The organism is Vibrio sp. K4 (assembly GCF_051122595.1).
GTDB lineage: Bacteria > Pseudomonadota > Gammaproteobacteria > Enterobacterales > Vibrionaceae > Vibrio > Vibrio owensii.
This window is the reverse complement of the sequence record NZ_CP178577.1, coordinates 2,594,294-2,651,964: the sequence shown is the minus strand read 5'-3', so window position 1 is coordinate 2,651,964 and position 57,671 is coordinate 2,594,294. Positions and strand designations below refer to the sequence as shown.

The following is a 57,671-nucleotide window of genomic DNA, read 5'->3' as shown; positions in this document are numbered from 1 at the left end:
TTGGTGCTTCTCTGCGAATGTTTGCATTTCTGGCAGCATGGTGCTGCAAGCAGGGTCGCTGCTGTGTCTGCCATCAAATGCAACATAATACAAAGGCTTGTCAGTAAACGCTTGTTGCTCAACGTACTCGTATAACGGGTAGATTTCTGGAGTTTCTGAGTAGAGGAACATGAAAGAGTAGAGCATGGCGTCTCGTACATCGGTGATTTCTCCATCCATCAAGCGTTGCCACAAGCGAAGTCCGTCATACAAGCCACTCTCCATTGCAAGAACATCGATTTCACCAGATTGATGCAAGTATTTGGTAATACGAGATTTCAACTTGTAGCCTTGTGCTCCACCATGAGTCGCTTCACCGAGGCCAATAAATGATTTACCAGCTACAGCTTGCCTGATGGGTTCAAGGTCTGAGTCATCCGCATGATTAAACTCCAAACTGTTGATATGGGAGGTTATAGCGATTTGTTCTTTCGAATCGTCATCATCACAGCCAAGCAAAAGGAGTGAAGAGATGGCGAGTAGACCATAAGACATTGCTTTCATTTTCGTGTTCCTTGCATGAACCATTACTTCACTCAGATTAAATGTGAGTGGTTGCATAAAAAATGCTCAGCAAGAGGATTTGCGAGTCCATTCAAACAAAGCGATGAAGGGAGAGTAAGAGGGAAAATAAAGCTGTGAATTAGGGAGTTAGAGTGAGTGACAAGCAATAAAAAACCTCCATGAGGAGGCTTTAGGAATACTGCGAAAATAAAGGTTGTTTACTGAATCTTCTCGTAAAACGCATCACTTTTCGGGTAGTCGCCAGTGAGATCAGCCAGCGTACCTTGATCGTTAAATTGAACGATCAGATCTTTCTGTACGGAATCACCGTGACCTGGTGTGTGATGGTAAATGTAGTACCACGTGTTCGGGTAGCCATTTTCAACCAACATAGGTGAACCAAGAACGTAGCGAACCTGTGCTTTAGTCATCCCAAACTTTAATTTATCAACCGCACTTTGTTCTACATAGTTGCCTTGGTTGATATCAATACGATAAACCAGTCTTTCCAATACCGAACATCCTGTCAGCAATGTCATTGCTAATGGTACGGCAACTAACCACTTCTTTAATTGCATAATAATTTCTTAGTAACCTTTAAAATACTGCGCTGATAATAAACAAGCTCGACGCAGATGTAAAAAGCTATGCGTCGTATGATAGGAAATCTGACAACGAATTTTGAGTTGAGTTGCATTTATTCGCTGATATTGCACGCTAAATGACAGAACATGACTCACAAATTCACTTAAACCGAGAACTGAACAGTTTGTCATGCACAATAATGGCATGTTTGTCAGGCCAATGAAGGAGAAAATTCATTGGTTATTTGGCTTGTGAAAACTCAAGTAGAGTATCGCCGGAAAAGCGATAGTACTCTTTCTCGTTGACTCGCTCAGCACCAATCGATTGGTAAAACCGACCTGCGGTAGGATTTGTGCTTTCTGCTGTCCAATCTAATCGATGACAACCATGATTGACAGCAAGAGACGCGAGATATTTCATCAACTTAAGTCCTACGCCTTTTCCTCGCGCAGAAGAGGACACGAATAGGTCCTTCAAATACATTTGCCCGGAGAGTTTCGGTGCAGGAAACATCACGGTGTAAGTCGCAAACCCCATTATGGTGTCGTTGTTGTATGCAGCAATAACTTTGACGCCAGAGTACTCTGAAAAGACTTTGTACTCGAGATAATGTGCCAACTCTTTCTCAGTGGCTGCTTGTTCTTTGAAGTAGTACTGCTCTAATTCGGTAAAAATGGGGATGAGATCTAAGCAGCTTTCATGGTCGACTGTCCTGATATCCATATTTCATCCCCTTATTAAGGCTAAGTCGTTAAGCTGCAATAAGCAGTTCTTTTGCGTTTGCCAGTGTAGAGTCAGTGATTTGGCTGCCACCAAGTAAGCGAGCGAGTTCTGCCACACGTTGCTCTTCATCCAGTGAGCGCATTTGTGTTTCAGTTTGGCCACTTTTGGTGTGTTTCGCGACAAACATCTGTTGGTGACCACAACCAGCAACTTGCGGCAAGTGGGTAACACACATGACTTGGGTCGATTCACCTAGTTTGCGTAGCATCTTGCCAACTACGGCCGCTGTTGGGCCACTGATACCTACGTCCACTTCATCGAAGATCAAGCTTGGTGTGTCGACTTTTTGAGCGGTGATTACTTGGATCGCTAAGGAGATACGCGATAGCTCACCACCAGACGCGACTTTAGCGATAGGCTGCAATGGCTGACCTGGGTTGGTTGAAACCAAGAAGCATACGCTGTCCATGCCTAGTGGAGATGGATGCGCGTTTTCGTTGTTCACTTCGATGCTGAACATGGCTTTTTCCATGCTCAACTCGTGCATGCTTTGCGTGATTAGCTTGTTCAATTCTTTAGCATAACGGCTGCGTGATTTGTGCAGTTTTTCTGCTTGAGTTAAGAAGCTTTGGTATTTCTGTTCCACTTCTTGTGCTAATTCATCCAAGCGTTCATCAGAGCAATCTAGTGCTTCAATTTGTGCCAGAAGATCTTGGTGATGCTGGTATAGCTCATCAGGCATCACATGGTGTTTGCGAGCCATCGACATCACTTTAGAAAAACGTTCTTCGACATAAGCCATGCGACCCGGATCGACATCAATGCCGTCAAGGTAGCTGCGAAGTTCGTTTTTGGTTTCTTCTAGCTGGATCATTGCCTCTGACAACATGTTTGGCAGTTCAGCTAATTTCTCATCTAATTCCGCTAATTGGATTAGGGAGTGATTGGCCGATTGCAAAATACCAAGCGCATTGACTTCTTCACCTTCGTAAATAAGTTCGATGGCTTGCTGGCAGGTAGCGGCAAGTTCACCGCTGTTGGACAGTCGTTTGTGCTCTTGCTCGAGCTCTGCAAATTCTTCTTCACCTAGCGATAACTCATTCAGTTCTTTGATTTGGTATTCAAGCAACTGTTTTTGCGCCTGGTTTTGCTGGCTGTTCTCTTTTAGTTGCTTAAGGTTGTTGTCTGCCTGACGCCAATGCTGGTAAGCACTGCGTGTGCTTTTGAGTAGGTTTAAATGTCCTGCGTATTGGTCAAGCATGGCCATTTGATGCTCGCTTTTCATCAGTTGATGATGAGCGTGCTGTCCATGGATGTTGATCAACAACTGCCCAAGAGATTTGAGTTGTGAAAGTGGGACTGGGCTGCCGTTGATGAAGGCTCTAGAGCGGCCCTCTTTAGTGATGATGCGACGCAAGATACATTCGCTGCCATCCAGCAGGTCGTTATCTTCTAGCCAACGCGTTGCGTGTAGATTGTTGTCCAGTAAAAAGGCTGCGCTGACTTCTGTTTTTTCTTCGCCTTGTCGTACCATGCCTGCATCGGCACGCCCGCCTAAACAAAGACCTAATGCATCAATTGCAATAGATTTACCTGCGCCTGTTTCACCAGTGATGGTGGTCATGCCCTTTGAAAGCTCGAGCTGTAAAGATTTAACAATCGCAAAATTATTAACACTTAGATGAGCCAGCATTTTTATTTACCTGTATAACTGAACAATACTGTATAAGAAAACAGTATATACTGTTTCTTTATACAGTAAAGGTGGGTTGGGTATTTTTTCTCAAAGAAGCGATTTTTTGTGAGGGAGAAGGGAAAAATAGGTCGCAGAAAATGCAACGACCTATTTAAATTGAACAAGTTACGGGCGAGTTGGGTTAATTGTGAGCGGCTCTAAAGTAACCACTGCGTTGACGCCAGCACCTGGATGGTCGACATAAGAAGTGTCTTGCATCAGCGTGTAGTAAACATCGACAAAATCATCATCGTTGGTGAGTGCTCCATCAGGGATCGCATCGATAATTTTGTTCGTGATTTGAGGAATGATGGCATATGCCTGTACTTCTGGATCTGGAATTGCCTTCAGGACTTCTTCTGCAACCTGAACAAGCAGCTTGGCTAACTGTTTGTAATCGGTGCCGTCATCTTGCTCCATCAAGACGATATCCGCCGCCCCCCAACGGTAACGAGACCAGTGAATGATGATTTGGTTCGGATAGTAATCTTGATTGTCGTAATCCAAATATGGAAGTTCGACCAAATCTAACGTTGGCTCGTCACGGCTTGGATTGACGCCAGTAACGATGGCGTAGATTTCTGCTTTGCCCGAGATCCAAGGTTCTTGATCATCTGAAAGACGAATCTTCTTAAGTTGCGTGGTTTGAATTGGTTGAGTGGAGCTTGCTGCACTGGCCAGAAGAGGGGCATTAGCTCGCTGGTTATCGGATAGATATGGCTGGACCATGGTTGCTTGACCTAAGCTTTTCATCTCTGCTTGCATAGCTTGCAGGCCAGCTTTGAGTTCTGCTGAGCTATTGTTATCAATAACCAAAACCGGTACGTCAGGAAGTTGATAAACGTCCAACTGGTGGATTTGACCATAGACATCGTACGCTTCGATGTACTGCCATTGCTCATCATCACCACTTGGTTCAAAAGCAAATAGGGGGCTAATTTTGCCTTCTTGCCATACATCTAGCATCGCTTCATTTGCAAGGCGAACTTCGAGAAGCTGTTCTGAGTATTCTGAAATGCCTTTCCATGAGCGAATTTGTGTATCGGCTTGTACAAGTTGTTTACTGAAAGCCGATAGGGGAGTTTGTTCAACAAAAGAAGAAACAGGGACATTGATGTGCTCTGCGGTGATGTCTCGGCGCAGCATCGGTTCTATGTCGGTGTAGCTCTCACTGAGTTGTTGTGCCAACGCTCGTTTGGTGTTGGTGATGTCCTCGGCTTTTGCGTTTGAAATATCGGTAACCTTTGCCTCCTCAGATTGGCAGCCCATAAGCGCTAACGTACTGAGAGCGGACAATATAATTGTTTTTTTCATAATGCGTCCTTTGAGATAACTGGTATGAAATAGAGTTTATATTCTATTCATGGCGAGAATATCATCGGACATCGAGCATTCAATTCGAGCGTTAAGGTTTGTATAAAATTTGCACACAAGATCTAAATTTATAAAATTAATTTTAACGTTGCTTGATTGAATGTCGTTTGGCTTTTACGAGAGGCTTTTACGAGAGGCTTTTATGGCAGAGAAGAAAAAAGGTTGATGCTTTCACACCAACCTTTATTGCTAAAACAGTTTGCTTGACCAACCAAGCTTATTTCTTAGTACGTGATAGTAGCTGTAGTCCTTCGGATGGATCAGCTTGAGAACGTTCGGGCTCTGATAGATATGGATTTCATCGCCTGGGGACACTGGTAGAGAGACTTGCCCGTCACAGCTCACTTCTTGCGTGCCGCGGTTTTCTGGAGAAACGACCAGTTTGATACGACGTTTTCCATCCACAACTAGCGGTCGACTAGACAATGTGTGTGGGAACATTGGCACCAAAGAAATCGCGTTTAGGCTTGGTGACAAAATTGGACCGCCCCCAGACAAAGAGTAAGCCGTAGAGCCCGTTGGAGTAGAAACAATTAACCCATCGGCACGCAGTGAGAACGCGAAGCTGTTATCAATGTAAACTTCAAATTCAATCATGTGCGCAACTTGGCCAGGGTGCAAGACCGCTTCGTTCAATGCTGCGTTGTGACTCTTGATTTGACCGTGACGATGGATTTCTGCTTCCAATAAAAAGCGCTCTTCCTCAATGTATTCGCCTTTTAATACGGCCTTCAGTGCCTCTTTAAAGTCATCAGGATCAAGGTCAGTCAGGAAGCCCAAGTTACCTCGGTTTACCCCAATGACAGCCACATCAAAACGAGACAAGATGCGAGCTGCGCCTAACATGTTGCCATCACCGCCAACGACAATAGCGAGATCGGCGTTTTTACCCAGTTCAACAAGGCTAGCAAACTGGTTTTGCGGGATTTCGTCTAAAATTGCAGCAAGGCGATCATCGATAAAGACTTGGTAACCTTCAGAGGTCAGCCATTCGTATAACTCTCTATGAGTTTGAATTGCCTGCTGATCTCGTGGTTTTCCGATAATCGCGATCACGTTACATGGGTTTTTCATAGCATTTCCGCATTAAAGAGGCTTGAATCAGGAATCTTCATCCCCATAATAATGGCAAGTTACCTAAATATGCGAATTTTTATGTGGTTAAAGCCCACAAAACGTGAGTGGCTTTAAGGACATTAAGTTGAATTCTGGAGATATCATGAGCAACGAAGAAAACAAAGTTACAGAAGAAGAGCTTGATCAAATCATCGAAGAAGCTGAGAAAGTAGAAGCGGCAGCGCAAGAAGCTGAAGCAGAACTTGAAGACATTGGTGATGAGAAAGACGCTAAGATTGCTCAACTAGAAGCAGCACTACTGTCTAGCGAGACAAAAGTGAAAGACCAGCAAGATGCGGTTCTTCGCTCTAAAGCTGAAGTAGAAAACATGCGTCGTCGTACTGAGCAAGAAATCGATAAAGCTCGTAAGTACGCTCTGAACAAATTCGCTGAAGAACTACTTCCAGTTATCGATAACCTAGAGCGTGCTATCCAAGCTGTGGATGCAGAGCACGAAGTGGTTAAGCCAATTCTTGAAGGTGTTGAGCTAACACACAAGACATTTGTAGACGCAGTATCGAAATTCGGTTTGAAAGAGATCAACCCAGAGGGTGAAGCATTCAACCCTGAGTTCCACCAAGCGATGTCTATTCAAGAAAGCCCTGACCATGAATCAAACACAGTAATGTTTGTGATGCAAAAAGGTTACGAGCTAAACGGCCGAGTTATTCGTCCTGCAATGGTTATGGTTGCTAAGTAATCAGTTAAATCATTGATATAAATATATTAAAACGCCCGCTATTAAACAGCGGGCGTTTTTGTTTCAAACATCCCTTCAAACATATTCACCCCTCTGAATATGCGATAAATTTGAAATTTGATCCCCTTCAAAGTTTTTCTTATTGGGAAATAATTTTCCTATAGGGGATATCCTTTCTTTATCTTGCGTACTTATGGAATGCTGTGTCTATAAGTGTCTGTTATGACTTGCCTTCAAAATTAAATTCTGAATATGAATGTGAATCTGGTGATTTACTTTTAATGTTATTTATTAACATTCTTGTAAAGAAAGTCTTTATTTTGTAACTCTGATGTGTATTATTCGCGAGGTCTGCCGTAAAAATCAGCAGATGTAACTATAAAAATATAAATAGCAAACACAACATTTCGGAGATTTATGATGGATAAATCGCTTTCTAGTAAGATTTTTATCGGCTTGTTCGCCGGCCTCGTGCTGGGTACAGCTATTCAGTACTTATTTAGCGGTATTGCGATTTTTGATACCTATATCTTAGGTACAGCAGAAGGTGCGGGCGGCATGTTCGTTTCGCTGATTAAACTTCTGGTTGTTCCTCTGGTTTATGTATCAATTGTATGTGGCATCGTGGAGCTTAAAGACATTCGTTCTTTTGGTCGTTTAGGTGGTAAAACCTTTACTCTTTACATTTTGAATACCGTCGTCGCGATCGTTGCTGCTCTTACTGTTGCTATGATTGTTCAGCCTGGTGCAGGTGCAAACCTTGCGGGTACGATCTCTGATTCTGTGGCACTTAAGTCAACAGAAACGCCAGACATCTTCTCTATGGTTGTGAACATTGTCCCAAGCAACCCAGTTCAGGCGTTTGCAAATGGTGACATGCTACAAATTATCTTTATGGCAATTCTGACAGGTCTTGCAATTCAAGCACTTGATTCAAAAGGCGGCCCAGCGGTTCGTACTTTTAAGATGGCGAACGAAATCATGATGAAGCTGATTGGCCTAGTGATGAGCCTAGCGCCATACGGTGTGTTTGCTCTGATGATTCAACTTGGCGCAACCTTGGATGCCGGTACGCTGGCATCGGTAGCAGGTTATGTTGCTCTTGTGGTTTCAATGCTAGTGCTTTGGATCTTCGTGGTATACCCACTAGCGGTTCAAATGTTCACAGGTATTTCTGCGCGTGAGTTCTCTCGTAAGACGCGTGAGCAAGTGTTGTTCTCTCTATCTACAGCAAGTTCAAATGCGACGATTCCAGTAACGATGCGTACTCTTACTGACAAGATTGGTGTGTCTAAGTCGGTCGCTGGTTTTGGTGTACCGCTAGGTGCAACTATGAACATGGCGGGCGCTTCAATCTACATCGCAATCGCAGCGGTATTCTGTGCAAACGCATTTGGCCAGCCTATCGCGGTATCTGACCTAGTGACTCTAGGCTTCACGGTTCTGTTACTGTCTATCGGTGCAGGTGGTGTTCCTGGCGGTGGTGTAGTAATGGTTGGCGTTATCCTTCACCAATTGGGTCTACCACCAGAAGGTCTAGCAATCGTTGCAGCGGTTGACCGTATTAACGATATGTTCTGTACATCATCTAACGTAGTCGGCGATACAGCAGTAAACACGATTGTTGCTAAGTCTGAAGGCGAGATTGGTAAAGAAGAAATCGTAGATGCTGAGCCAGCACAAGCAAGTGCGTAATTCATAATTACACATTTAACTGAATTCAAAGCGAGGTCTTAGGGCCTCGCTTTGTTTTTCATAGAAACGAGAATCGAGATTGAAGAGTCGAGGTATCAGACCTGTGCTCTATGTTTGGCGATAAGAGCCCCTAAAATCCGTCCAATATCCTCACATGATGCACATAACTCATCGCTCAAACTCTTTGGAAGATAGTCTAGTTCTCTAGCCAGCATTAACTGAGTTTTGAGTTCTCCGACCGAACCTTTTGCAACATTGAAAAAGTAAGCGGTTTCTTTAGGGCTATTTCGTTCCACACCTTCCGCAATATTGCTTGGGATGGAAATACTTGAACGGCGAATCTGATCTCTGAAAGAGTAGTCTTGAATATGTTGAACGCTGATATAAGTGCGTTTACACAAATCGAAACTTGTTTTCCAGACGTTTAGTTTTTCATATTTCACTTTAACTCCTCGTTAAAGCATTAGTTTCATTTTTTTGTTCTGTTGGAACGTTTAGAAAAAGTATGAACAAGTGAGAGTTGGCTTTATTTAACCAAAAGAAGTTACACTTTCTCGCTTCTCGCTTCTCGCTTCTCGCTTCTCGCTTCTCGCTTCTCGCTTCTCGCTTCTCGCTTCTCGCTTCTCGCTTCTCGCTTCTCGCTTCTCGCTTCTCGCTTCTCGCCTCTCGCCTCTCGCCTCTCGCCTCCACCTTTTGCGCAACTTTTTTCAATTTTTTTTGTTCTCTCCCTTGAAAAGCTATTTGCAGCCCTTATCTATTGGGCATAAGAGAAGCAAACAACATTATTTTTGTTTGTGAGCAAGGGTTGAAACCCGATTCTACGTCCCCACATAGGGGATATAGCAAAACGAAAATAGAATTTATTCGGAGATAGCCTGATGGGTAAAATCATTGGTATTGACTTAGGTACTACTAACTCTTGTGTTGCTGTTCTAGACGGTGACAAGCCACGCGTAATTGAAAACGCAGAAGGCGAGCGTACAACCGCATCTGTTGTTGCATACACAGACGGCGAAACGCTAGTAGGCCAACCTGCTAAACGTCAAGCAGTAACAAACCCAACTAACACGCTATTTGCAATTAAGCGTCTAATTGGTCGTCGTTTTGAAGACGAAGAAGTTCAACGTGACATCGAAATCATGCCTTACAAAATCGTTAAGGCTGACAACGGTGATGCTTGGGTAGAAGCGCAAGGCCAAAAAATGGCGGCTCCTCAAGTTTCAGCTGAAATTCTGAAGAAAATGAAGAAAACTGCTGAAGACTTCCTAGGTGAGGAAGTAACTGGCGCAGTTATCACAGTTCCTGCTTACTTTAACGATGCTCAACGTCAAGCTACAAAAGACGCTGGCCGTATCGCAGGTCTAGAAGTTAAACGTATCATCAACGAACCAACAGCAGCTGCTCTAGCATACGGTCTAGACAAGTCAGGCGGCGACCGCACTATTGCGGTATACGACCTTGGTGGTGGTACATTCGATATCTCTATCATCGAAATCGATGAAGTTGAAGGCGAGAAAACGTTCGAAGTTCTAGCAACTAACGGTGACACTCACCTTGGTGGTGAAGACTTCGATACACGTCTAATCAACTACCTAGTAGACGAGTTCAACAAAGAGCAAGGTATCAACCTTAAGAACGATCCACTAGCGATGCAACGTGTTAAAGAAGCAGCAGAAAAAGCGAAAATCGAGCTTTCTTCTACTTCTCAAACTGACGTAAACCTACCTTACGTGACTGCAGACGCGACTGGTCCTAAGCACATGAACGTGAAAGTGACTCGTGCGAAACTAGAATCTCTAGTTGAAGACCTAGTACAACGCTCTCTTGAGCCACTAAAAGTTGCTCTAGCTGACGCTGACCTATCTGTAAACGACATCACTGACGTAATCCTAGTTGGTGGTCAGACTCGTATGCCTATGGTTCAAGCGAAAGTTGCTGAGTTCTTCGGTAAAGAAGCTCGCCGCGACGTAAACCCTGATGAAGCAGTAGCAATGGGTGCTGCAGTTCAAGGTGGTGTACTTGCTGGTGACGTTAAAGACGTACTTCTACTAGACGTTACTCCATTGTCTCTAGGTATCGAGACAATGGGCGGCGTAATGACTAAGCTAGTTGAGAAAAACACAACTATCCCAACTAAAGCGAACCAAGTTTTCTCTACAGCAGAAGACAACCAGAGCGCGGTAACTATCCACGTTCTTCAAGGTGAGCGTAAGCAAGCGTCTTTCAACAAATCTCTAGGTCAATTCAACCTAGAAGGTATCCAAGCTGCACCACGTGGTATGCCACAAATCGAAGTTACTTTCGACCTAGATGCGGATGGTATCCTACACGTTTCAGCGAAAGACAAGCAGACTGGTAAAGAGCAGAAGATCACTATCCAAGCTTCTGGCGGTCTAAGCGACGAAGACATCGAGAAAATGGTTCAAGAAGCAGAAGCGAACAAAGAAGCGGACAAGAAGTTCGAAGAGCTAGCGACTGCACGTAACCAAGCTGACCAAATGATTCACGGTACTCGTAAGCAAGTAGAAGAAGCTGGTGAAGCGCTACCTGCAGAAGAGAAAGAGAAGATTGAAGCAGCTATCTCTGAGCTAGAAACTGCACGTAAAGGCGATGACAAAGAAGCGATCGACGCTAAAGTTCAAGCGCTAATGACGGCAGCTCAAAAGCTAATGGAAATCGCTCAACAACAAGCTCAAGCGCAACAAGCACAAGGTGCTGACGCTGACGCTCAACAGTCTAAAGAAGACGACGTAGTTGATGCTGAGTTCGAAGAAGTTAAAGACGACAAGAAATAATATTATTTCTAACTAGGCGGCCTATGGTCGCCTAGAGTCGATAAGACTTTTGTGCGCGGGCGTTTGGGGTAACTCTTACGCCCGTCTGTTTGTCAAAGCTGTCTTTCTAGTTAAGTATTTTGCAATGAGTGCACTTACCTAGAACGATACAAACACCAAGCGGTAAATCATGCCGTTTGCAGTAATTAATTGGTGACGAAGAACATGTCAAAACGTGATTTTTACGAAGTATTAGGCGTAGGCCGTGATGCCTCTGAGCGCGATATCAAAAAGGCGTACAAGCGTCTAGCGATGAAATTCCACCCAGACCGTAACCAGGGTGATGAGTCTGCTGCGGACAAGTTTAAAGAAGTAAAAGAAGCGTACGAAATTCTCACTGACCCTCAAAAGAAAGCGGCGTACGATCAGTACGGCCATGCTGCTTTTGAACAAGGCGGTGGCGGCTTCGGCGGCGGCGGTTTTGGTGGCGGTGGCGCTGACTTCGGCGACATCTTTGGCGATGTGTTCGGTGATATCTTTGGTGGCGGCCGTCGTGGCGGTGGTCAGCAACGCGCGCAACGTGGCGCAGACCTGCGTTACAACATGGAACTGTCGCTAGAAGAGGCGGTTCGTGGCGTATCAAAAGAGATCGAAGTACCTACGCTTGTTCACTGTGATACTTGTGATGGTAGCGGCGCGAAGAAAGGCTCGTCAGCTGAAACGTGTGGTACCTGTCATGGTCACGGTCAAGTTCAGATGCGTCAAGGCTTCTTTGCAGTACAACAGACCTGTCCTACCTGTCACGGTAAAGGCAAGATCATCAAAGACCCATGTAATGAATGTCATGGTCAAGGCCGTAAGCAGAAAACTAAGACACTTAACGTTAAGATCCCAGCTGGTGTTGATACTGGCGACCGTATCCGCCTATCTGGCGAAGGTGAAGCGGGAGAAATGGGCGCACCAGCAGGTGACCTATACGTACAAGTTCACGTGAGAGAGCATCATATCTTTGAACGTGAAGGCAACAACTTATATTGTGAAGTGCCAGTAAGCTTTGCTATGGCAGCTCTAGGTGGTGAAGTTGAAGTTCCGACGCTAGATGGTCGTGTGAACCTTAAAGTACCTACAGAAACGCAAACAGGTCGTATGTTCCGTATGCGTGGTAAAGGTGTGAAAGGCGTTCGTGGCGGCGGTGTGGGTGACCTTATCGTTAAGCTAGTGGTTGAGACTCCAGTTAACCTAAGTTCTCGTCAAAAAGAATTGCTGAAAGAGTTTGATGAGTCTTGTGGTGGCGATGCTGCAACTAAACACAAGCCAAAATCTGAAGGCTTCTTCAACGGTGTGAAGAAGTTCTTTGATGACCTAACCAGCTAATTACTGACTAAGTTAAAATTTAATAAGAAGCCCGCATTGATGCGGGCTTTTTCGTACCTGTTTTCTTTTAGCCAGAGAAGAGAAGGTGGCTTAATCAGTTCCAGCACTCGCTTGGCGATTCAATATTGGTTGAAGTGAGGGTTATTTTTTTATCTTGGCCGCTCGGAAAGCAGCTGTCCCCATCTTGTCCACGATCAGACTTTGCGGTTGCTGTAATTGTATATGCTGCTGTTGCTGAGCTTGCGATGGAAAATGAGAAGCGGTCTGCGTCCGAATCACAAATCGTACAACTCCCCCCAGATATAATTCCGCTCCAGTCATAGCCACCGTTGTAAGTGGTTTCGAGTTCTAACTGAATACGGCTAATGTCACTCAACGCAACAGTGCGATGTGCAGTGATCGCGTGGTTGGAATAAGACGGATAGGCGATCGCTGCAATGATTCCTACAATCACGACAGCAATCAGTAATTCGATCAATGTCATCCCTCTTAATCGTCTGTTGTATCCGTTGCAACGAGAAATTCGAATCATGACGAGTAGTTTCCTTTTCACTTTTCCGCCTATTTTTCTCAGGTGATAGCATCTGCGCAAGATGAATTACGGTGCTTTTGCCGTTTGCATAGGAATTTGGGAAATGCCTCGCGGGTTTACGTTGTTGGAGCTTCTGATCACCATCGCTGTAATGAGTGTTTTACTGGCGGCGGCAGCACCATCTTTCCAAAATGTTTTTGAAACCAACAAAATGCAGCGCCTAGCTGATGAGCTGCATGGTTTTGTTATTCAAGGAAAATCAGAAGCTGTTTTACGTCGAGAGAGGCTGTGGGCACACTTTATCATGTCCGGTAGTTCATCTAATGATGGTCACTGGCGCATCGATCTTACTGATAACGGAACGGAGGGCGCAGGAACGGTTTTGTTCTCTTTTTCAGGAGCGCCTTATGAAGGGATCGTCGTTACACCGAATTACGCTTCCGACCAAATCAGTTTCGATGACGTTCATGGTCGCCCTTCCTCCGGCAATATCAAATTTTATCCGGTAGGGGAGTCTGCAAAAGCACTCAAACTCATCTCCCACACGCTTTCTGCTCGCGTTCGTGTATGCAGCGATAACAATAATACCGAGTTCTTCGGTTACTCAACGTGTTCTTAAGAGGTGAATATGTTTAACCAAAAAGGTGCCAGCCTGGTTGAGTTCATGATTGCTTCTTCTTTAGGGCTGATCTCTTTGGGTATTGTCGGCTCGCTTTATATCAGTGGGCAGAAGGTAGCGATGGAACGCTCAAAGGAGCTGATGCTATTGCAAAATACGGGCAGCGTATTAGCGATGTTAAGAAACGATATCCAACGAGCTGGCTTTAATGAAGGTGGCAGTGATTCAGTCAAAATTTCAGGTGCGACGGATACGATTTACACTCTTGATACTCCGGGGATGGGGTTGATTGCATACGCCTATCAAATTGGGACTTCAGGTGCAGCGCCACTTTATAAAAATGTCGTATATGAGCAGCGGATTAATACGCCCGAGTCTTTGTTTGTCTGTGAGAAAAAACAAACGACGATATGGAACGTCAGTCAAGTTATTGCGCTTTCTGGTACCGGTACATGCAATACGCTTTTTGATAAGAGAGCGATTCATATTAACCGCTTTGATCTTGCCGCTCGCACGCTGAAAAACACAGATGCTGAAAGCGCGGTGGTAACCATTACCTTAGGAACGGAGTTAGTTGGCGCAACAAGTGTTCAAACAGAGCAGTCGTTTACTGTGAAGCAGAGGAACTGGCAGTAATGAGAAATCAACAGGGAGCCGCAGCATTATTAGTTGTGAGCGTGTTGCTGGTTGCGGCATTAATGATGTCACTGGGAAGCTACAAGTCCCTTTTCTATCAAATCAAACGTGCCAACAATCAAATTGCATCCAGACAAGAGCATTGGTTAGCTGAAGGGGCTGTTGAATGCGCATGGGCACAATTTAAGTTAAGTAAAAGTGTTCCTGCAGTGGTGACTGATTGTGATTCCGGGTTTGCGACTATTCCCAGTTTTGCGAGTACTTTAAAAGGGTATTTGGTTACTTCTACTGTTGGTTTTGCGAGTGTTAAAAAAGAAATAATGATGGGGGGAGACTTAAGTTTTGGAGCGATGCAATCCAGTGCTGATGTGTATTTTCACTCTAGTGCAACGTTCTCTACTCCAGATCCAGGCGAATTGAGCAGTGATGGATGGGAATGTATTGCTTTAAGGTATAAAAAGCGTTTTTACTCTGCCTCGGTTGATAATAAAGGGGTAATTCATGGTGAGTCTCCATATTCGGACTTTAACAACCCAACAAATAAAGATTGCGCGAACACGGCGACAAATCGTCATCTCTCATCAAGTTCTGGTGGGGTTGGTGCTGGTGATGACTTTACTCAAGATACGGATTTAAAGCCATTTGAATCCTTCTTTGGAGTAAGGGCTGAGGATCATAATGACATACGAGATAATGGTGTTTTTCATGTTATGACAGGCTCGATAATTGGTGGTATACCTAATTGTGGTGCCGCTTTAACAGCAAAAATTCAGTCAGGGAAGCATCATTTATGGGTTGAAGGAAGCTGTGAAATAAAGCAATCAGAATACAATGATTTAGTAAATGCGACATCTTCGACTAACGGCGTTACGGTGCTCATTCATGATGGTCTTTTCTCCGTGATGGGACCTCCAAGCGCGGGTGCGACATCAAATAAGTTTAAAGGTGTGTTGTTTCATTTCAATCATGAATATACCCCAACAACAACTGATTGGGCTGGCTTCGAAGCTAATGGGCATCTGAATCATGTCCCTAGTGTTGTTGAAGACTCTTACCGCACTATCGCATCTTATTATCAACACGGTTCTTTCACGGTGTCTGGAGGGCAGTATTTCGATAGTGAAGACCAGGCTGCCGTATTCTTTGACTCTCTCGACTTTAGATACAATAAAGATGTAATAGATAATTCAAGAAATGCGAATACTATCCCTAGATGGAGAAAGGGCTCTTGGAATGATCTCTAAACAACAAGGTTTTAGTTTAATTGAGGTGCTCATTTCATTCCTACTACTCGGCATTGGAGCACTTGGCCTGACAAAGCTGCAAATCTACATGGAACGCAAATCAGAATATGCGATTCACAGTATTGAGGCGCTACGCTTAGCGGAAAATCAACTTGAGTGGTTTCGAACTCGTGGCGCTTCTGATGCGCTTTCTACGATTTCTAGTGCCTCTTTTGCTTCGATCATGACAGGATCTTCTACTGCGGGAGCTTACATTGTGGAATGGGAAGTTCCAGCGGCAACAGTCTCTGGTTCACTCAAAACCATTACCATTACTTCTAGCTGGCAAGATCGGATGGGGGAAACGCAATCTGTTGAATTGAAAACTATGATTTCGCAGTACAGTGAGTTCGAAAACTGAGGTGTTTTCCATTCCGCTTATAATTACTTTTATCGTTAATATTGACGCTTTTTATTGCTGATTTCGGTGGTTAACAGGTGGTTTTGCAACTGTTAACGCGAATGGTGTGCTACTGTTTTTTTTATGTTTAATCGATATGGCTTTTTTGCAAAATATGTCTCCAAATATGGAAAAAAACGTAGAACCTTGTGCTTTCTTAATCACTATTTAATAGAATGCTCGGTTGAAAATAGGCCGTTATAATTATTCAAATAGGCCATGGCACCAACATCATTCATATGGAGTTACCATGAGTAACCAAGCAGTAAATAAAGCACCGTCACCGAAGCCGAGCGGTATGGATCGCTTTCTGAACTTTATCGAGCGAGCGGGTAACAAAATTCCTGATCCAGCGATTCTGTTCTTCTGGGCACTAATCATTACTTGGGCTGCGTCTGCACTTTTGTCGAATGTTTCTTTCGACCTTCTAAATCCTCGAACTGGCGAAGCTCTTACTATTACTAACCTTCTAACAGGTGAAGCACTAGCAAGTTTCCTTGCTAACATGGTGACAACGTTCACTGGCTTTGCGCCACTTGGTATCGTTCTTGTAGCGATGTTGGGTGTAGGTGTTGCCGATTCTTCTGGCTTCATCACAACTGGTCTTAAGAAGATGCTGAACTTCACGCCAGCGAAACTTCTTACTCCAATGCTAATTCTTGTAGCAATCGTATCGCACACAGCTGCGGATGCGGGCTACGTTCTAGTTATTCCTCTTGGTGGTATCATCTTCCACGCAGCAGGTCGTCACCCTCTAGCGGGTATCGCGGCAGCGTTCGCAGGTGTATCAGGTGGTTTCTCTGCAAACTTCATCCCTTCAGGTATCGACCCTCTACTAGCTGGCTTTACGCAAACAGCGGCACAGGTTCTAGACCCTGAGTACGTGGTTAACCCGCTAGCGAACATCTTCTTTACTGGTCTATCTTCAGTAATCATCGTTGCTATTGGTTGGTACGTAACTGAGAAAATCATCGAACCTCGTCTAGCGAACACGCCTGTCGATGAAGATGCAGAAAAAGCACCAGATCTAGGTTCTTTCACTGAAACTGAATCAAAAGCGTTCCGTTACGCTGGTTGGGCTATGATGGCAGGTATCGCACTTCTTGTTGTGGCACTTATCCCAGAAAACTCTGCACTGCGTTCACCTGAAGGTGAAATCACAGCGTTCTCTGCGCCAATCATGAAGTCTATCGTTCCTCTGATCTTCATCCTGTTTATCATTCCGGGTTACGTTTACGGTCGCGTTTCTGGCACGTTCAAGACAAGTAACGACATCATCAAAGCGATGGCGGATACGATGTCTACGATGGGCGCATACATTGTAATGTCGTTCTTCTGTGCGCAGTTCCTATCTGCATTTGCGCAATCAAACATCGGTACGATGCTAGCGCTATACGGTGCCGAAGGTCTTAAAGCGATGAACCTACCGGGTGAAGCAACTATCATCGGTATGATTCTTCTAACGGCTTCTGTAAACCTTCTAATCGGTTCTGCATCAGCGAAATGGGCTCTTATCGGTCCAATCCTAGTTCCTATGCTAATGGCTGTAGGTATCTCACCTGAGCTATCTCAAGCGGCTTACCGTGTAGGTGACTCTGTATCGAACATCATTTCACCTCTGATGGTATTCTTCCCTCTAGTAGTGGTTTACTGTCAACGTTACGTGAAGTCGACAGGTATCGGTACGCTAGCATCTCTAATGATGCCATTCTCGATTGCTATGCTAATCGGCTGGTCTATCTTCCTAGTTGCTTACTGGATGCTAGGTATTCCTCTAGGTATCCAAGCGCCATACACTTACACAATGTAAGAACGCTGAAGTTAATAAGTAAATTTAAAAAGCGCTGGTCGAGAGACTGGCGCTTTTTTGTTTTCGGGAATCGAAGAACGGACTTTGTCTTACAGGACGCTGCGCTTCGAGAGCCGGGAACGCTTCGCTCTAGGAATCGAGATGTGTGTGCTGGGATATTAGAGGTAAATACAATGACTCAAAAGGCGTTGACAGTGTTTGCCCTAAATAGACAAAATGAAATCGTCTCTCGTCTCTCGTCTCTCGTCTCTCGTCTCTCGTCTCTCGTCTCTCGTCTCTCGTCTCTCGTCTCTCGTCTCTCGTCTCTCGTCTCTCGTCTCTCGTCTCTCGTCTCTTTCCCTTCCTCTCTTTGAAGGTTAAAATCCACTTTCAATTATGACCTATCCCAAATATCGGAGCCTCCTTTTGTCAGATTCTCAGTTTTCCCCTCAAGACGAACTATTTATGCGCCGTGCGATGGAGCTTGCAGAGCAAGCAGAAGCAGAAGGGGAAGTGCCGGTTGGTGCTGTTTTAGTGAAAGACGGAGAGATCATTGCGGAAGGTTGGAACCGTTCTATTTGTGCTCATGATGCGACTGCTCATGCCGAGATCCAGACGTTACGCAAAGCAGGAGAGGCTTTAGAAAACTATCGACTGCTTGATACGACTTTGTATGTCACGCTGGAGCCTTGTCCAATGTGTGCTGGTGCGCTGTTACATAGCCGGGTGAAACGAGTCGTTTACGGTGCGCCTGATTTAAAAGCCGGTGCGGCAGGGACGGTATTAAACTTGTTCGAAAGCCAAGCGGCGTATCATTACGCAACAGTCGAAAGTGGGTTGCTAGAGGATGAATGTCGCTCGCAGTTACAAGCGTTTTTCAAACGTCGTCGCAAAGAGATTAAAGCGAAGAAGCAAGCGCAAAAAGCGAACGATGATGAACAGGAAACAAAAGGCGAATAGTTTAAGGAAAAGGCTTCTTAAAGGCGGGGGACTTGGGCTTTTAGTTACTAGTTGCCTTTAGCAAACACCTACTTTGCAGTAGATGTTTGCTTTAAGTTCTCAGTGATTCACTAGGTGAACGAAAACACGGTTACGTGCACTGACTTTCTTTTTCATACACGTAAGCTTGCGCTTACGGCGGTTAGCAGCCACTGTCTTATTCAAACGTTTTGACTGCACTCTGCGTTTTCTCATTATCAGAACCTCTTGCAGACAACGAACACACTCTCCGACACTCGCATGGCAAAGTGTCTGATTTATTATCAATCGATGACATTCTGATGAGGCACGCTTACGGACGAAGGTGGCATCAGTTCGAGGAGAGGTGACCAAAAGAGCCTCTCTGTTATGCGAGCCCAATCTTGGTAAGGCACCAAGGAGCAGCACAAGCTAGGTTAGCCCGAAAGAAAGGATTCTAGATAACTTTATCTGTTGACTCAATAAAAAAATAGCGAGCTGTGAGCTCGCTATTTTCGAAAGGTTTATTTTGTTTTGGGTTCGGGTGTTTGTTCCGCCTCTGGAGGTGGACTTTCCTCAGTACTGGAGATAGTTTCCACCGCTCCAGAAGTCTGCTCCGCCAAGGTTTCCACTGCTCCAGAAATTAACAAGTCTGGACTGAGTGGCGGGATCACTTGTAGGTCTTCTGTGTCTTCATCAATCGCTGGTTTCTGACTGACGTGACCAATGATCGACTGGTAGTAACGACGAATATTTTCGACGTAGTTACGAGCTTCATCACCACGAGCATAACCATATCGAGTTTGGCTGTAGAAGCGTTTCTGACGCAGCAATGGTAGGCGTTCTTTCACATCTGCCCATGCGTTTGGATCGCCACCTTGTGCTTTCGTTAAGCGTCTTGCATCCATCATATGGCCATAACCCACGTTATAAGAGGCCAATGCAAACCAAATCTTCTCATGCTCATTGATTGAGTCTGGCACTCGAGCCACGATACGGCGAAGGTATTCCACACCACCACGCACAGACTGCTCTGGATCTAGGCGATCTGTTACCCCAACGCTCTTCGCTGTTGGCAGCGTTAACATCATCATTCCGCGCACGCCTGTTGGCGATTTCGCTTTTGGTTTCCAGTGAGACTCTTGGTATGCCAAGGCTGCAATCAAGCGCCAATCAAACTCTTCACTGTATTTTTGGAACAGTGGTGACCATTTCGGCAAGGTGTTATCCAAGGCGCGAATAAAGGCACGCGTGTCTACGTAGTCGAAAGCTTCAATGTGGCCGATGTATTTCTCTTCTAGCGTCGCGAGTTCACCGGACTGCTTAATGTTGCCAAAGAACTCGATCAACATGGCATACAAGCTTTCATCTTCAGAACGACGGGTGAACCAAGAAACGGGTTGGTCTTCGGTTAGCTCAAAAGCCAAAGCTAGATCTGGGTAAAGGCGCTGAGCCAAAGACAGTTCCACAGAGTCTGTAACGGTAAAACGCAGTTCACCCGTCGACACGTGTTTCAGTAGATCTCGAGTATCTGCATCACCAACAATTTCAAATTGCAGTTCTGGGTGCTCTTTTTGTAGTGCCGTTAGTGTTGGAACAAATTGAGACTGTTCAACGATTTGTAGCGTCTCGGCTCCTGCGTTCGTGTCTTCATCACCCGCTTTCTCATCTTTCGACTCTTGGTAGTTGATGAGTTGATTGATATCACGAGGACGAAGCTGGCCTTTTTTGTACACCACTTGCTGGCTCACATAGTAGTAGGCAGGCCCAGGACGGAAGCGTTGCACCGCTTGAGAGGTTTGATTTAGACCGGTTGCGATAATATCGATATCGCCTTTTTTAAGGGCTGGGAATAACTCTGCCTGACGAAAAGCGGGTCTGATCTCGAGCTTAACGCCGAGCTGTTCTGCAAATTTACGCGCCAGTTCATAATCCAAGCCAGCAGGGCCATCAGGACCGATGTAGTAGGAGAGTTGATTGTTAAGCGTGCCAACACGTAGGACACCGCGCTCTTGGATTTGCTCGAATTCACTTTTGGGTTCCGACTCAATCTGACAGGCAGAAAGTAAAAGCACAGAAGCGAAAAGTAGGGCGCTGCGCTTGAGTCGGTTGAACTGACTTATTTGCATTAATTCGGTACGTCTCGATAAATTTCTAGTTGCCTTTATATCAAAGCGAGCTGGTGGGGCAAAGTGAATCAGACAGATAGAGTGCGACATTGTGTGATTTATCGACATTTTAGTCGTAATTCAAATTTGATGAAAAAAATGACGCAAACGGTTGCTTTTGGTGTTACATCACAAAAACAATTGCTATATAATGCGCTCGCAACGAAGAGGTGGCATCGGCATAGGTTTGAAAAACCTTCGGGAATAGCTTCGAAGAAAACAGTATAACCCACTGAATTTATTCCAATATCACCTTAATCACTTGCAATAAGAGACCTAAGCACATGAGAATTTTGCGTGGCTCCCCAGCTCTTTCTGAGTTTCGTGTTAATAAACTACTGGAACTTTGTCGTGAACAAGATCTGCCTGTCACTGGCATTTACGCTGAGTTCATGCACTTTGCGGATCTAAAGTCTGACCTTGATGCTCAAGAGTTGGAAAAACTGGAAAAATTGCTGACTTACGGTCCAACGATCGAAGAGCATGAGCCAGAAGGTCTTCTACTTCTTGTTACGCCTCGTCCGGGCACTATTTCGCCTTGGTCTTCTAAATCTACTGATATCGCAATCAACTGTGGTCTAGACAAAGTAAAACGTCTTGAGCGCGGCACTGCCTATTACGTCGAGACATCAACTCCTCTTAACGATGCTCAAATTGCTGATGTAAAAGCACTCATCCATGATCGCATGATGGAAGTGACATTTACTGATTTTGATGCAGCAAATGCGTTATTCCAAGCGGCAGAACCTGCTCCTGTAGCAGACGTTGACCTATTAAAAGGCGGTCGTGCTGCACTTGAAAACGCAAACGTTACCCTAGGTCTTGCACTTGCAGATGATGAAATCGAATACCTTTACGATGCGTTCGTAAATAAGCTAGAACGCAACCCGACTGACATTGAGCTAATGATGTTTGCACAAGCGAACTCAGAGCACTGTCGTCACAAGATCTTCAATGCAGACTGGACTATCGATGGCGTTAAGCAAGAGAAGTCTCTGTTCAAGATGATCAAAAACACATTTGAAACGACACCAGAAAACGTACTGTCTGCGTACAAAGACAACGCAGCCGTAATGGTAGGTTCTGATGTAGGTCGTTTCTTCCCGAACCCAGAGACTCGCCAGTACGGCTACAGCCAAGAGAAAGCGCACATCCTAATGAAGGTGGAAACGCACAACCACCCAACTGCTATCTCTCCTTGGCCGGGTGCTTCTACAGGTTCAGGCGGTGAAATCCGCGACGAAGGCGCGACTGGTATTGGTGGTAAGCCAAAAGCCGGTCTTGTTGGTTTCACAACATCTAACCTACGTATTCCTGGTTTTGAACAGCCATGGGAAACAGATTTCGGTAAGCCAGGTCGCATCGTTAACGCTCTAGACATCATGCTAGAAGGCCCACTTGGTGGTGCGGCGTTCAACAACGAATTTGGTCGTCCAAACCTACTTGGTTACTTCCGTACTTACGAAGAAAAAGTTAACTCACACGCAGGTGAAGAGGTTCGTGGTTACCACAAGCCAATCATGATTGCTGGTGGTATGGGGAACATTCGTGACGAGCACGTTCAGAAGAAAGAGATCCCAGTAGGTGCAAGCCTAATCGTACTTGGTGGTCCTGCAATGAACATCGGTCTTGGCGGTGGTGCAGCTTCTTCAATGGCATCTGGTCAATCAGCCGAAGACCTAGATTTCGCTTCAGTACAGCGTGAAAACCCAGAGATGGAGCGTCGCTGTCAGGAAGTGATCGACCGTTGTTGGCAACTTGGTGATGCTAACCCAATCGCATTCATCCACGATGTGGGTGCGGGCGGTATCTCTAACGCACTTCCAGAGCTTGTCGACGATGGCGAACGTGGTGGTATTTTCCAACTGCGTGATGTACCAAATGACGAACCAGGCATGAGCCCACTTGAGATCTGGTGTAACGAATCTCAAGAACGCTACGTAATGGCGGTTGCGCCAGAGAACATGGAAGTATTCGATGCAATCTGTAAGCGTGAGCGCGCACCATACGCAGTAGTAGGCATCGCAACTGAAGAGCGTGAACTGAAACTTGAAGATTCACACTTCGAGAATACGCCAATCGACATGCCAATGGATGTGCTTCTTGGTAAGACGCCTAAGATGCACCGTGATGCGAAAACGCTTAAAGCGAACAACCCAGCGGTTAACCGTGATGGTATCGAGCTAAACGAAGCTGTGGATCGCGTTCTACGTCTTCCAACGGTTGCAGAAAAAACATTCCTAATCACTATCGGTGACCGCACGGTAACTGGCCTTGTTGCTCGTGACCAAATGGTAGGCCCGTGGCAGGTTCCTGTTGCTAACTGCGCAGTAACCGCAGCAAGCTACGACACTTACCATGGCGAAGCAATGTCGATGGGTGAGCGTACACCAGTTGCTCTACTAGACTTCGGTGCTTCGGCTCGTCTAGCGGTTGGTGAAGCGATCACAAACATCGCTGCGACAAACATCGGTGATATCAAACACATTAAACTGTCTGCAAACTGGATGTCTCCAGCTGGCCACCCGGGCGAAGACGCCGGTCTTTACGAAGCGGTTAAAGCGGTGGGTGAAGAGCTATGTCCAGCACTTGGTCTGACTATCCCTGTGGGTAAAGACTCAATGTCGATGAAGACTAAGTGGGAAGAGAATGGCGAGCAGAAAGAAGTAACGTCTCCGCTATCTCTAATCATCACTGCGTTTGCTCGTGTTGAAGATGTTCGTAAAACGATCACACCTCAGCTTCGCACAGATAAAGGCAATACTAGCCTTGTCCTAATCGACCTAGGTAACGGTCAAAACCGTCTAGGTGCAACGGCTCTAGCACAGGTTTACAAGCAGCTTGGTGATAAGCCAGCAGACGTAGATAACGCAGCGCAGCTAAAAGGTTTCTACGAGGGCGTTCAAACTCTTGTAGCGAACGACCAAGTCGTGGCTTACCACGATAAGGGCGATGGCGGTCTATTCGTTACTCTTGCTGAGATGGCATTCGCGGGCCACTGTGGCGTTAAAGCTGACATCGCTGACCTAGGTGATGATGCTCTAGCTGCACTATTCAACGAAGAACTAGGTGCGGTACTTCAGGTTAAGAACGATGACCTAGACGCTGTACTTTCTACTCTTGCAGCAAACGGCCTTGAGGCATGTTCACACGTAATCGGCTCTGTAGAAGCATCTGATGAGCTAGTGATTACTTCTGGTGAGACAGTAGTTCTTGAGCGTAACCGCACTGAACTACGTACTATCTGGGCTGAGACAACGCATAAGATGCAAGGTCTACGTGACAACCCAGCATGTGCTGACCAAGAGCACGAAGCTAAGAAAGACAACTCGGACCCAGGTCTGAACGTTAAGCTAAGCTTCGATGTGAACGAAGACATTGCAGCGCCATACATCGCGAAAGGTGCTAAGCCTAAGATGGCAATCCTTCGTGAGCAGGGCGTTAACTCTCACGTTGAAATGGCGGCGGCATTTGACCGTGCTGGTTTTGAAGCAACTGATATTCACATGAGCGACATCCTAACAGGTCAAACCGTTCTGGAAGAGTACCAAGGCCTAGTGGCTTGTGGTGGTTTCTCTTACGGTGACGTACTAGGTGCGGGTGAAGGTTGGGCGAAATCTATCTTGTTCAACGAGCAAGCTCGTAACCAGTTCCAAGGCTTCTTCCTGCGTGAAGATACCTTCTCTCTAGGTGTGTGTAATGGCTGTCAGATGCTATCGAACCTGAAAGAGCTAATCCCAGGTGCAGACCTATGGCCACGCTTCGTTCGTAACGAATCTGAGCGTTTTGAAGCTCGCTTTAGCCTCGTTGAAGTTCAGAAATCTGATTCTGTGTTCTTCGACGGTATGGCCGGTTCTCGTATGCCAATCGCAGTGTCTCACGGTGAAGGTCGCGTAGAAGTACGTGATGCTGACCACCTATCAGCGATTGAAGCATCTGGTACGGTTGCCGTTCGTTACGTGGATAACCACGGTAACCCAACGCAACAATACCCGAACAACCCGAATGGTTCGCCAAATGCAATCACGGGTCTAACGACTCAAGATGGCCGCGTAACTATCATGATGCCGCACCCAGAGCGTGTATTCCGCACAGTCGCTAACTCATGGTCTCCAGAAGGTTGGGGCGAGAACGGCGCTTGGATGCGTATGTTCCAAAACGCACGTAAAAACATCGGCTAACCATGACTTAGTCAACGGTTAACGAAAATAGTAAAGCGCTGGTTGAGAGACCCGCGCTTTTTTATTTCAGATAATCGAGAATGGATCTCGTTCTATGGAACGCCTCGCTTCGAGATGCGAGAAAGAACAGCGGCGTCATTTCCTAGACTGACGAAGGAAGGAGTAGGAAATCTCTTTTTAACAATGAATCGTGAGAGTTTCCCAATTCGTTCGTGCCTTATCTACTGTAAAAAACTTGCAGCGTTTCGGTAACTTTTATGCTCTAATACCGCGCTTACCAAGGGATGGTGTTAAACAGCTCAGCTTAGATGGAGTTATCAAGTTGACCGAATCCCTGATTAATCCCTTAGGAAATGAAAGAAATGGCTAAAAATCCAAAATTTGCTATCCGCGTAACTGAAAAACGTAACGGTTGGAGCGCAGAGATCACTCGTCAGGTGACTTCTCGTAAAGTGGTTGTATCAAAACGTGAAACTGGTTTTGACAGCGAAGAGAAAGCACAAGCTTGGGCTGAGCAGGAACTAGCGGGTTTTGTACAAAACCAAGTAGTTCGTAACGAGCGTAAAGCAGTACAACGTCAAGAGCGTGAAGCAGAGCAGCTAGCGGCAAAAGTTCGCAAAGAAGAAGCTCGTCAAGCTCGTGAAGCAGACGCTGACGAAGAATAATCGCAGTGTGTTTGATGGTTGAATACCATCGACTATGAATTTGAAAATGCCCCGAGGTTATCTCGGGGCATTTTTATTTGTGTCGTTATAAGCAGTCAGAAGAAACAGAAAACTTCACTGAGCTGCCCGATGACGCGGTATTGTAGGTATGATCTTTTCGCAGCTTTTTAGGAGTGTGAACTGGCTGCAAATCAATGCTGTGTAATCCGTCCGATAGATTGTTTGCCACACCGTAGTCGTAATCTCTTGCTTCGGTAGCCTCTCCTTTGGCGTACTGACAATCTCTAGGCGTTTGGTCGTCTTTCCACACAATTGTGTCTGCTTTAGCATCAAGATCTAAGTTCTTCGCAACGGGAGCTGAGTAATGATCTTCCTGCGATAAATCATTGCTTTGTTGTTCTAAATATTGAGTGAGGTTTTGTTGTGCTAAACAGGGCGTAACAACGCAGGACAGGCTTATTGCAACAAGCGTTGTTTTGGCTTTTTGTGTTCTTGTCATATTCTTCATCGGCGAACGTACTAAAAATGGCTTTGAGTAAAAATAAAAACTCGGAGCAAGCGGTTACTCCGAGTTTGGCTAGATTGCTATTGGTTGGTGAGTATCGAATTAGTACTGGTAAGTCAGATTCAATTTCACTTCTCGGCCAGGAGAAGGCACACCATTCGACAAGTAAGCTTCGTAATAACGATCAGTTAGGTTGTTGACGACTGCTCCGACACTTAGACCTTTAACTTGTTGTACGTCCCAAACAACGTAAGCATTTTGTAATGTGTACTGCTCACTTGGTGATTTGACTTTTAGGTTGTCGCCTTCCGCTTTGGTTTTCGTTTGTGCATCGTACCAACGGACTTCCCAACCTGTTCTCAGACCCGGAATCCACTCGTAGCCCAACCCAAGGTTAATATTCAGAGGTGGTACACCTGGGTAGTCATCATCAGAGCCCGTAGAGTCTGATAGGCTGCCTTTGTTTTTGCCGCGAATGTAACTTGCTGAGAAATCAGAATAGAAATCTGCGATGCGGTATTGCGAAATCAACTCGAAGCCGTAGTTTTTGAAACCATCCAGGTTTGTGCTCCAACTTTGAATATCACCGCTGTCTTTATCTAAGTTTTCACCAGTTCGGATATCAACAGTGTTACTCACATCGTTGTAGAACAATGTCAGTTCTGTTGCGAGGTTGTCTCGCTCGCTAACCAATCCTTTGGCCAAATTAATCACACTGGCTTGATAAGCATGAATACGAGAAACATCGAGATCGCGTGCCGTAGCTGTGGCTGTTGCTCGGGCATATTGCACAGAGTAAATGTTATCGACGGTCGGAGCTTTTAAGGCGTAGGCATAAGAGAAGTTCAAACGAGTATTGTTGGTCGCGTCAAAATCGACATCCAAACGTGGACTAAAGCCGTTATGGCTTGTTTCACTGTAATCATGGCCTGCTGCTGGATCATTGTAATCTGGTGCCGCGTTACCTTTACCTTCGCTCGTGATGTACTCATAACGCAGAGAAGGGGTAATCGTCAGGCGGTCGGTTGCTTGATAGTGGTCAGCAATGTAGGCCGCGTAAATAGACTGAGTGCCCGATGGTTCGTAGTACGGAGTATACCAACCGTAGTTTTTTGCTTCTTTATCATCATAAGAAGCGTTAAATACCAAGGAGTCACGATCCGTTTTTTGGTACTGAAGCCCGGTGACTAGTGTGTGATCACCAAGTTGAGCTTGGTTGAATACGTCGACGTAATCGCGTTGATAGCTTAGCCAAGATTCATGACCGTAGCTGCCAACTGAGACGAACATTTTCTCGAAAGCGATATCAGGACGAACCCAGTGGCGGTCATTCTCCGAGCGAGCCAATTTGATATTGAAATCAATATAAGGGTTGGTTGGCATATAGTGGTAGGAGATTGTCGTCGTATTGTCTTTGTATTCGTTGTAGACAGTGTAAGCGTATTGCGCTTTTTCTAGCGAGCCATATTTTTTGATGTTGTAATCCGAAATGGTTGGCATTTGACCACGACGGTTAGCCCATGGTTTACGACCTTCATCTTGGTAGCGTGTATGGCTGATTTCAAATTCGTGGTCATCATTTTCATAGCCAACTTTTACGAGCATGTTCTCTTGTTCATAACCCGAGTAATCCAGCGTCTCACCACCGCCGACTTTAATATCGTCGGAATCTTTTACTGAGCCGTTAGCTAGGAAGTAGAAGCCAGCATCATTTTTGCCATAAAGGGAGAGTGTGTATGAGTTCTCATCGCCATTATTGTTATAACCCGTTGATGCTCGAACGCCGAAGTTGCGATCGCCCTCGAGCAAGTCATCAACGCTTTTGGTTTTGATTCGGATAGACCCACCAAATTTGCCGTTTAGCGCGCGGTAGTCGTGCGCACCTTTGATGATTTTCGCTTCACCAATCAAGAAGGGGTCGAAGAAGAAGGTACCGTAACGGTATTGTTGAAAGCCAATTGGAGCGCCATCAACGAATACAGCGATATCACTAGGGTCGTCGAAGCCACGAATGTTAATACGCTCACCACCAGAACGAGCACCTCCGTCAAGCGTGGCACCAGGTACGGCGTCAATCATTGCTGCAAAGTTAGAGTATTGCTGCTCTTCGATTTGGGTCCAATCAATGATGGTTTCAGCAGGTTCTGCGACGGTAATCGGTTTGGCGTAGTGGACACCAATGACTTCAAGTTCTTCGTCGGCGTTTTCCGCTGCATGGAGAGAAAGTGAGTTGAGCACTGCGAGCGAGACAAGGCTTACTTTTAAGCGATGGGTCGATAATCGTTTCATATTCATTTGTTATAGTAATTTGAGAGGCGGGGATTATATGAATGCTGAAAAGATTAATAAATGATAATGAGATTAATTATCAATAATGGTTTTTAGTTTCACTGTAAACTTTTATACCCACTATTTGACGGTAAATTGGATTATTGTTTGGTTTTTGGTCTGCTGGATAGTGAGAGTGTCTATTTTTACGACAAAAGAAAGCCCAGAGATGGAATCTGGGCTTGGAAGTTGGTTTCTGCTAGTTCGCAATTATTGTTGCGTTTCTAGTGGGATTTGCCCCGTCGTCACTTGGTCGACATCAAACTCAGTTAGCTCTTCAATATAGCTTTCTACCGTTTGCTCAACCATGTCATCATCTTGCTTGAAGTAAGCGATGTGGAAGATTGCATCACCTTCGTTAACCAGTGGCAGTGTTTGCTGGCCAATTACGATACCGCCTTTTGGTGCCAACAACTCTAGTTCGTCATGACCTAAAGGCGAGCTGATGTAAGCGAGAGTCTCGCCTTCTTCTACTTTATCACCCAAGTTCACAACCGTACGTAGGATACCGTTGCCCGATGCGCGAACCCAGCTGGTGGATTTTGCGATGATTGGCTCTGGTAGTTTTTTGCGGCTCGCACGTAGCATGCCGATAGCCTGCATTACACGTTGCACACCTAGTACACCTGCACTGATCGACAATGGGTCAAAGCGCAGAGCTTCACCCGCTTCGTAAGTCAGTACTGGGATATCGCACTTTTCAGCTTCACTACGAAGAGAGCCGTCACGTAGAGCAGAGTCTACGATCACTGGTGTCGCAAATGCTTTTGCAATGCGTAGTGTTTCTGGGTTGCTCAAGTTCGCACGGATCTGAGGTAGGTTAGTACGGTGAATCGCACCCGTGTGAAGATCCAAAATATAGTCACAACGCTTAGCAATATTATTGAAGAAGCCATGCGCCATGCGTGATGCTAATGCGCCTTTCTCACTGCCCGGAAAGCAGCGGTTTAGGTCGCGACGGTCTGGAAGGTAGCGCGACTTATGGATGAAGCCGAACACGTTTACGATAGGAACCGCAATCACCGTGCCTTTTAGTTTTGCTGGATCCAATTGGTTGATCATCTGACGAACGATCTCTACGCCATTAAGCTCATCACCATGGATCGCTGCATTTACCATTAAAACAGGGCCTTCCTGTTTACCGTGGATAATTTCCACAGGAATAGAAAGAGGCGAGTGCGTGTAAAGCTGTGCCGCTTCAAATTCGGTTTCTAGTCGTTGTCCTGGTTGTACTTGGTGCCCGAGCAGCTCAAATACTTTGCTTTTTTTACTTCTGGCCATAAACCATCTCTGTCAAATACGTTAGCAACAATGTAACAACTGGTTCAAAATCACACTAATCATTCTTCTTGATGTGACGAACAATAATTTTTATTGAAAAGATCAAAAATTCACCGAATGTATGGCTTGTGTAAGTTTATTGGGTGAAATCCAGTATCGATTGAGTAGCCTTGCCTTGGTTTTTGATGCATTACATTCATAGAAAAAATAAGGCTGTGTTAAATTTAATACTAATATTTTTTTGGCGAAAAACTGTCTTTTACCTCTTGTTTTTATCCGCTACTATCCCCGCCGAATTTTTGACCTAATACTATTTAACTAGAGGTTTTAATGAAAAAGGCGATCGCTAAAATTGGCGCACTGACTGCAGTAGCAGTTTCTCTTTCTGGCTGTGTAGGCAGCAACGCAGTAACGGGTTACGTTATGGGCTTCAACTTGAAAGCCGTTGATAACCGTTACGCTCGTGGTGGTCTAAACATGCTAATGGCGCCAGTTTACGGTGTTGCGATTGCGGCTGACTACATTGTGTTCAACTCGCTAGAGTTCTGGACTGGTAAAAACCCGCTAAACGGTAAGCCACACATCTTTGACAAGAAGATGGACACTTACATCGACGTAAACCACCAGTTAGATAAGTCTCTAACGACAGCTCCTGTTGGTCCTATTACGAATAACCGTGTTATCGAACAAGGTCAAATGCAACAGATCGACGAAAACACAGTTCAAATGGACATCACTTACAACAACGGTGAAAAAGCGACACTAATGGGTGTTCGTGAAGGTGAGTTTGTTACTTACTACATCGATGGTGAAGTTGTTGCTAAGACTTCTATGGATGAGCTAGCGTCATACGCGCAAACTCGTGCATAAGTTGCGACTTTTCTGAGCTCGCAATAAAAAAGGGTGCCTCGGCACCCTTTTTCGTATTTATTGTATCTGGTTAAGATTACGCTTTTTCTGGAATTGCTTCTAGAAGTGCAACCATTTGATCCCAGAACAGCTGAACGGTATCAATCTTCACTTTCTCATCTGGAGAGTGCGGGAATTTGATGGTTGGACCGAAAGAAACCATATCCATGTTCGGGTAAGGTTCTTTGAACAGACCACATTCAAGACCTGCGTGGATAACCATGATGTTTGGTTTGTGACCGTAGATACCTTCGTACATATCACGGAAGATAGCCATGATTTCAGAATCCGCATCTGGTTTCCAACCTGGGTAAGCACCAGAGAATTCGATTTGTGCGCCTGCAAGTTCAGCCACAGACTGAAGCATGCCTTCAACTTGACTACGACCTGAGTCGATCAGTGAGCGAATTAGGCAAAGTACGGTTACTTTGTTCTCTTCTGTTGTGATAACGCCAACATTAAGTGACGTTTCAACCACACCTTCAACTTCGTCACTCATGCGCATTACGCCGTTTGGACACGCGTTAAGCGCTGCGATGAAACGTTGTTGATCTGCTACTGCAAATGCTTGTGTATCAGTCCCGAACTCTTCGTTGAAAGTCACAATGTCAGTTTCAACTTTACCAAGCTCAGTTTTTAGTAGCTCAGTGTAGTAGTTGAACAATTCCGCTAACTTATCTTGGTTTTCTGCTGGTAGAGCAACCGTAACGAATGCTTCACGAGGAATAGCGTTACGTAGGCTACCACCACGGAACTCAACAAGACGAAGATCCAACTCTTGTGCGTGACCAGCAAGGAAACGACCGATCAGTTTGTTTGCGTTGCCACGACCTGTGTGGATATCACAGCCAGAGTGACCACCTTTTAGGCCTTTTAGCGTTAGCTGACGAGTGACAAAGCCTGCTGGAATGGCATCGCGAGTGATGTCGAATGTCATTGCGCCGTCGATACCGCCAGCACAGCCCATGTAGACTTCGCCTTCTTGCTCTGAATCCGTGTTTAAAAGGATGTCGCCTTCTAACCAACCTTCTTCAAGGCCAAATGCGCCAGTCATGCCTGCTTCTTCATCAATCGTTAGCAGCACTTCAATAGGGCCGTGTTTGATTTCAGTAGAAGCAAGAACCGCAAGACAAGAAGCCATACCGATGCCGTTGTCCGCACCAAGTGTTGTGCCTTTTGCTGTTACCCATTCGCCATCGATGTATGGCTGGATAGGATCTTTTGTGAAGTCGTGATCAGTATCTTCATTCTTTTGCGGCACCATGTCGATGTGCGCTTGAAGAACCACGCCTTTCTTGTTTTCCATGCCAGGAGTAGCAGGCTTCTTAATGAACACGTTGCCAGTTGGATCGCGGCGTACGTCAAAACCTTGCTCTGTTGCCCAAGTAACAATGTACTGAGCTAGCGCCTCTTCATGTTTTGAAGGGTGAGGAATTGAACAAATCTTATCGAAAAACTGCCAGAGTGGAGTAGGTGATAAGGTACTGATTTCAGAATGGAATTCAGACACGGAAGACTCCTTTTGATGTGCTTTGCCAAATTTAAACCGTAAATTTAATGAGTGTTTAGCAGTAAATGCTAATCGGTATTGGCTTGAAATTGCCATCAGCATACCACCACAAAAGCCGTTCTAGTAGTTGTGGTGAAAAGGATTTGCCCTAGAACTGTCACAGATTATGAACACAATGCAATACACTAATGCAACGCACTTAGTATGAATTGAAAGTTTGGCTATTTTTTAATTTACTAAACTGTAATTAAATTACATTTAATTCTTGATGAAGATCAATTTATCAATGTTTTGTGATTTTGGTCACTAAAATGCTTGTAATTAAATTTCTTGGTGGTATATTTGTAACCAGCTTCTGAGAGAAGAATGAAATGCTCAAAGGATGAGTCCGTTTATCGCCTCCAAGGAACCGAGAAATCAACCAAATTAACAGTATTAATTGATTTAGAAGGTGATATTTATGAAAGGTTTACCAAGTGCAATGTTCTGGAACAGCAAATCTGTTTACACCGGTAACTTTGTATACCCAACAAGCTTTGGTTACTAATTGAAGCCAACGCATGTGACTCGAACAAATTTGTTCACCCCTATAAATTGGAATTTTTTTTCAGTGCATAGTGCTGACATGATTCACCGCCACTCAAATTGAGTGGCGTTTTTTTATCTGCAATTCCAAACTTCGGCTACTTTCTCGCCACCAAGCTCGCATTCTACTGCCGCTTCTTCCACATATTTCATTTCCTGACCAATTCTGTGGGTGTTTTACGTCCAAAACCTTAGGTTTGCGTTTGAAAGTTTAATACATTGTTCAGTTTGTACACGTTGGGTTGTACAGAACATAACTCTGTTAGTCGTTGTTTATTAAGGCCTAAATTTTTAGCCAGTTTAAAACACTAGCGAATAGGTTTCATATCCGAAGAAAAAAATCCCATTAGAGTGAAAATTCTATCTGGAATTTGTTATTTGATAACTTTATAATTCGAGCCAATCGATTACGCAACCGTTTACTTTTTACCTTTTACAGGATTCGATCATGCTCGAAAGGCTCTTTAAACTTAGTGAAAATGGCACCAACGTGCGCACTGAGATCATCGCAGGTATCACTACCTTCCTAACTATGGCTTACATCATCTTTGTAAACCCAGCTATCCTTGCGGATACTGGTATGGATCGTGGTGCCGTGTTCGTTGCGACGTGTCTTGCTGCAGCTATTGGCTGTTTCATCATGGGCTTAGTAGCAAACTACCCAATCGCTCAGGCTCCAGGTATGGGCCTAAACGCGTTCTTTACCTACTCTGTTGTGTTGGGTATGGGTTACACGTGGCAAGTAGCGCTAGCAGCCGTATTTGTTTCTGGTCTGTTATTCATTGTCTTGAGTGTGTTCAAGATCCGTGAGTGGATCATCAACTCCATTCCACTTTCTCTTCGTACAGGTATCTCTGCAGGTATCGGTCTTTTCCTTGCGTTCATCGCACTGAAAAACGCAGGCATCGTAGTAGATAACCCAGCAACGCTAGTTTCTATGGGTAACATCACTTCGCTACCATCTGTACTTGCGGCTATTGGCTTCTTTATGACTATCGCGCTGGTTCACCGTGGTGTGAAAGGTGCGGTTATGATTGCCATTTTGGGTGTGACAATTCTTGGTCTTATCTTTGGTGACGTTCAATGGGGCGGCATCATGTCTACACCACCAAGCATTGCACCAACCTTCATGCAGCTAGACTTCTCTGGTCTGTTCGAAGTTGGCATGATCTCGGTAGTATTTGCTTTCCTATTCGTTGACTTGTTCGACACTGCAGGCACGCTAGTTGGTGTTTCACAAAAAGCAGGTCTAACTGACGAGAACGGCAACATTCCACGTCTAAACAAAGCGCTCCTTGCTGACTCAACAGCGACATCAGTAGGTGCTCTACTAGGTACATCTAACACGACGTCATACATTGAGAGTGTTTCTGGTGTAGCAGCAGGCGGTCGTACTGGTCTAACAGCTGTGGTTGTTGGCGTATTGTTCCTTCTAGCTCTGTTGTTCTCGCCACTAGCAGGTATGATTCCAGCTTACGCAACATCTGGTGCACTGTTCTACGTAGCGATCCTAATGCTTTCTGGTCTTGTTGGCATCGACTGGCGTGACCTAACAGAAGCTGCACCAGTTGTGGTTACTTGTTTGGTAATGCCTCTTACTTTCTCGATTGCTGAAGGTATCACGCTAGGTTTCATCGCTTACGCCGCTATCAAACTGTTCAGTGGTAAAGGTCGTGAAGTGTCGATGAGTGTGTGGGTAATGTCTGCTATCTTCATCGTGAAATACTTGGTCGGTTAATTCCAACGATTAAAAAAAGCCAGTGCGAGCTCGAGTTCGCACTGGCTTTTTGTTTGTGGGGGATTTGTATTCAAATTCATCCACTTTGCTAATTTGTATTGTTCACCGAACTCGGTTTTTCTGCGGAATTGGCGGAGAATTTTGATATCAGCGTTGGTATTAGCCATGGGTTTCGGTAGAATAATCGTTTGCGCAGCTTGAAACCCCCATTTCCTCTGGTGTGGAAAGTTTAGCTTGTTGAGTCCAATTCAGCGCCAACAGCTAGATAGAGGGGATGCATATTTTGAAATTATTAGGTTATTACAATGAGTAAAAAATTCATTATCACTTGGGATGCGATGCAGTCTTACTGCCGTGAACTGGCTGAGAAACAAATGCCAGCTGAGCAATGGAAAGGTATTTGGGCGGTAAGCCGTGGTGGTCTAGTTCCTGGTGCAATCCTAGCGCGTGAACTGGGTATTCGTCACGTTGATACTATTTGTATCTCTAGCTACGACCACGATCACCAGCGTGATATGACAGTAGTTAAAGCACCAGAAGGTGACGGCGAAGGTTTCCTAATCGTTGAAGACCTAGTAGATAGCGGTGACACAGCACGCAAGCTACGTGAAATGTACCCGAAAGCGAAACTTATTGCAGTATGTGCTAAGCCTGCAGGTGTTGAGCTACTAGATGATTACGTAGTAGACATCGCTCAAGACACTTGGATCGAGCAGCCTTGGGATATGTCTATCCAGTTTGCTGAGCCAGTGAACCGTAAGCAAAAATAAGTTTGCACTAAGAATATTGAGAAATGCCCCTTTATAGGGGCATTTTTTTTATTATTATTACGCTATCGCAACCAGCCTAGAGTTCTTCCTATGCCAGAAGACGTCAGTAAAAATCTCTCCGAAACTTTGTTTGTAAAACACAAGCAAGCGAAAGAAACCTCCGCACTTACTCAGTACATGCCGACCAGCCAAAAGATACTTGATGAGCGAGAAGAGCATGGCGACCGTGCTTGGTATCGCCACTTAAGACGCCTCCAATGGGCGTGGCAAGGTTTGTCACCAATCGAAATGGAAAGTGTTCTGTCTAAGATTGCGTCGTCCAAGCATTCACGGACCGAAGACCAGTGGCTCGACACTGTCATGGGCTACCACAGCGGTAACTGGACGTTTGAATGGATCAAACTGGGTATGGAACACCAGCGTCGTGCGGGTGAAATGAAGGGAGAAGAGGCTGCTGACGAACTGTTTACGGCATCACTGTGCTTCAGCATTGCGGGCTATCCACATTTAAAGAACGACAACTTAGCGGCTCAAGCTCAAGTGTTGGCAAACAAAGCTTATACCGAAGGCTCTGAGAAAACTCAGTACGTTATTAAGCAGATCGAAGTGCCTTACCAAAAGCGTAAGATCATCGCGAACTTACACCTGCCACGCACAGATAAACAACTTCCTGTTGTCATGGTCAGTGCGGGACTGGATAGCTTGCAAACCGACATGTGGCGTTTGTTCCGTAATCACCTTGCGCCAAAAGACATTGCAATGTTGACCATTGATATGCCATCGGTCGGCCATAGCTCGCATTGGCCTTTAACGGAAGACTCAAGTTGTCTGCACCAAGCTGTGCTCAATGAGTTGTTCTCTTTACCTTGGGTTGATCATCATAAGGTGGGCTTGATTGGTTTCCGCTTCGGCGGCAATGCGATGATTCGTCTTTCTTTCGTTGAGCAAGAGAAGATTAAAGCGTGTGTAGCATTAGGTGCGCCTGTGCATGATCTGTTTACCTCACCGAAGAAACTGCAGCAGATGCCGAAGATGTACCTAGATCTGCTGGCGTCTCGTCTGGGTAAGAGCGCCGTGGACATCAATAGCATGGCAGGCCAGATGATGGCTTGGTCGTTGAAGGTACAAGGCTTTTTAAGCAGCCGCAAAACTAAGGTGCCAATTCTTGCGCTGAGCTTAGAAGGCGACCCTGTTTCACCGCACAGTGACAACCAGTTAGTTGCGCTGTTTAGCCAATATGGGCAGGCCAAGAAAATCAGTTCCAAGACAATTACAAAAGGTTATGAGCAATCCCTCGATTTAGCCATAAAGTGGTTGGAGGACGAATTATTAAGATGACAAATCTCCTAATTTAGTTAAGAGTGATATAGATGAGCAAAAAATAAGCTCATGATAATTAAAAATAATAATCATTCTTGGATAGCTCAATATCCTTACTATGGAAACGGAGATTCTTATGTCAGAGACGACTCAAGGGCCGACTCACTTTCGCTTGATGTCAAAGTTGAAGGCGATAGGTCCTTACCTGCGCGAACCACAATCACAAGAAGGGCATTACTATTTTGACTGCCTATCTGTCTGTGTTGACGATAAAAAGTCACCAGAAAAACGTGAATTTTGGGGCTGGTGGATGGACTTGGAGTCCATTGAAGGTGGCTTTACGGCAAAATACCACATCGGTAAATACAACAAAGAAGGGGATTGGACCTCAGAACCATTGCCAGATAAGGTGACAGAAGAAGTGTACCTCACTCAGAGTACCTTCCATCAAAAGCTTATCGATACAGTGGCTGAGCATTTCAAACTGGAAGTGGAATATCACACAGAATCGTTTGATTTCGCCTAATTTGGCTGTTTTCTTCCTCTATAAGACAAAAAGGTGCGTTTTCGCACCTTTTCTGCTTGTTAAATCCCCATTTGATTGCTAAAACGTTCACTCTTTATTTGTTTTTCATTTCAGAAGACATCATGACAACGAATCAACAGAATGCAGTTATTTCACAACCACAAACCGTCGTTGTGAAACTGGGTACAAGTGTGCTGACAGGCGGCACTTTGGCGTTAGACCGTGCTCACATGGTAGAGCTGGCTCGTCAATGTGCTGAACTAAAGAAACAAGGCCATTCAGTAGTAATGGTTTCGTCTGGTGCAATTGCAGCAGGCCGTGAGCATCTTGGATACCCCGCACTGCCCAACGCGATGGCGAGCAAACAGTTGCTTGCAGCCGTTGGTCAAAGCCGCTTGATTCAAACATGGGAGTCTTTGTTTGGCATTTATGGCATCAAAATTGGTCAGATGTTGTTAACTCGTGCTGACTTGGATGATCGTGAGCGTTTCCTAAACGCACGTGACACCATCAATGCTCTGGTAGCAAACGACATTATTCCGATCGTGAACGAAAACGATGCAGTTGCGACAAACGAAATCAAAGTGGGTGACAACGATAACTTGTCTGCTTTGGTGGGGATTTTGTGTGGTGCAGACAAATTACTGCTCCTGACTGACCAAAAGGGCTTGTTTACCGCAGACCCACGTAAAGATCCGAATGCTGAGCTGATCAAAGAAGTGAAAACCATCGATGATACTTTGCGTAAAATTGCGGGTGGTAGTGGCACCACGCTAGGTACAGGTGGTATGGCAACCAAACTTCAAGCGGCAGATATTGCTCGTCGTGCAGGTATTGAGGTCATTATCGCTGCGGGTAGTGCGCCAAATGTTATCTTCGATTCATTGAGTTCGGAGCCACAAGGCACACGTTTCTTACCTTGTTCAGAAGCACTAGAAAACCGTAAACGTTGGATCTTAGCTGGTCCAGCGGCATCGGGTGACATCATTATCGATGATGGTGCAGTGAACGCCGTTGTGGGTAAGGGCAGCAGCCTACTTGCAAAAGGTGTGGTCAAAGTCAGTGGTGATTTTGCTCGTGGCGAAGTTGCGCGTGTGACAAACGCACAGGGTAAATTGGTTGCTCGTGGTATTAGCGCCTACTCAAGTGAAGACCTAGCGAAAATTGCCGGTAAGCACAGTAAAGACATCATCTCTATTTTGGGTCATGACTACGGCTCAGAAGTGATTCATCGCGATGATCTTGTCGTCATTCAAGAATAGATTGAGGTAAGCAAAGTGGATTTAACGAATATGGGTAAAGCTGCCAAAGATGCAGCTTTCGAATTGGCGACAGCGTCAACCGCACAAAAGAACCAAGCACTAGCGATCATCGCTGATGAGCTAGAAGCAAATGCAGCAACCATTTTGGCTGCAAATGCAAAAGACATCGAACTCGGCCGTGAAGCGGGCCTAACCGATGCGCTACTAGACCGTCTTCTTCTTAACGAAGAGCGTTTGACAGGCATTGCTAATGACGTTCGTAACGTGATCAGCCTAAACGATCCTGTGGGCAGCGAAATTGACAGTAAAGTGCTAGAAAACGGAATGTCTCTGTCTCGTCGTCGCGTACCACTGGGTGTGGTCGGTGTGATTTACGAAGCGCGTCCGAACGTAACCATCGATATTGCAGCACTGTGTCTAAAAACAGGCAATGCAAGCATCCTACGTGGTGGTAAAGAGACGTTCTTCTCTAACATGGAGCTGGTGAAAGTTATCCAATCAGCATTGGCGAAAGCGAACTTGCCAGCAGCCTCTGTACAATACATTGAAAAGCCAGACCGTGAGTTGGTTTCTCAACTGCTTAAGCTTGATGATTACGTTGATATGATCATTCCACGCGGTGGGGCTGGTCTGCACAAAATGTGTAAAGAGAACAGCACAATTCCTGTGATCATTGGTGGTTTTGGTATCAGCCATATCTTCGTTGATGAATCTGCGGATTTAGAGAAATCTTTGAACGTAGTTGAAAACTCGAAAGTTCAACGCCCATCTGCATGTAACTCGCTAGACACTCTGCTTGTACATGAAGATGTTGCGGCGCAATTCCTACCAATGATCGTAGAGCGTATGAACGATAAAGTGACTTTCGTGGCTGAGCCAAAGGCAAAAGCACTGATGGCTCAAGCAACACAAATTCGTGATGCAGCGGAAGGTGACTTTGATACGGAATGGCTAAGCTACACGCTAGGTGTAAAAATGGTTGCAGACGTGAAAGAAGCGATTGACCACATGCGTATTCATAACGCGAGCCACTCTGATGCGATCATGACCAACAGCTTGGTGAACTCAGAATTGTTTATCAATTCTGTCGGTTCTGCAGCGGTTTATGTAAACGCAGCTACACGCTTCACTGACGGTGCGCAGTTTGGTTTGGGTGCTGAAGTGGCGGTATCAACTCAAAAGCTGCACGCACGTGGCCCAATGGGTTTAGAAGAGCTAACCAGCTACAAATGGGTTGGTAAAGCAAACTACCTAGCACGCAGTTAACAGAAACTGTCTGTTATTGATTGAAAAGGGGCTGAGATGCCCCTTTTTGTTTTCTCTAACATAGCAATTCCGCTACACTAGTCTTGCTTTTGGGACTACCCCAATCGCATGCTATTTGGAGGTGATATGCATTGTCCTTTTTGTTCTGAGAACGATACAAAAGTAATTGATTCCCGCTTAGTTGCGGACGGCCATCAGGTTCGTCGCCGTCGTCAATGTTTGGCGTGTAGCGAACGTTTTACCACGTTTGAAACGGCCGAATTGGTGATGCCGAAAGTGATTAAGTCTAACGGCAACCGTGAACCGTTTGACGAAGATAAAATGGTTGGTGGTATTCAACGCGCACTAGAAAAGCGCCCGGTAAGTGCCGATTCAATCGAGCTTGCAATCAGCATGATTAAGTCCCAGCTGCGTGCAACGGGTGAACGTGAAGTACCAAGTGAGATGATTGGCAATCTCGTGATGGATCAATTGAAAGAGCTGGATAAGGTCGCTTACATCCGTTTTGCATCGGTTTACCGCAGCTTTGAAGATATCCGTGAATTCGGCGAAGAAATTGCTCGCCTAGAAGACTGATTGAATCATGGCTCAACAATCTCTCTCTTCAGAATTTACCCCTCAAGATTTCGAAATGATGTCGCGTGCGCTCAAATTGGCGAAACGCGGCATTTACACCACAGCACCCAACCCTAACGTAGGTTGCGTTATTGTCCGTGATGGTGAGATAGTTGGCGAAGGTCATCATCACCGAGCGGGTGAACCTCATGCTGAAGTTCATGCAATGCGTATGGCGGGTGATAAAGCTGAAGGTGCAACGGCATATGTGACGTTGGAGCCTTGCTCTCACTATGGTCGCACACCGCCATGCGCTGAAGGGTTAATCAAAGCCAAAGTGGCTCGTGTTGTCTGTGCGATGGAAGACCCAAACCCGAAAGTTGCAGGACGTGGTTTCCAAATGCTGCGTGATGCAGGGGTAGAAGTTCAGGTTGGCTTGTTACAAAACGAAGCCATTGAGCTGAACAAGGGCTTCATCAAATTTATGCAAACGGGCATGCCATACGTTCAGCTAAAAATGGCGGCCAGTTTAGACGGACAAAGTGCGCTCAGCAATGGCCAGAGCCAATGGATCACCTCCCCAAAGGCTCGCCAAGATGTGCAGCGTTACCGTGCATTGAGTGGCGGTATTCTCTCAACCAGTAAAACAGTGATTGATGACAATGCATCACTGAACGTACGTTGGGACGACTTGCCTAACAGTGTAAAAGCGCACTACCCACAAGATGAAGTTCGTCAGCCTCCTCGTGTTATTTTGGATCGTCAGTCTCAACTTAGCGATGATCTAAAGCTATTCAATACTGACGGTGAGCGTATTATTGTTAGCCAAGGTGGCGATATTGCGCCTGAGCTAGATAAAAACGGCCAAGTCGACTTGGCGGCAACACTTAAAGCGGTCGCAAGCGGAACTCATATTAATCATTTGTGGGTTGAGGCAGGGGCGACACTCGCGAGCTCATTAATCAAAGCTAACCTTGTAGATGAACTGATCGTTTATCTTGCGCCTAAGCTGATGGGCAGCGATGGGCGAGGTTTGATTGGCGCACTTGGCCTGACTGAGATGGCGCACGTTATCGACTTAACTATTACCGACGTTCGAATGGTGGGTGCGGATATTCGCATCACCGCAACCGTCAAACGCAACCAAAGCTAGAAAGAAGCATTATGTTTACAGGAATTGTAGAAGCAGTTGGCAAACTAACTGCGATTACGCCAAAAGGCGAAGACATCACCGTAACGGTAGAAGTTGGCAAGTTGGATATGGCTGACGTGAAGTTAGGCGACAGTATCGCAACGAATGGTGTCTGCTTGACGGTCGTCGACTTCGGTAGCAACTATTACAGTGCTGACTTATCGCTGGAAACGCTGAATAAAACAGGTTTTGCTGCGTATCAAGTTGGCGATAAAGTGAACCTAGAAAAGGCCATGTTGCCGACGACACGTTTTGGTGGTCACATTGTTTCTGGCCATGTTGATGGCGTGGGTGTGATTGTTGAACGTAACCAAGTGGGTCGTGCGATTGAGTTCTGGGTAGAGATGCCTGCTGAAATCACTAAGTATGTTGCAGAGAAAGGTTCTATCACGGTAGACGGCATTAGTCTGACGGTGAATGACCTACGTAAGAATGGTTTTAAACTGACGATTGTTCCTCACACCAGTGAAGAAACGACTATCGATCAGTTCCAAGTTGGCCGTAAAGTGAACCTAGAAGTTGACGTATTAGCTCGCTACATGGAACGCTTGTTACAAGGTCAAAAGGAAGAGACGCAAGAATCTCGCATCACGATGGAATTCTTGCAGCAAAATGGTTTTGCTTAAGCGAAGCAGACCATAATCACAGAACGTTATCAGGTTAATTGACTTAATAAAGGTTAGGTTCAAACTCGTTGCTAACTAAAGCCAGCATCCATGCCTAGCCAAGACGTTAAACACATTGCTGCTGCAATAATAAATTTTTGAATAACGGGAAACAGAATATGCCTATCAGCACGCCACAAGAAATTATTGATGATATTCGCGCGGGCAAAATGGTCATCCTAATGGATGATGAAGATCGTGAGAACGAAGGTGATTTGATCATGGCTGCCGAGCACATTACGCCGGAAGCTATCAACTTTATGGCTACGCATGGTCGTGGCTTGATCTGTCTTACTATGACTAAAGCTCGTTGTGAAAGCCTAGGTCTTCCGCCGATGGTGCAAGACAACAACGCGCAATACACCACTAACTTTACCGTTTCTATTGAAGCGGCTGAAGGTGTAACAACGGGCATTTCTGCTGCTGACCGTGCTCGCACTGTTCAAGCTGCGGTTGCGCCAAACGCGAAAGCGGCTGACCTAGTGCAGCCGGGTCATATCTTCCCTCTTGCTGCTCAAGATGGTGGCGTTCTAACTCGTGCTGGTCATACAGAAGCGGGTTGTGATTTGGCTCGTCTTGCGGGATTTGAGCCTGCATCGGTTATCGTAGAAATTCTAAATGACGATGGCACGATGGCACGCCGCCCAGACCTAGAAGTGTTTGCAGAAAAGCACGATCTTAAGCTAGGCACCATTGCGGATCTTATTGAATACCGCAACAACACAGAAACGACCATTGAGCGAGTGGCAGAATGCGCACTACCAACGGAGTTCGGCGAGTTTACGCTGGTGACGTACAAAGACACTATCGATAACCAAGTACATTACGCTATGTGTAAAGGTGACCTAACAGAAGATGCACCATTGGTTCGTGTCCACCTACAAGATGTCTTTACCGATGTACTTCGTAGTGACCGCAATGCAGAGCGCAGCTGGACTCTTGAGAAGGCAATGAAACGTATCGGCGAAGAAGGTGGTGTGTTGGTTGTCCTTGGTAACGAAGAGTCAACAGACCTGCTTATCCATCGTGTGAAAATGTTCGAAGCACAAGACAAAGGCGAAGCGCCAACGTTAGCGAAGAAGCAAGGTACATCTCGTCGTGTTGGTGTTGGTTCGCAAATCCTTGCTGATCTAGGCATCCACGACATGCGTCTGCTTTCTTCTACTAACAAGAAATACCACGCACTTGGCGGATTTGGTCTCAACGTCGTTGAGTACATCTGCGAATAATTACCAAGCGATCCGTTCCTAGTCGTCAACTCACTTAGCACAGCGGTGACTAGGAACTCGTGATTCGTCTCCAATTTCCATTAGATATTGCTCACAAATTTGTGATAGAATCCGGCGATTCTCACTTGATGAACAATTTTCACTTATAAATAGAGTTAAAGGAAAGCTTATGAAAGTGATCGAGGGTGGCTTCCCAGCGCCAAATGCAAAAATTGCTATCGTTATTTCTCGTTTCAACAGTTTTATTAACGAAAGCCTACTTTCTGGTGCGATCGATACACTAAAGCGTCACGGACAAGTAAGCGAAGACAACATCACTGTTGTTCGTTGTCCAGGTGCCGTAGAACTACCTCTAGTAGCTCAACGTGTTGCTAAAACTGGTAAGTACGATGCTATCGTATCTCTAGGTACAGTAATTCGTGGCGGTACTCCACACTTTGATTATGTTTGTAGTGAATGTAACAAGGGTCTTGCACAAGTTTCTCTGGAATACAGCCTTCCAGTAGCATTTGGCGTATTGACTGTTGATACTATCGATCAAGCGATTGAACGCGCAGGAACCAAGGCTGGTAATAAAGGTGCAGAGGCTGCACTAAGCGCACTTGAAATGATTAATGTACTATCTGAAATTGATTCCTAATGGGGGCCAGTGTGAAACCAGCCGCACGTCGTAACGCACGTCAATTCGCGCTACAAGCGATCTATTCATGGCAAATTACTAAAGATAATGTTGCCACGATCGAAGAACAGTTTTTGTCTGGCGACAAATACGATGAAGAAGAACTTCACGCATCTGAGCCTGCACTAGCTGCTCCAGAAACAGACGTAGCTTACTTCCGTGAACTACTAAGCGGTGTTGTACTTAGCCACTCTGAGCTAGATAGCAAAATCCGTCCATACGTGTCTCGTCCAATGCAGGACCTAGACATGATGGAACTTGCTCTTCTTCGCCTTGCTATGTACGAGATGACTCGTCGCGAAGATGTTCCTTACAAAGTGGTAATCAACGAAGCGATTGAACTTGCTAAAGTATTCGCGGCAGAAGACAGCCACAAATTTGTGAATGGTGTGCTAGATAAAGCGGCGCCACACGTACGTAAGAAATAACGATTTCTTCATTAAAAAGGTCAGCACATGCTGACCTTTTTTGTATCAAAAACTTTTACATCAAAAAGTCAGTGAACAATGTCTGGTGAATTCAGTTTAATCGATAAGTATTTTGTTGGGCGTCAAAGCCAGCGTAAAGACGTACACCTCGCTGCAGGTGACGATTGTGCGTTAGTAAAGGCGCCTGCGAATGTGCAGATAGCTATTAGTACCGATACGCTGGTGGCGGGGACTCATTTTCTCGCAGAGGCGAATCCTGCGTGGGTCGCTCACAAAGCGCTTGCTTCTAATATCAGTGATTTAGCGGCAATGGGAGCAACGCCGGCTTGGGTCAGTTTTGCATTGACGATGCCAGAGCCTGACGAAGCATGGTTAGCGCCTTTCTGTGATGCGTTTTTTGACCTAGCTGATTACTTCGGGATTCAGTTAATTGGCGGTGACACGACAAAGGGGCCATTGAGCCTAACCTTGACGGTGCAAGGTTTTGTTCCAGAGGGTAAAGCATTGACTCGCTCAGGGGCAAAAGTCGGAGATTGGGTTTACGTGACGGGTAACCTTGGTGATGCGAAAGCGGGGCTCGATGTTGTGCTCGATAACACATTACGCACTCGAGTTGCTGCACCAGAGTTAGAGAAGGCACATTATCTCAGTACGCCTCGAGTTTTGGCAGGGCAAGCATTGGTTGGGCTCGCTTCGTCGGCGATTGATATCTCTGATGGTTTGATATCTGATATTAAGCACATTCTTAAGCGCTCTGAGGTTGGAGTCAGTTTGGATGTTTCCCAACTGCCAATATCTTCAGAATTGGTTCAGTTTTTAGATGATAAGGTGAGCGCGCAGCAGTATGCTTTATCCAGTGGTGAAGAATACGAACTGTGCTTTACCGTGCCAGAGCAAAACCATGGCTCACTACAAAGTGCTTTGTCGCACACTGGGTGTAAAGTAACGTGCATTGGCCAGATACGACCAAAAGGTACGTTCGAGCTGCATGATAACAATCAACCTCTTGATTGGGATCTCAGTGGCTTTGACCACTTCAAATGATCTGAGCTAGGCTCTAGCCTAAGATTGAAACCAAACTCGCAGTATAGGTTTAAAGGAAATGACCAACCCTCTCTCTCTGATTTCATTAAAGAACCCGTGGCACTTATTAGCGACAGGTTTTGGTAGCGGCTTATCGCCTGTTGTTCCCGGCACCATGGGGACGCTTGCGGCGGTTCCATTATTCTTGTTGCTTGCTCAATTGCCTTTCCCTATTTATGTGGTTGTTGTGCTTATCTCTTGTTTGGTTGGCATTAAAATTTGTCAGGTGACATCCGATGATATGGGTGTGCACGACCATGGTTCGATCGTGTGGGATGAATTTGCAGGTTTTTGGATCACCATGAGTTTAGTGCCTGCATTGAATATTCCGCTAACGGAGTGGAAATGGTTACTCACCGGTTTCATCTTGTTCCGCTTCTTTGACATGGTGAAACCGTGGCCAATCGGTTGGTTAGATAAACGTGTTCACGGCGGCTTAGGTATCATGATTGATGATATCGTTGCGGGCATTATGGCGGGCATCGCGCTGTTCTTAGTGGCGAAATACGCAGGTTGGATGTAATACCTATCTTTAAGCGCTAAATCGACAGATAAACAAAAGGGATGCCACGGCATCCCTTTTCTGTATTTACTTCGTTGTAATTCGTTCGCTTACTTGGCTAAGTAATCGTTGATCGACTTCTCGATGCCTTTCGCATCTAAGCCAAGCTCTTCGTGTAGCTCGTCTTGTGTGCCTTGAGGAACGAAGCGATCTGGCAAGCCAAGGTTGAGTACAGGCTTGATGATTTTATCTTTCATCATAAACTCAATCACACCCGCGCCAGCACCACCTGCAATCGCGTTTTCTTCTAGCGTAACCAGAACATCGTGCTCAGCGGCTAGTTGACGAATCAAGGCTTCATCAAGTGGTTTTACAAAGCGCATGTCTGCTACCGTTGCGTTTAGGTTTTCAGCCGCTTCTAGCGCGTTACCTAAGAAGGTACCGAAGCTTAGAATCGCCACTTTTTCACCTTTACGAACGATACGACCTTTACCGATTTCAAGTGCAGTGAAGTCTTTTTCGATTTCTGTGCCCATACCGCTACCGCGTGGGTAACGAACGGCACTTGGACCTGTGTGCTTATGGCCTGTGTACAGCATCTGGCGACATTCGTTTTCGTCGCTTGGTGCCATGATCACCATGTTTGGGATACAACGCATAAAGCTTAAGTCGAACGCACCTTGGTGAGTTTGACCATCTGCACCAACCAGACCAGCACGATCGATAGCGAACATCACCGGCAAGTCCATAATCGCAACGTCGTGGATCAGTTGATCATAACCACGCTGTAGGAAGGTTGAGTAGATCGCAACGATTGGGCTATCACCTGCGATCGCCATACCAGTAGCAAGCGTCACCGCGTGTTGCTCTGCGATGGCAACATCGAAGTATTGGCTTGGGTACTCTTTCGAGAAACGCACCATGCCAGAGCCTTCACGCATCGCCGGTGTGATTGCCATTAGCTTAGGATCTTGAGCTGCCATATCACATAGGAAATCACCAAAGATCTTAGAGAAGGTAGGCTTACCGCCGCTGCTCTTAGGTAGGCTGCTGTGTGATGGGTCAAATTTTGGTACGCCGTGGTAGCCGATCGGATCCTTCTCTGCTGGCTCATAACCTTTACCTTTCTTGGTCATGATGTGCAGGAATTGAGGACCTTTTAGTTCACGCATGTTTTTCAGCGTTTTGACGAGCTCATTCACATCGTGACCGTCGATTGGGCCGATGTAGTTAAAGCCAAGCTCTTCAAACAGAGTCCCTGGTACCACCATGCCTTTTAGATGCTCTTCCGTACGACGCACCAACTCTTTAATTGGTGGAACGCCAGACAGCACTTTCTTACCGCCTTCACGGATAGAAGTGTACAAGCTGCCAGAAAGCACTTTAGCAAGATGGTTGTTCAGTGCACCGACGTTTTCTGAGATCGACATTTCGTTGTCGTTCAGAATCACTAGCATGTCCGGATGAACGTCACCAGCATGGTTCATGGCTTCAAATGCCATACCTGCTGTAATCGCACCATCACCAATCACACTGACGACTTTACGGCCTTCACCTTCTTTTTGCGCACTGATGGCCATACCAAGACCGGCACTGATAGAAGTAGAGGAGTGACCAACAGAAAGGGTGTCGTATTCGCTCTCTTCACGCCATGGGAATGGGTGAAGACCGTCTTTCTGACGGATAGTTGGCATCTGATCACGACGGCCAGTGAGAATCTTGTGTGGGTAAGCCTGATGGCCCACGTCCCAGATCAACTGGTCAACAGGGGTGTTGTAAACATAATGCAGAGCTACAGTTAGCTCTACCGTGCCTAAGCCAGACGCTAAATGTCCGCTAGACTGACTCACTGAATTTAGCAGATACGTGCGTAGTTCATCGCACAAAGTTGGCAATGTTTCTTTCGGAAGAAGACGCAACTCCTCCGGTGTATTTGCTAACGCCAGTGTTGGGTACTTTGAAATATCAAGAGTCATATAAATGCGCGCTTATAGTGTTAGTTCTTGCGCTCGATGACATATCGGGCGAACTCTTCGAGTAACTGAGTATTGTATGGGATTGCTTCCAATGCTTGAAGCGCTTCCTGTAGCAGAGTGTGAGCTTTCTCCATTGCTCCCTCTAAACCCAGCAACGATGGATAAGTGCTCTTGTTCAGCTCTTGGTCTGAACCTTGAGGCTTACCCAGTGTTTCAGTGTCACTGATGATATCAAGAATATCGTCTTGAACCTGAAACGCCAGACCGATCGCTTTTGAATAACGTTCTAAGTGTGGCAAAACTTCTAGGCCTTTTTCACCAGCGGCTAAAGCACCTAATTTTACCGCACAGTTAATCAGCGCTCCGGTTTTATTGCGATGAATTTCTTCCAAATCTGCGAGAGAAACACGACGATTTTCTGCACCTAAATCCAACGCTTGTCCAAGACACATACCACTCGCGCCAGACGCTTGCGCCAGTGCCTGTACCATTTTTATACGCTGGCTTTCAGCGTTCGGATTCAGTTCACCTTCAGCAAGGATAGTAAAGGCAAGAGTTTGGAGTGCGTCGCCGGTGAGAATTGCTGTCGCTTCATCAAATTTGATGTGGCAAGTAGGTTGTCCACGGCGCAGTTCATCGTCATCCATCGCAGGCAGGTCGTCATGGATAAGAGAGTAGGCGTGAATGCACTCAACTGCAGAAGCGGGAGTGTCGAGATCTTCTGGCTTACAACCCAGCATTTGACCTGTGATGTAAACAAGAAATGGACGAACACGTTTTCCGCCTAGCAACAGGCCGTATTTCATCGCTTGAATCAGCGGCTGTTCTTGATGAGGCAGTTGCTCCAGCCACAGGTTTAATTGTTGGTTATTTCTTTGTTGATAAGACGTCAATGTCTCTTGCATCACATTGCTCACTACTGATTATTATTCTGACTCAGGGTTGAAGTCACTCAGTGGTGCTTCATCATCTTCGCTAAGAAGAATGCTTACGCGCTGTTCGGCGTCGCTCAGTTTAGTTTGACCAGCACGAGCCAGTGCAATGCCACGTTCAAATTTACGTAGAGCATCATCTAGGGCAAGATCGCCATTCTCTAGTTGATCAACCAAGCTATCTAGCTCTTCAATGGTCGCTTCGAAGGTCATGTTTTCTGGTTTCTTGACCGCCATCTTTTATCTGCCTTAATCAAGCCTCTAATAGAATGCACGCAAGTTACCTTAGCCTACTAAGTTGGTCAAATTTAACCTTACATAATTGTCACAAAATTAGCGCTCAACGGGTCTGATAAGACAATCTCGATCATTTAGTTCGAGCCTAAACGATCATTTTGTGATGTATTGACCAAGATTTTTCTAAAAAAACTGTTCTAGTTGTCGATACAAGTAATAATTCGCCTGACTAGGCAATATTTGAGTATAGCGAGAGGAGTGCTTTGTGGATTTAGCAACCCTAATAGGTTTGATTGGTGGTTTTGCATTCGTCATCATGGCGATGGTGCTAGGTGGCAGCATCGGCATGTTCATCGACGTCACCTCAATCCTAATCGTCGTTGGTGGTTCAACGTTTGTAGTATTGATGAAGTTCACCATAGGGCAGTTCTTCGGCGCAACCAAAATTGCGGGCAAAGCATTCATGTTTAAAGCGGACGAGCCGGAAGACTTGATCGCGAAGATTGTAGAAATGGCAGACGCAGCACGTAAAGGCGGCTTCCTTGCTTTAGAAGAGATGGAAATCAACAACAGCTTTATGCAAAAAGGCATCGACTTGTTGGTGGATGGCCATGATGCCGATGTAGTGCGTGCCGCGCTACAAAAAGACATCGCACTGACCGACGAGCGTCACACTCAAGGTACTGGTGTATTTCGCGCATTTGGTGACGTAGCGCCAGCGATGGGTATGATTGGTACGTTAGTTGGTCTGGTTGCCATGCTTTCGAATATGGATGACCCAAAAGCGATCGGTCCTGCGATGGCGGTTGCCTTGTTGACCACGCTTTACGGTGCGGTGCTTTCTAACATGCTGTTTTTCCCGATTGCGGACAAATTGTCACTGCGACGTGATCAAGAAACGTTAAACCGTCGCTTGATCATGGACGGAGTGCTCGCCATTCAAGATGGTCAAAACCCGCGAGTTATCGATAGTTACCTGAAGAACTACCTCAACGAGGGCAAACGCGCCCTTGAGATTGACGACTAATCTGGAGGTCATCTGATGGATGAAGATAATAAATGTGATTGTCCGCCACCCGGTCTCCCCCAGTGGATGGGGACATTCGCTGACTTGATGTCATTGCTGATGTGTTTCTTCGTACTGCTGCTTTCGTTTTCGGAAATGGACGTACTGAAGTTCAAACAGATCGCGGGGTCGATGAAGTTTGCTTTTGGTGTTCAGAACCAACTTGAAGTGAAGGACATCCCAAAAGGCACCAGCATCATTGCCCAAGAGTTTAGACCGGGTCGTCCGGAACCAACGCCAATTGATGTCATCATGCAACAAACCATGGACATCACCCAGCAGACGTTAGAATTTCACGAGGGAGAATCTGACCGAGCGGGTGGCACTAAGCGCGACCAAGGCAAGTTAACCGGTGGTCAATCACCTGAAACGTCAACGCAAAACAACCAATCGGCGGAATCAGACATGCAACAGCAGCAGTCTGAGCAAACCTCGCAAGAGATGGACACCTTGATGGAAAGCATCAAGAAAGCGTTGGAGCGTGAGATTGAGCAAGGGGCTATAGAAGTCGAAAACCTTGGTCAGCAGATCGTGATTCGAATGCGTGAGAAAGGCGCTTTCCCTGAAGGCTCTGCGTTCTTACAACCGAAGTTTAGACCTTTAGTGCGTCAAATCGCGGAATTGGTCAAAGACGTACCGGGTATTGTTCGAGTATCAGGTCATACGGATAATCAACCGCTGGATTCTGAACTGTACCGCTCTAATTGGGATCTGTCGTCGCAGCGTGCGGTGTCGGTTGCTCAAGAAATGGAGAAGGTTAGAGGATTCTCACATCAACGCTTACGCGTGCGTGGCATGGCGGATACTGAACCATTGGCTCCAAACGATTCGGATGCAAACCGAGCGCTAAACCGCCGCGTTGAAATCAGCATTATGCAAGGCGAGCCACTCTACAGTGAAGAAGTGCCAATAATTCAATAACCGAACATTTGTTCTTATACTAAAAGCGAGCGTTGGCTCGCTTTTTTTGTCTTTCCATTTCGCTTGGGTGTATAATCTTGCGCCTTTAAAAGTGAGCTCACAAAGCTGGGTGTGAACAACTCATGATGTTGTTGCGTATGAACACCTAGTGCGGAGTTATCACTCATTGTTGATTGCGAACCTAACCTGCGAACTAGACTATGAAATTTATTGTAAAGCCCCATCCAGAAATTTTTGTAAAAAGTGAATCTGTGCGTAAGCGCTTCACAAAGATTTTAGAGTGCAACATTCGTAACATCGTTAAGAGCCGTACGGAATCTGTCGCGGTATTCAACCGTCGTGATCACATTGAAGTGACCTCTGAGAGTGACGAGTTTCACGCTGAAGTTTTAGAAATCCTGACGCACACGCCAGGTATTCACCACATTCTTGAAGTAAAACAAACCGAATTTAAAGACTTGCACGACATCTTCGAGCAAGTGTTGGAGCTAAGTGGATCACTGATCGAAGGTAAAACTTTCGTTGTGCGTGCTAAGCGTCGCGGTAAGCACGATTTTACTTCTATTGAACTAGAGCGTTACGTAGGTGGCGGTCTTAACCAAGCAGTAGAAAGCGCTCGAGTTAAGTTAAGCAAGCCAGACGTAACGATCAACGTTGAAGTGACTAACGACAAGCTAAACCAAGTGTTGGCGCGTCATAAAGGTCTAGGTGGTTTCCCACTAGGTACACAAGAAGACGTACTAAGCCTGATCTCAGGTGGTTTCGACTCTGGTGTTTCAAGCTACCTGCACATCAAACGTGGTTCAAAAGTACATTACTGTTTCTTTAACCTAGGTGGTCCAGCACACGAGATCGGCGTTAAGCAGGTTTCTCACTACCTATGGAATAAATACGGTTCTTCAGCAAAAGTACGTTTCATCTCAGTTGATTTCGAACCAGTAGTGGCAGAAATCCTAGAGAAAGTTGATGACGGCCAAATGGGCGTGATTCTGAAGCGTATGTTCATGCGTGCAGCAGGCATGATCGCTCAGAAGATGAAGATCGAAGCATTGGTGACTGGTGAAGCGCTAGGTCAGGTATCAAGCCAGACACTAACGAACCTACGCCACATCGACAACGTGACAGACACGCTGATTCTTCGTCCGCTAATCAACTGGGACAAAGAAGACATCATCAACCTAGCGCGTGAAATCGGTACAGAAGACTTTGCGAAGACAATGCCAGAATACTGTGGTGTTATCTCTAAAAAGCCAACTGTGAAAGCGGTGAAAGGCAAGCTAGAAGCAGAAGAACAGAAATTCGACTTCAGCATCCTTGAGCAAGTGGTTCAAGAAGCTCGCATGATGGACATCCGTGACATCGCAAAAGAATCTGAGCAAGCGGCACCAGAAGTTGAGCAAGTACAAGCAGTAGAAGGCGATGCAATTGTATTGGATATTCGTAGCCCTGAAGAGGAAGACGATAGCCCACTAGAAATCGATGGCGTTGATGTAAAACACATTCCGTTCTACAAGCTGGGTACTCAGTTTGGCGATCTTGACCAAGCTAAGACATACCTACTGTACTGTGACCGTGGTGTGATGAGCCGTCTGCAAGCGCTTTACTTGCAAGAACAAGGCTTCAACAACGTGAAGGTTTACCGCCCATAATCGTGTTGTAAAACAGACAGTCACAAAAGCGCAAATTGAGAAATCAGTTTGCGCTTTTTTCGTTTTAGCACACACAAAATTATTCTTTGTGAAGTGATAAGATTGACCTCAATCGCATCCTTCGGAATTTGTATTGATATAACGATAATTAATCCGAAATGAGAACGCAAAAGTGATGCTGATGCCATTTTCTGAAGGAAAAAGAAGGTGAGATTCTTTAGATAAAAAAACACCGCCTAATAAGGCGGTGCAAGAAATTTGACAGACAGGTCAAAATAAATACAGGAAGTATCTGTTTTGTCACAGGGAGTGTGGACAAAACATATGGTAGAAATCTACCTAACTCGAAATACGAGTTTGCAAACACAACATCGCAACAACGAAGCCAATTGATTCACAAATGGAATCAAGCCGTTCAGGCTCGTGTTGCGGGATGAAATATAGAATTTATCTGGCTGTTCGGCAACGGACATTTTATAATGTTTCAGATAAAAAAAACTAATCCTAATTGAGGTCCCATAATGTCTCGCAGATTGCCTCCGTTGAATTCGCTTCGCGTTTTTGAAGCGGCTGCTCGTCATCTCAGTTTTACCCGTGCTGCTGAAGAGCTATTCGTTACCCAAGCGGCAGTAAGTCACCAAATAAAAGCGTTAGAAGAGTTCTTATCTTTGAAGCTTTTCCGTCGCCGAAATCGCTCTCTCTTGCTTACCGAAGAAGGGCAAAGTTACTTCCTAGACATTAAAGATATCTTCACTTCGATTGCAGAAGCGACCGATAAGGTATTGGAACGTAGTGAAAAAGGTGCATTGACCATCAGTTTGCCACCAAGCTTTGCTATTCAGTGGTTGGTTCCGCGCTTGGCCGATTTTAACGCGCAAGAACCAGACATTGATGTGCGTATTAAAGCGGTAGATATGGACGAAGGTTCACTGACCGATGATGTTGATGTGGCTATCTACTATGGTCGTGGTAATTGGCCTGGTTTGCGTGCCGATAAACTCTACCAAGAGTTTTTGATCCCACTTTGTTCACCTTCGTTACTTTTAGGTAACAAACCATTAGAATCTCTAAGTGACCTTAAATTGCATACCTTGTTACATGACACCTCTCGTAAAGATTGGAAGCAGTTTGCTCGTCAGCACAATATTGAAGGTATCAATGTAAATCATGGTCCTATTTTCAGCCACTCGACCATGGTGCTTCAAGCGGCTGCGCACGGACAAGGTGTCGCACTAGGCAACAACGTATTAGCCAAACCTGAAATGGAAGCGGGACGCTTAATTGCGCCATTTGATGAGGTGTTGGTGTCGAAGAATGCCTTCTATGTAGTGTGTCACGAACAGCAAGCGGACATGGGACGTATCGCAACGTTTAGGGACTGGATGTTGGCCACTGCAAGAAAAGAACAAGAGGAAGTATTGGATGAGCCATTGGATAGTTGAGGGACCTGAAAACGGACCGCTATTTATTTTCGCTCACGGCGCTGGTGCGGGCATGGAACACGAATTCATGTCTGCCGTTGCCAAAGGATTAGTTGAGCAGGGCATACGCGTGGTGCGTTTTAATTTTCCTTACATGGTTAAGCGAGCGGAAGATGGCAAGAAGCGTCCGCCTGATCGTGCACCAAAGCTTCTGGAAGCTTACGAAGAAGTGATCACTCACTTTACTTCTCAACCTATTGTTATTGGTGGAAAATCGATGGGTGGTCGCATGTCGAGTTTGCTTGCCGATAATGAGCTGGTGGCGGGTATTGCCTGTTTAGGTTTTCCTTTTCACCCTCCGGGCAAACCAGAGAAATACAAAGGCGAGCATCTGGCCAACATTGAAAAGCCAATCTTAATTCTACAAGGTGAGCGCGATACATTCGGCAAGCGCGAAGAATTCGATGGCTTTGCGTTGTCAGAACAAGTGCAAGTGCGCTTTTTGCCAGATGGTGACCACAGCTTTAAGCCACGTAAGAGTTCGGGTTACACAGAAGCAGGCAACATTGCCTCGACGGTAGAGCAGTTAGCGGCATTTATTAAAGAGGTGTACCGTGAAAAGTAAGTGGTTACTCTCGTTTACTGGTCTTTCTGGCTTAACCTCGGTGGCGTTAGGTGCATTTGCAGCGCACGGTTTGAAAGCGAAGTTATCGCCTTATTTGTTGGGCGTGTTTGAAACCGGCGTTTTGTACCAATTCATCCATACTTTAGCTATTGCATTGTGTGCCATCTTACTGCTGTTGAATTTGGGACAAAAAGCACAAAAGTATTTTTTCATCGCCGCGATTTGCTTTATCATCGGCATCTTTTGTTTTAGCGGCAGTCTTTACGCGCTGGCGCTGACGGGCATTAAGTGGTTTGGACCCATCACTCCTATGGGAGGGTTCTTGTTCATGATCGGTTGGTGTCTGTTCTTTTTTGCTGCGTTTAATATCAAAGAGGTCTCCAAGTGAAACAACTAATGCTCTATTGCCGTTCTGGCTTTGAGAAAGAGTGTGCTGGTGAAATTCAGGACAAAGCGACACAGTTGGAAGTGTATGGCTTCCCTCGTGTGAAGAAAAACTCAGGTTATGTTGTCTTCGAGTGTTACCAAGATGGAGACGCAGACAAGCTTGCTAAAGGTTTGGACTTTAGCGCCCTGATTTTTGCACGTCAGATGTTTGCTGTGGCGGCTGAGTTTGAAGCGCTACCAAGCGACGACCGCATCAGCCCAATTCTTGCTGAACTGTCAGAAATCGAAGAATTCCCACGTTGTGGCGATCTGCGCATTGAAACCCCAGACACGAACGAAGCAAAAGAGCTATTGAAGTTCTGCCGTAAGTTCACGGTACCAATGCGTCAAGCGATGCGTGGTAAAGGTCTGATGTGGAACAAAGACAACGCGAAGAAGCCTGTGTTGCACATCTGCTTTGTGGCTCCGGGTCATTGTTACGTCGGCTACTCATACCCGGGCAACAACTCGCAGTTCTTTATGGGTATTCCTCGCCTTAAATTCCCAGCAGACGCGCCAAGCCGTTCTACTTTGAAACTAGAAGAAGCATTCCACGTCTTCATTCCTCGTGAAGAATGGGATGAGCGTTTAGCGCCAGGTATGTGGGGTGTTGACCTAGGTGCATGTCCGGGTGGTTGGACTTACCAATTGGTGAAACGTTCGATGTTTGTTCACTGTGTGGACAACGGCATGATGGCGGATAGCTTGATGGAAACGGGTCAAATCAAGCACCACATGGTGGATGGCTTTAAGTTTGAACCAGACCGTAAGAACGTAACTTGGATTGTGTGTGACATGGTTGAGAAGCCAGCACGCGTTGCGCACCTTATGGGCCAATGGCTGCTAAAGGGCTGGGCGAAAGAAGCGATCTTCAACCTTAAGCTTCCAATGAAAGGTCGTTACGACGAAGTGCTGCAAGATCTTGAAAACCTAAAAATGTTCCTGATTGAGAACAAGGTGAAGTTCAAGCTGCAAGCTAAGCACTTGTACCATGACCGCGAAGAGATCACGATTCACATTCAGTGTCTGTCTAACATCTCTCCGCACTAACATGCGATAGAGTAGAAGCAAAAAAGCGCCTGCAATAGGCGCTTTTTTAGTGTCTGAAGTTGGCTGCTATTGCGCTTTATTCGGTCCGGTAAAGCGAATGTCTTGTAGGTTAAAGCCAAGTTCGATATCGCATTTCAGTGCCGCGACTTTTTTACATAAGCGGGCAGACTCAATATGTTCATCAAACTTCTTACGATATTTCGGTACCAGTTCTTCGCTCGCGTAAGCGGCTTCAATGTCTTCGAATTGAGTTAAGATCTCTTTGGCGGCTTTAGGACCAACACCCGGAATGCCCGGAACTTGGCTTGAGCTGATTCCTGTCAAACCCCAATAATCCGCAAGCTGAGATGGTTTTACGCCAAACTCTTTTTCGATAAACGGTTCATCTAGCCAGCGGTGTTGGAAGTAATCTCGGATCTGAAGAGTCGGGGAGAGCAGTTGGCAATAGCCTTTGTCGGTAGAGACAATTGTGACTTTTTCGCCGTGGCTCGCGACCTTGGTTGCGAGGGTTGCAACAAGATCGTCTGCCTCATCACCTTCAGACAGTAGTGAATCAATGCCTTGTTCCCACCACGCTTGTTGAATCGCGTCTAAGCCCTGCATCAATGGTTCTGGCATAGGTTTACGGTTCTGTTTGTAATCCGGAAGGATCTCTGCACGCCAACCGCGGTCTTGTTCGTGATGATCGAATACCGCGATGATGTGCGTCGGCTGCGCTTCAGACAGAATGCGAGTCAGGGTTCTACCGGTAGTGGTGATGGTTCTTGCTATGTCAGTTGGATCAGGTTGCGCTGAGTGCACGCGGCGGATCAGGTTTAGGGCATCAATGATAACAAGATGAATAGACATAATGACTTAGCAATAAAAAAGGGGCGTAATGCCCCTAGTGTAACCAAAGCTGAGTTATCTATCGACCACCATTTTCCTTATGGGCAATACGGTAACATGGCTCGTAAGCAGTACCGCCCGGCAGTTTCATGCGGTGTTGCTCTACGAAGTCTTTCAATAGCTTGTCGAGTTTGGTCATCAGTACCGGGTCACCGTTGATGGTGAATGGACCTTTGCGTTCGATCTCTCGAATCCCTTCCGCTTTGACGTTACCCGCAACGATGCCAGAGAAGGCTTGGCGAAGACTTGCAGCCAGTACTTGCGGTTGTTGGTTCAAATGCAGATCTAGGCTCGCCAT

General features: G+C 45.8%; 52 protein-coding genes (2 of these 52 running past the window's edge). 34 read left to right on the top strand and 18 right to left on the bottom strand.

The features are described 5' to 3' along the window. The 6 genes from ACLIIY_RS11880 to nadK form a co-directional block, all read right to left on the bottom strand. Positions 1-543, bottom strand: partial view of an erythromycin esterase family protein gene (locus ACLIIY_RS11880; RefSeq protein ID WP_009705602.1) — the beginning only. The gene continues 723 nt to the left of window position 1, outside the view; only the first 543 of its 1,266 coding nucleotides appear in the window; it begins with the start codon at positions 541-543; its stop codon lies off the left edge, out of view. Between the two features lie 218 nt (positions 544-761). Further along, on the bottom strand, positions 762-1,121 hold the full coding sequence (gene bamE, locus ACLIIY_RS11875; RefSeq protein ID WP_005440242.1) for an outer membrane protein assembly factor BamE: 360 nt from the start codon (positions 1,119-1,121) through the stop codon (positions 762-764). Positions 1,122-1,368: 247 nt separating this feature from the next. Next, a complete protein-coding gene (locus ACLIIY_RS11870) occupies positions 1,369-1,851 on the bottom strand; it encodes a GNAT family N-acetyltransferase (protein WP_409379801.1) in 483 nt (160 codons plus the stop codon). 28 nt (positions 1,852-1,879) lie between these two features. Then, positions 1,880-3,544 carry a DNA repair protein RecN gene (gene recN, locus ACLIIY_RS11865; protein WP_020196431.1) on the bottom strand — a complete coding sequence of 555 codons (1,665 nt, stop codon included), beginning with the start codon at positions 3,542-3,544 and terminating at the stop codon, positions 1,880-1,882. Positions 3,545-3,712: 168 nt separating this feature from the next. Next, entirely contained in the window at positions 3,713-4,900 is a 1,188-nt protein-coding gene (locus tag ACLIIY_RS11860) for a DUF3103 domain-containing protein (protein ID WP_434527648.1), read from the bottom strand. A 249-nt stretch (positions 4,901-5,149) separates the two neighbouring features. Next, positions 5,150-6,034: an NAD(+) kinase gene (gene nadK, locus ACLIIY_RS11855; RefSeq protein ID WP_005440235.1), complete on the bottom strand. Its 885-nt coding sequence runs from the start codon at positions 6,032-6,034 to the stop codon at positions 5,150-5,152. Between the two features lie 145 nt (positions 6,035-6,179). Here nadK and grpE point away from each other — a divergent pair, with 145 nt between their 5' ends. Together grpE and ACLIIY_RS11845 are read left to right on the top strand one after the other, a co-directional pair. Beyond that, complete coding sequence (grpE, locus tag ACLIIY_RS11850; RefSeq protein ID WP_039841837.1) at positions 6,180-6,776, top strand: nucleotide exchange factor GrpE; 597 nt, start codon at positions 6,180-6,182, stop codon at positions 6,774-6,776. A gap of 420 nt (positions 6,777-7,196) precedes the next feature. Next, positions 7,197-8,471, top strand: a complete 1,275-nt coding sequence (locus ACLIIY_RS11845) for a dicarboxylate/amino acid:cation symporter (RefSeq protein WP_009705607.1) — start codon at positions 7,197-7,199, stop codon at positions 8,469-8,471. Between the two features lie 95 nt (positions 8,472-8,566). On the opposite strand, the gene ACLIIY_RS11840 is transcribed toward ACLIIY_RS11845, so the two are convergent. Then, positions 8,567-8,914: a four helix bundle protein gene (locus ACLIIY_RS11840; protein WP_434527647.1), complete on the bottom strand. Its 348-nt coding sequence runs from the start codon at positions 8,912-8,914 to the stop codon at positions 8,567-8,569. Between the two features lie 435 nt (positions 8,915-9,349). On the opposite strand from ACLIIY_RS11840, the gene dnaK reads away from it, so the two are divergent. Then, a complete protein-coding gene (gene dnaK / locus ACLIIY_RS11835; protein WP_005440231.1) occupies positions 9,350-11,266 on the top strand; it encodes a molecular chaperone DnaK in 1,917 nt (638 codons plus the stop codon). Between the two features lie 204 nt (positions 11,267-11,470). Further along, positions 11,471-12,619: a molecular chaperone DnaJ gene (dnaJ, locus tag ACLIIY_RS11830; RefSeq protein WP_005440230.1), complete on the top strand. Its 1,149-nt coding sequence runs from the start codon at positions 11,471-11,473 to the stop codon at positions 12,617-12,619. Between the two features lie 94 nt (positions 12,620-12,713). Here the strand turns inward: dnaJ and ACLIIY_RS11825 are convergent, their stop codons facing one another. Beyond that, positions 12,714-13,151, bottom strand: coding sequence for a type IV pilin protein (locus tag ACLIIY_RS11825; RefSeq protein WP_122068102.1), 438 nt, complete (start codon positions 13,149-13,151; stop codon positions 12,714-12,716). Between the two features lie 103 nt (positions 13,152-13,254). Between ACLIIY_RS11825 and ACLIIY_RS11820 the strand changes: the two genes are divergently transcribed. The 6 genes from ACLIIY_RS11820 to tadA all read left to right on the top strand — a co-directional run bounded on the left by ACLIIY_RS11820 (position 13,255) and on the right by tadA (position 18,838). Further along, positions 13,255-13,770, top strand: a complete 516-nt coding sequence (locus tag ACLIIY_RS11820; protein WP_199436445.1) for a GspH/FimT family pseudopilin — start codon at positions 13,255-13,257, stop codon at positions 13,768-13,770. Positions 13,771-13,779: 9 nt separating this feature from the next. Beyond that, the gene (locus tag ACLIIY_RS11815; RefSeq protein WP_434527646.1) at positions 13,780-14,406 is read left to right on the top strand and encodes a PilW family protein; all 627 of its coding nucleotides are present in this window, start codon (positions 13,780-13,782) and stop codon (positions 14,404-14,406) included. Then, complete coding sequence (locus ACLIIY_RS11810; RefSeq protein ID WP_041060379.1) at positions 14,406-15,650, top strand: hypothetical protein; 1,245 nt, start codon at positions 14,406-14,408, stop codon at positions 15,648-15,650. The genes ACLIIY_RS11815 and ACLIIY_RS11810 overlap by 1 nt, the downstream gene beginning before the upstream one ends. Beyond that, positions 15,640-16,050 carry a type IV pilus modification PilV family protein gene (locus ACLIIY_RS11805; protein WP_039984746.1) on the top strand — a complete coding sequence of 137 codons (411 nt, stop codon included), beginning with the start codon at positions 15,640-15,642 and terminating at the stop codon, positions 16,048-16,050. The genes ACLIIY_RS11810 and ACLIIY_RS11805 overlap by 11 nt, the downstream gene beginning before the upstream one ends. Positions 16,051-16,339: 289 nt before the next feature. Further along, positions 16,340-17,899 carry an AbgT family transporter gene (locus ACLIIY_RS11800; protein WP_005440222.1) on the top strand — a complete coding sequence of 520 codons (1,560 nt, stop codon included), beginning with the start codon at positions 16,340-16,342 and terminating at the stop codon, positions 17,897-17,899. A 405-nt stretch (positions 17,900-18,304) separates the two neighbouring features. After that, on the top strand, positions 18,305-18,838 hold the full coding sequence (gene tadA, locus ACLIIY_RS11795; RefSeq protein ID WP_045481457.1) for a tRNA adenosine(34) deaminase TadA: 534 nt from the start codon (positions 18,305-18,307) through the stop codon (positions 18,836-18,838). Positions 18,839-19,359: 521 nt separating this feature from the next. Here the strand turns inward: tadA and mltF are convergent. Further along, entirely contained in the window at positions 19,360-20,964 is a 1,605-nt protein-coding gene (gene mltF, locus ACLIIY_RS11790) for a membrane-bound lytic murein transglycosylase MltF (protein ID WP_434527645.1), read from the bottom strand. Positions 20,965-21,287: 323 nt separating this feature from the next. Between mltF and purL the strand changes: the two genes are divergently transcribed. Both purL and ACLIIY_RS11780 read left to right on the top strand, forming a co-directional pair. Further along, positions 21,288-25,184 carry a phosphoribosylformylglycinamidine synthase gene (purL, locus tag ACLIIY_RS11785; RefSeq protein ID WP_434527644.1) on the top strand — a complete coding sequence of 1,299 codons (3,897 nt, stop codon included), beginning with the start codon at positions 21,288-21,290 and terminating at the stop codon, positions 25,182-25,184. Positions 25,185-25,546: 362 nt separating this feature from the next. Next, positions 25,547-25,849 carry a DUF3622 domain-containing protein gene (locus ACLIIY_RS11780; RefSeq protein WP_009705616.1) on the top strand — a complete coding sequence of 101 codons (303 nt, stop codon included), beginning with the start codon at positions 25,547-25,549 and terminating at the stop codon, positions 25,847-25,849. 85 nt (positions 25,850-25,934) lie between these two features. Here ACLIIY_RS11780 and ACLIIY_RS11775 read toward each other — a convergent pair whose 3' ends face one another. From ACLIIY_RS11775 to ACLIIY_RS11765, 3 genes are all read right to left on the bottom strand, one after another. Beyond that, entirely contained in the window at positions 25,935-26,348 is a 414-nt protein-coding gene (locus ACLIIY_RS11775) for a hypothetical protein (protein ID WP_434527643.1), read from the bottom strand. A gap of 108 nt (positions 26,349-26,456) precedes the next feature. Continuing rightward, positions 26,457-28,643 carry a TonB-dependent receptor domain-containing protein gene (locus ACLIIY_RS11770; protein ID WP_434527642.1) on the bottom strand — a complete coding sequence of 729 codons (2,187 nt, stop codon included), beginning with the start codon at positions 28,641-28,643 and terminating at the stop codon, positions 26,457-26,459. A 249-nt stretch (positions 28,644-28,892) separates the two neighbouring features. Further along, positions 28,893-29,963, bottom strand: coding sequence for a succinylglutamate desuccinylase/aspartoacylase family protein (locus ACLIIY_RS11765; RefSeq protein ID WP_005440211.1), 1,071 nt, complete (start codon positions 29,961-29,963; stop codon positions 28,893-28,895). A gap of 330 nt (positions 29,964-30,293) precedes the next feature. Between ACLIIY_RS11765 and ACLIIY_RS11760 the strand changes: the two genes are divergently transcribed. Beyond that, positions 30,294-30,833 carry a DUF3332 domain-containing protein gene (locus ACLIIY_RS11760; RefSeq protein WP_005440209.1) on the top strand — a complete coding sequence of 180 codons (540 nt, stop codon included), beginning with the start codon at positions 30,294-30,296 and terminating at the stop codon, positions 30,831-30,833. A gap of 76 nt (positions 30,834-30,909) precedes the next feature. On the opposite strand, the gene ACLIIY_RS11755 is transcribed toward ACLIIY_RS11760, so the two are convergent. Continuing rightward, positions 30,910-32,382: an aminoacyl-histidine dipeptidase gene (locus ACLIIY_RS11755; protein WP_434527641.1), complete on the bottom strand. Its 1,473-nt coding sequence runs from the start codon at positions 32,380-32,382 to the stop codon at positions 30,910-30,912. 1,033 nt (positions 32,383-33,415) lie between these two features. Here ACLIIY_RS11755 and ACLIIY_RS11750 point away from each other — a divergent pair. From ACLIIY_RS11750 to pgpA, 14 genes are all read left to right on the top strand, one after another. Beyond that, complete coding sequence (locus ACLIIY_RS11750) at positions 33,416-34,705, top strand: NCS2 family permease (protein ID WP_180825746.1); 1,290 nt, start codon at positions 33,416-33,418, stop codon at positions 34,703-34,705. Positions 34,706-35,010: 305 nt separating this feature from the next. Then, on the top strand, positions 35,011-35,475 hold the full coding sequence (gene tet(34), locus ACLIIY_RS11745; protein WP_005440202.1) for an oxytetracycline resistance phosphoribosyltransferase domain-containing protein Tet(34): 465 nt from the start codon (positions 35,011-35,013) through the stop codon (positions 35,473-35,475). 90 nt (positions 35,476-35,565) lie between these two features. Further along, positions 35,566-36,813 (top strand): esterase FrsA, encoded by a 1,248-nt coding sequence (frsA, locus tag ACLIIY_RS11740; protein WP_020196451.1) that lies wholly within the window; start codon positions 35,566-35,568, stop codon positions 36,811-36,813. Positions 36,814-36,931: 118 nt separating this feature from the next. Then, complete coding sequence (gene crl, locus ACLIIY_RS11735) at positions 36,932-37,321, top strand: sigma factor-binding protein Crl (RefSeq protein WP_009705620.1); 390 nt, start codon at positions 36,932-36,934, stop codon at positions 37,319-37,321. 122 nt (positions 37,322-37,443) lie between these two features. Beyond that, on the top strand, positions 37,444-38,583 hold the full coding sequence (gene proB, locus ACLIIY_RS11730) for a glutamate 5-kinase (protein WP_005440196.1): 1,140 nt from the start codon (positions 37,444-37,446) through the stop codon (positions 38,581-38,583). Between the two features lie 15 nt (positions 38,584-38,598). Further along, positions 38,599-39,849, top strand: coding sequence for a glutamate-5-semialdehyde dehydrogenase (locus ACLIIY_RS11725; protein ID WP_434527640.1), 1,251 nt, complete (start codon positions 38,599-38,601; stop codon positions 39,847-39,849). Positions 39,850-39,975: 126 nt separating this feature from the next. After that, positions 39,976-40,425: a transcriptional regulator NrdR gene (gene nrdR, locus ACLIIY_RS11720; RefSeq protein WP_005424846.1), complete on the top strand. Its 450-nt coding sequence runs from the start codon at positions 39,976-39,978 to the stop codon at positions 40,423-40,425. Between the two features lie 7 nt (positions 40,426-40,432). Next, positions 40,433-41,557 (top strand): bifunctional diaminohydroxyphosphoribosylaminopyrimidine deaminase/5-amino-6-(5-phosphoribosylamino)uracil reductase RibD, encoded by a 1,125-nt coding sequence (gene ribD, locus ACLIIY_RS11715; protein ID WP_434527639.1) that lies wholly within the window; start codon positions 40,433-40,435, stop codon positions 41,555-41,557. A gap of 11 nt (positions 41,558-41,568) precedes the next feature. After that, entirely contained in the window at positions 41,569-42,222 is a 654-nt protein-coding gene (locus tag ACLIIY_RS11710) for a riboflavin synthase (RefSeq protein ID WP_005440188.1), read from the top strand. A gap of 158 nt (positions 42,223-42,380) precedes the next feature. Further along, positions 42,381-43,490, top strand: coding sequence for a bifunctional 3,4-dihydroxy-2-butanone-4-phosphate synthase/GTP cyclohydrolase II (gene ribBA, locus ACLIIY_RS11705; RefSeq protein ID WP_434527638.1), 1,110 nt, complete (start codon positions 42,381-42,383; stop codon positions 43,488-43,490). A 169-nt stretch (positions 43,491-43,659) separates the two neighbouring features. After that, on the top strand, positions 43,660-44,130 hold the full coding sequence (ribH, locus tag ACLIIY_RS11700; RefSeq protein WP_005440184.1) for a 6,7-dimethyl-8-ribityllumazine synthase: 471 nt from the start codon (positions 43,660-43,662) through the stop codon (positions 44,128-44,130). Next, positions 44,130-44,597: a transcription antitermination factor NusB gene (gene nusB, locus ACLIIY_RS11695; protein ID WP_005440182.1), complete on the top strand. Its 468-nt coding sequence runs from the start codon at positions 44,130-44,132 to the stop codon at positions 44,595-44,597. The genes ribH and nusB overlap by 1 nt, the downstream gene beginning before the upstream one ends. A gap of 78 nt (positions 44,598-44,675) precedes the next feature. After that, entirely contained in the window at positions 44,676-45,641 is a 966-nt protein-coding gene (gene thiL / locus ACLIIY_RS11690) for a thiamine-phosphate kinase (RefSeq protein ID WP_009705623.1), read from the top strand. Positions 45,642-45,699: 58 nt separating this feature from the next. Continuing rightward, positions 45,700-46,203: a phosphatidylglycerophosphatase A gene (pgpA, locus tag ACLIIY_RS11685; protein ID WP_005440178.1), complete on the top strand. Its 504-nt coding sequence runs from the start codon at positions 45,700-45,702 to the stop codon at positions 46,201-46,203. 89 nt (positions 46,204-46,292) lie between these two features. Here pgpA and dxs read toward each other — a convergent pair whose 3' ends face one another. From dxs to xseB, 3 genes are read right to left on the bottom strand one after another with little or no spacing between them, the layout of a single operon-like run. Beyond that, complete coding sequence (gene dxs / locus ACLIIY_RS11680; RefSeq protein WP_038896255.1) at positions 46,293-48,158, bottom strand: 1-deoxy-D-xylulose-5-phosphate synthase; 1,866 nt, start codon at positions 48,156-48,158, stop codon at positions 46,293-46,295. Positions 48,159-48,178: 20 nt separating this feature from the next. Next, positions 48,179-49,063 carry a (2E,6E)-farnesyl diphosphate synthase gene (gene ispA / locus ACLIIY_RS11675; protein ID WP_005440174.1) on the bottom strand — a complete coding sequence of 295 codons (885 nt, stop codon included), beginning with the start codon at positions 49,061-49,063 and terminating at the stop codon, positions 48,179-48,181. Positions 49,064-49,084: 21 nt separating this feature from the next. Next, the gene (xseB, locus tag ACLIIY_RS11670) at positions 49,085-49,327 is read right to left on the bottom strand and encodes an exodeoxyribonuclease VII small subunit (RefSeq protein ID WP_005427560.1); all 243 of its coding nucleotides are present in this window, start codon (positions 49,325-49,327) and stop codon (positions 49,085-49,087) included. A 265-nt stretch (positions 49,328-49,592) separates the two neighbouring features. On the opposite strand from xseB, the gene pomA reads away from it, so the two are divergent. From pomA to rlmM, 7 genes are all read left to right on the top strand, one after another. After that, positions 49,593-50,354 (top strand): flagellar motor protein PomA, encoded by a 762-nt coding sequence (gene pomA, locus ACLIIY_RS11665; protein WP_020196456.1) that lies wholly within the window; start codon positions 49,593-49,595, stop codon positions 50,352-50,354. Positions 50,355-50,369: 15 nt separating this feature from the next. Continuing rightward, entirely contained in the window at positions 50,370-51,314 is a 945-nt protein-coding gene (locus tag ACLIIY_RS11660; RefSeq protein ID WP_434527637.1) for a flagellar motor protein MotB, read from the top strand. A gap of 200 nt (positions 51,315-51,514) precedes the next feature. After that, positions 51,515-52,963, top strand: coding sequence for a tRNA uracil 4-sulfurtransferase ThiI (gene thiI / locus ACLIIY_RS11655; protein WP_038896253.1), 1,449 nt, complete (start codon positions 51,515-51,517; stop codon positions 52,961-52,963). Positions 52,964-53,484: 521 nt separating this feature from the next. Beyond that, positions 53,485-54,405 carry a transcriptional regulator GcvA gene (locus tag ACLIIY_RS11650; RefSeq protein WP_009705628.1) on the top strand — a complete coding sequence of 307 codons (921 nt, stop codon included), beginning with the start codon at positions 53,485-53,487 and terminating at the stop codon, positions 54,403-54,405. Further along, positions 54,386-55,009, top strand: coding sequence for an alpha/beta family hydrolase (locus tag ACLIIY_RS11645; protein WP_434527636.1), 624 nt, complete (start codon positions 54,386-54,388; stop codon positions 55,007-55,009). Before ACLIIY_RS11650 ends, ACLIIY_RS11645 begins: the two co-directional genes overlap by 20 nt. After that, positions 54,999-55,397 carry a DUF423 domain-containing protein gene (locus tag ACLIIY_RS11640; protein ID WP_005440144.1) on the top strand — a complete coding sequence of 133 codons (399 nt, stop codon included), beginning with the start codon at positions 54,999-55,001 and terminating at the stop codon, positions 55,395-55,397. Before ACLIIY_RS11645 ends, ACLIIY_RS11640 begins: the two co-directional genes overlap by 11 nt. After that, the gene (gene rlmM / locus ACLIIY_RS11635) at positions 55,394-56,485 is read left to right on the top strand and encodes a 23S rRNA (cytidine(2498)-2'-O)-methyltransferase RlmM (RefSeq protein WP_020196461.1); all 1,092 of its coding nucleotides are present in this window, start codon (positions 55,394-55,396) and stop codon (positions 56,483-56,485) included. Before ACLIIY_RS11640 ends, rlmM begins: the two co-directional genes overlap by 4 nt. 66 nt (positions 56,486-56,551) lie before the next feature. On the opposite strand, the gene xni is transcribed toward rlmM, so the two are convergent. Continuing rightward, entirely contained in the window at positions 56,552-57,334 is a 783-nt protein-coding gene (xni, locus tag ACLIIY_RS11630) for a flap endonuclease Xni (protein ID WP_020196462.1), read from the bottom strand. 58 nt (positions 57,335-57,392) lie between these two features. Next, positions 57,393-57,671: the final stretch of a nucleotide 5'-monophosphate nucleosidase PpnN gene (ppnN, locus tag ACLIIY_RS11625; protein WP_009705631.1), read on the bottom strand. 1,098 nt of this gene lie beyond the right edge of the window; the window shows 279 of its 1,377 coding nt (coding positions 1,099-1,377); its start codon lies beyond the right edge, outside the window; its stop codon occupies positions 57,393-57,395.

Excerpts from the sequence above, each read along its gene's own strand:
- bamE (WP_005440242.1), bottom strand. The coding sequence starts at position 1,121 with ATGCAATTAAAGAAGTGGTTAGTTGCCGTACCATTAGCAATGACATTG.
- ACLIIY_RS11870 (WP_409379801.1), bottom strand. The coding sequence starts at position 1,851 with ATGGATATCAGGACAGTCGACCATGAAAGCTGCTTAGATCTCATCCCC.
- recN (WP_020196431.1), bottom strand. The coding sequence starts at position 3,544 with ATGCTGGCTCATCTAAGTGTTAATAATTTTGCGATTGTTAAATCTTTA.
- ACLIIY_RS11860 (WP_434527648.1), bottom strand. The coding sequence starts at position 4,900 with ATGAAAAAAACAATTATATTGTCCGCTCTCAGTACGTTAGCGCTTATG.
- nadK (WP_005440235.1), bottom strand. The coding sequence starts at position 6,034 with ATGAAAAACCCATGTAACGTGATCGCGATTATCGGAAAACCACGAGAT.
- grpE (WP_039841837.1), top strand. The coding sequence starts at position 6,180 with ATGAGCAACGAAGAAAACAAAGTTACAGAAGAAGAGCTTGATCAAATC.
- ACLIIY_RS11845 (WP_009705607.1), top strand. The coding sequence starts at position 7,197 with ATGGATAAATCGCTTTCTAGTAAGATTTTTATCGGCTTGTTCGCCGGC.
- dnaK (WP_005440231.1), top strand. The coding sequence starts at position 9,350 with ATGGGTAAAATCATTGGTATTGACTTAGGTACTACTAACTCTTGTGTT.
- dnaJ (WP_005440230.1), top strand. The coding sequence starts at position 11,471 with ATGTCAAAACGTGATTTTTACGAAGTATTAGGCGTAGGCCGTGATGCC.
- ACLIIY_RS11825 (WP_122068102.1), bottom strand. The coding sequence starts at position 13,151 with ATGATTCGAATTTCTCGTTGCAACGGATACAACAGACGATTAAGAGGG.
- ACLIIY_RS11820 (WP_199436445.1), top strand. The coding sequence starts at position 13,255 with ATGCCTCGCGGGTTTACGTTGTTGGAGCTTCTGATCACCATCGCTGTA.
- ACLIIY_RS11815 (WP_434527646.1), top strand. The coding sequence starts at position 13,780 with ATGTTTAACCAAAAAGGTGCCAGCCTGGTTGAGTTCATGATTGCTTCT.
- ACLIIY_RS11810 (WP_041060379.1), top strand. The coding sequence starts at position 14,406 with ATGAGAAATCAACAGGGAGCCGCAGCATTATTAGTTGTGAGCGTGTTG.
- ACLIIY_RS11805 (WP_039984746.1), top strand. The coding sequence starts at position 15,640 with ATGATCTCTAAACAACAAGGTTTTAGTTTAATTGAGGTGCTCATTTCA.
- ACLIIY_RS11800 (WP_005440222.1), top strand. The coding sequence starts at position 16,340 with ATGAGTAACCAAGCAGTAAATAAAGCACCGTCACCGAAGCCGAGCGGT.
- mltF (WP_434527645.1), bottom strand. The coding sequence starts at position 20,964 with ATGCAAATAAGTCAGTTCAACCGACTCAAGCGCAGCGCCCTACTTTTC.
- purL (WP_434527644.1), top strand. The coding sequence starts at position 21,288 with ATGAGAATTTTGCGTGGCTCCCCAGCTCTTTCTGAGTTTCGTGTTAAT.
- ACLIIY_RS11780 (WP_009705616.1), top strand. The coding sequence starts at position 25,547 with ATGGCTAAAAATCCAAAATTTGCTATCCGCGTAACTGAAAAACGTAAC.
- ACLIIY_RS11775 (WP_434527643.1), bottom strand. The coding sequence starts at position 26,348 with ATGACAAGAACACAAAAAGCCAAAACAACGCTTGTTGCAATAAGCCTG.
- ACLIIY_RS11770 (WP_434527642.1), bottom strand. The coding sequence starts at position 28,643 with ATGAAACGATTATCGACCCATCGCTTAAAAGTAAGCCTTGTCTCGCTC.
- ACLIIY_RS11765 (WP_005440211.1), bottom strand. The coding sequence starts at position 29,963 with ATGGCCAGAAGTAAAAAAAGCAAAGTATTTGAGCTGCTCGGGCACCAA.
- ACLIIY_RS11760 (WP_005440209.1), top strand. The coding sequence starts at position 30,294 with ATGAAAAAGGCGATCGCTAAAATTGGCGCACTGACTGCAGTAGCAGTT.
- ACLIIY_RS11750 (WP_180825746.1), top strand. The coding sequence starts at position 33,416 with ATGCTCGAAAGGCTCTTTAAACTTAGTGAAAATGGCACCAACGTGCGC.
- frsA (WP_020196451.1), top strand. The coding sequence starts at position 35,566 with ATGCCAGAAGACGTCAGTAAAAATCTCTCCGAAACTTTGTTTGTAAAA.
- crl (WP_009705620.1), top strand. The coding sequence starts at position 36,932 with ATGTCAGAGACGACTCAAGGGCCGACTCACTTTCGCTTGATGTCAAAG.
- proB (WP_005440196.1), top strand. The coding sequence starts at position 37,444 with ATGACAACGAATCAACAGAATGCAGTTATTTCACAACCACAAACCGTC.
- nrdR (WP_005424846.1), top strand. The coding sequence starts at position 39,976 with ATGCATTGTCCTTTTTGTTCTGAGAACGATACAAAAGTAATTGATTCC.
- ribD (WP_434527639.1), top strand. The coding sequence starts at position 40,433 with ATGGCTCAACAATCTCTCTCTTCAGAATTTACCCCTCAAGATTTCGAA.
- ACLIIY_RS11710 (WP_005440188.1), top strand. The coding sequence starts at position 41,569 with ATGTTTACAGGAATTGTAGAAGCAGTTGGCAAACTAACTGCGATTACG.
- ribBA (WP_434527638.1), top strand. The coding sequence starts at position 42,381 with ATGCCTATCAGCACGCCACAAGAAATTATTGATGATATTCGCGCGGGC.
- ribH (WP_005440184.1), top strand. The coding sequence starts at position 43,660 with ATGAAAGTGATCGAGGGTGGCTTCCCAGCGCCAAATGCAAAAATTGCT.
- nusB (WP_005440182.1), top strand. The coding sequence starts at position 44,130 with ATGGGGGCCAGTGTGAAACCAGCCGCACGTCGTAACGCACGTCAATTC.
- thiL (WP_009705623.1), top strand. The coding sequence starts at position 44,676 with ATGTCTGGTGAATTCAGTTTAATCGATAAGTATTTTGTTGGGCGTCAA.
- pgpA (WP_005440178.1), top strand. The coding sequence starts at position 45,700 with ATGACCAACCCTCTCTCTCTGATTTCATTAAAGAACCCGTGGCACTTA.
- dxs (WP_038896255.1), bottom strand. The coding sequence starts at position 48,158 with ATGACTCTTGATATTTCAAAGTACCCAACACTGGCGTTAGCAAATACA.
- ispA (WP_005440174.1), bottom strand. The coding sequence starts at position 49,063 with ATGCAAGAGACATTGACGTCTTATCAACAAAGAAATAACCAACAATTA.
- xseB (WP_005427560.1), bottom strand. The coding sequence starts at position 49,327 with ATGGCGGTCAAGAAACCAGAAAACATGACCTTCGAAGCGACCATTGAA.
- ACLIIY_RS11660 (WP_434527637.1), top strand. The coding sequence starts at position 50,370 with ATGGATGAAGATAATAAATGTGATTGTCCGCCACCCGGTCTCCCCCAG.
- thiI (WP_038896253.1), top strand. The coding sequence starts at position 51,515 with ATGAAATTTATTGTAAAGCCCCATCCAGAAATTTTTGTAAAAAGTGAA.
- ACLIIY_RS11650 (WP_009705628.1), top strand. The coding sequence starts at position 53,485 with ATGTCTCGCAGATTGCCTCCGTTGAATTCGCTTCGCGTTTTTGAAGCG.
- ACLIIY_RS11645 (WP_434527636.1), top strand. The coding sequence starts at position 54,386 with ATGAGCCATTGGATAGTTGAGGGACCTGAAAACGGACCGCTATTTATT.
- xni (WP_020196462.1), bottom strand. The coding sequence starts at position 57,334 with ATGTCTATTCATCTTGTTATCATTGATGCCCTAAACCTGATCCGCCGC.